This window comes from Rathayibacter rhapontici (assembly GCF_001995175.1).
Taxonomy (GTDB): Bacteria; Actinomycetota; Actinomycetes; order Actinomycetales; family Microbacteriaceae; genus Rathayibacter.
This window is the reverse complement of sequence record NZ_MUKN01000012.1, coordinates 1-55048: the sequence shown is the minus strand read 5'-3', so window position 1 is coordinate 55048 and position 55048 is coordinate 1. Positions and strand designations below refer to the sequence as shown.

Genomic DNA, 55048 nt, shown 5'->3' with positions numbered 1-55048 from the left:
GGTCCAGGACGTCGTGCGCGCCGTCGCCTTCCACGGCGCGACCCGCTGGCTGATCGCGGGAGAGGGACGCGGCTGCGCGGTCGCCTCTCTCGTCGCCTCGCGCACGCTCGCGGGGCGCTCGGGCCTCTTCGGCCTCGCCGGACTCGTGCTGCTCGGCGGCTCCGCGGGGGTGGTGGCCGGACGGCTCCCGACCCTCCGGCTCGAGGACGCGGCGGGTGCCGCCGCCGCGATCCGCGCGTTCTGGGGCGAGCGGGCGGGGACCGGGCCCGTCGTGCTCGTGGACGCCTCGCGCGCCATCGCGTCGGCCCGCACCTCCACCCGTGTGCGGGCCCTGCTGGCCGAGCGGCTGCTCGCCGACGACCCGCACTACTCGCCCGAGGTCCTCACTCCGGCCCAGCTAGTGACCCTGCGCGCGATCGCCGACCGGGTCGTGCCGCAGGACGGCGGCCGGATCGACCTCGCGGCCCGCGTCGACGCCCAGCTGGCCGACGGGCAGGGCGACGGCTGGCGGAACGCCGTGCTGCCCGCCGACCCGATCGCCTACGGCCTGGGCCTGGACTCCCTCGACGGGTTCGCGGCACTGACGCCCGGGGAGCAGGACGGCCGGCTGTCCGCGGTGGCCGACGGCTCCGCTGCCGCCGGCGCCCTGACTCCGGAGCAGCTCACCGCCTGGTTCGAGGACTGCCGCGTCGACCTCGTGCGCCAGTGGCTCGCCCACCCGGCGAGCATGGCCCGCGTCGGCTACGACGGCTACGCGTCCGGCGGCGACACCCTCCCCCTCGCCGGATTCCACTCGCTCGGAGCGGATCAGCGCGAGGACTGGGAGCCCACGGCGAGGAGCCCGCGATGAACACCACAGGCATGCGCCGCTTCGACCTCGACGAGACGGTCGACGCCGTCGTCGTCGGCACCGGCGCGGGAGGAGCGCCGCTGCTGGCCTCGCTCGCGGCGCGCGGCCTGCGGGTCGTCGCGCTCGAGGCCGGCCCGCACTTCGACGGCCGGAACCACACCTCGGACGAGACCGTCGCGACCGAGATCAACTGGATGCAGGAGCGGCTGAGCGGCGGCGACGCCCCCACCGCCTTCGGCCCGAACAACAGCGGGCGCGGAGTGGGCGGATCGACGCTGCACTGGGGCGCGTTCACCCCGCGTCCCGATCCGCGCGACCTGCGCCTGCGCACCGAGTCGGGGCTCGGCCGCGACTGGCCGATCGCGCACGCGGAGCTGACCTCGTACATCGAGACCGTGGAGGCGGCGATCGGCGTCTCCGGTCCCGCCGACTACCCGTGGGACCCGTCACGGCGCTACCTGCAGGGCCCCGTCGACCGCAACGCGTCGGCCGACATGATGCTGCGCGGGTGCGCCGAGCTCGGGATGCGGGCGGTCGACGCCCCCGCCGCGGTCCTCAGCGCGAGCCGGCACCAGCCGGACCACGGCGAGCGGCCCGCCTGCGTCAACTGCGGGCAGTGCCACCAGGCTGCCGCACCGGCGCCAAGGCGAGCATGGACACGACCTACCTGCCCGCGGCCGTCCGCGCGGGCGCCGAGATCCGCGCCGAGGCGTTCGTGCACGGGATCGAGCTGGACGCGGCGGGTCGGGTGAGCGCCGTCCTCTACACGTCCGAGGGCGTCGAGCGGCGCCAGCGCTGCTCCGCCCTGTTCCTCTGCGCGGGCGGCGTCGAGACGCCGCGGCTGCTCCTGCACACCGGAGTCGCGAACAGCAGCGGCCAGGTCGGCCGCAACTTCCTCGCGCACGGCGCGACGCAGGTCTGGGGCACCTTCGAGAGCGAGATGCGCAGCTACCGCGGCTACCCCTCCTCCGTCATCTCGGAGGACACCGTGCGGCCGGCCGACGCCGACTTCGCGGGCGGGTACCTCGTCCAGAGCCTCGGCGTGATGCCGCTGACCCTCGCGACGACGCTCGTGCGCGGCGGCGGACTGTGGGGCCGCGAGCTGATGGACGCGCTCGACGGCTACCGCTTCCTGGCAGGGGTCGGCATCAACGCCGAGTGCCTGCCGTCGGACGGCAACCGCCTCGAGCTGACCGGCGAGCTCGACGAGCACGGCGTGCCCAAGGCTGTGATCTCGTTCTCCCCGGGCTCGAACGAGGACGCGATCGACCGGCACGCGATCCGCACGCTGACCGCGATCGTCGAGGCCGCCGGAGCGACGAGCACGAGGGTGCTCGCGCGCACCGCGCACACCCTCGGCACCTGCCGCATGGGCGAGGACCGCGACGACGCGGTCGTCGACGCCGACGGGCGCAGCTTCGACGTGCCGAACCTCTGGATCTGCGACAACTCGGTCTTCCCGAGCGCACTGATCGCCAATCCGGCGCTGGCGACGATGGCGCTGTCGCTGCGGACGGCGGACCGCTTCCTGGCGGCCTGAGGGTCGTCAGGCCCCATCGTCCGGGGCGACCCGCGCGTGCATCCGCTCGATCGCCGCGCGCAGCGCCGGAAGCTCCGACTCGACCGTCGCGCGGACGACCGCGTGCGTCGTATCGAAGTAGTGGTGCGCGAGCCAGTCCCTCATCCCCGTGATGTCGCGCCAGGGCGTCCCCGACTCCGTCGCCGGCAGATCGGCCGGCAGGTCCTTGACGGCCTCACCGATCTCGACCAGCCGCATCCGCACCGCGTCGAACACGAGGCCGTCGCCGAGGTCGCCGCGGGCGAGATGCTGCTCGATCGCCGACAGCGCCTCGAGGACGTCCTGCAGGCGATGGAGAGGGATCCTGCTCACAGGGGGATCGACTCGGAGTCGACGGAGCGCTTGAGGTCCTCCTTGAGGCCGTCGGCGGGAACCAGGTCGACCGGGGCCCCGACGATCTCCTCCAGCTCACGACGCAGCGACAGCAGGGCGATCAGACCCGTTCCGCTCGGCACCGGTACGAGGAGGTCCACGTCGCTGTCCTGGCGATCGTCGCCGCGGGCCGTGGAGCCGAAGATCCGCGCACCGACGATCCCCCGCTCGCGCAGCACGCTCCGCATCCGCACGCGGTGCTCGCGCACCCGGAGTCCGACCGGCCCCGAGAGGGGGTCCGTCGGCTCCGGCTCGAGAGCCAGAGCGAGCCCGAAACCGGCGGCGGAGAGGAGTCGCCGGAGAGTGGGCAGAGTCGGCTCGCGGGCACCATTCTCGTAGGCGCTGATCATGCTCTGAGCGACGCCGGCACGCCGAGCGAGCTCACCCTGCGAGAGGGCGGCGCGTCGACGCGCGTCCTTCAGCACCTGCCCCGCCTCGATCCTCACCCCGACAGTCTATCGACGATCGTGTATGGTGGCGCCTCCACTCAGGCCTGGGTCCAGCGGCAGGTGTCGACGACGCGGACGGCGCCCAGCTCGTGCAGGTCGCCGTCGACGGCGGCGCGCAGGGCCTGGGCGTCGGCGGGCAGGCCGACCTCGGCCGCGCGCGGGAGCGGCAGGATCTCGACGACGACCTCCGAGTCGGCTCCGACGCCGAGGTCGTCGAGGTCGAGCACCCAGCCGTCGGCGTTCCAGAAGCGGTCCGCGCGCAGGACTCCGTCGACCAGGACGCGCGCCACGTCTCCCGCCCAGTCGATCTCGAGCTCGCGGCGGACGGCGTGTTCCGAGGCGGGCGGCAGCAGCAGCCGGTGCGCCGAGGCGTGCTCGGCGAAGCCGGCGTCGCGGGGAGCCGCGGCCCGGCCGTCGAGGCCGCCGTAGGAGTCGGGGGGCGAGCCGGCGGCGCGCAGCTCGTGCGCGTCGACCGGGCGGACCGAGTCGGCCCCGGGTGCCGCGATCGAGCCGGGCAGCTCCTCGAACGCGCCGTCGCGGTACTCGCGCGGAGCGGGGCGCACCGCGGCGCCGTCCGAGACGAGCCGCCCGTCCGCGTCCGTCCAGACCGGCTCCGCGCTGAGCACGAGCCGCACCCCTGAGTCGCCCTCGAGCGCCCATGCGTCCGCCCCGACCGCGGCGGGCAGCACGAGCACGTCGAGCGCTCCGTCGGCGGTGACGAGCACCGGCTCGGCACCGTCGAGGTCGACGTGGACGCCGTCGATCGCGGACCCGTCGACCGCGAGCGCCGTGCCGTCCGCGAAGCGGAGCCGGGGAGCGATCCCCTCCTCCGCGATCAGCACCAGGGTCGGCCGCTCGCCGCCCAGCACCGTGAACAGCGACGCCGTCGCCCACTCCAGCCGCGCGCCGGCGATCTCGAGCCCGACCGGCCAGTGCGCGATCGTGCCCACGGGGATCCGCACCGGCTCGTCCGGGAAGACGACCGTCCGCTCGTCGAGGACCACCTCGAAGCGCACGCCCGGGTGCTCCTCGAGGGGCTCGTACGGCTGGTGCCAGGTGACGAGGACCACTCCGCTCGTGCCGTTGCTGCGCAGCGCCCAGCGGAGCGTGGTGGAGTCGCGCACGCCCTCGGGCCGGACGTCGGGGAGGCTCGAGGGCATCTCGGCGAGCGTCGCGCCGAAGGCGGCGAGGAACGCGTGCTGGCGGCGCAGCAGCCCGAAGCTCGCGGCGGTGCGCCCCGTCGCTCCGATCGGCGCGCGGAAGTCGTAGTCGTAGACCGCCAGGTCGTTCGGGTAGCCGGTCGCCTGCGACTCCTGCAGGCCGGGCCCGGGATTCCGGCCGCCGGCGAACATGTAGTAGCCCTGCCAGGCCGAGCCGTTGCCGATCTTGTCGTGCGCGACCGCGGCGACGTCGAGCGCCTCCACACGCGGTCGGCGCTGGTACGCGAGCGCCATGCCGCCGCCGAGCTCGCAGGTCGCCGCCGGGTAGAGCTCGGACGGGGTGCGCGGAGCCTCGAGGGCGACGCCCTGACGGAGGTCCGCGCCGATGCCCGGGTCGTCCCAGACGTGCGAGAAGAGGAAGTGCTCGCGGAACGTGTCGTCCCACGGCTGGTCGTGATCGAGCCAGAAGCCGTCGGGGTAGCCGCCGAAGACCGGCAGCACCGCGTCGGTGGGCAGGTCGGCTCCGCCCCAGCCGGTCGCGGTCCAGATCGGAGCCGAGAGGCCGGCCGCGCGCGCCATCCGCTTGAGGGTGCGCAGGTGCTCGGGCTGGTCGTACAGCTCGTTCTCGAGCTGGATCGCGACGACCGGGCTGTCGGGTCCGCAGCGCGACGCGAGCTGCTCGCCGATCGCGGCGAACCAGGGCTCGACGAGCGCCAGGTACTCGGGATCGTCGGTGCGGTGCCGCACGGGCGCCTCCTGCACCCAGTCGGGGAAGCCGCCGTTGCGGACCTCGCCGTGCGCCCACGGGCCGATCCGCAGGATCACGTCGAGCCCGACCTCGGCGCAGAGGTCGACGAACGCGGCGACGTCGCGGTCGCCGTCGAAGCGGCGCTCGCCCCGCGCGGGCTCGTGGTGGATCCAGATGACGTAGAACGAGACGACGCTCACTCCGCCGGCGCGCATCAGTCGCAGCCGCTCCTCCCACCGCTCGCGCGGGACGCGGGTGAGGTGGAACTCGCCCGAGACGGGGACGAAGGGCACGCCGTCGCGGAGGACGCACCGGTCGGTCAGGCGGTAGCGCGAGTGAGGGTCCTCGACGGTGCTCATCGGCGGTTCGCGCCGCTCGCGCTCCCAGGGGGTATGCCGGACGGTGGCGGTCACGGCGCGGTCGGCGTGTGCGTCGGCGGTTCCGGGCATCGAGGAGGCTCCTTCGGATCGGGCGGCGGCGACCGATGAGGTACGCCGCGCGGACAGGCTAGCTGTAATCGCTCCCAGCCGGGAAGTCTTTGCCGTGCTTGACCGCAGAACATATCTCGGCGTCTCGTCCTGTGATCGTTTCCAGTCGCCCGTCTACACTGGGCCCATGTCCTCCCCCGGCCAGCCCCGGCGCCGCCCGACCATCGACGACGTCGCCCGGGCGGCGGGCGTCTCGCGCGGCACCGTCTCGCGGGCGCTGAACGGCGGCAGGTGGGTCAGCCCCGACGCGCAGCGCGCCGTGGACGCGGCCGTCCGGCGCACCGGGTACCGCGCGAACGCCCACGCGCGGGGCCTGCGCCTGCAGCGCGGCGGCGCGATCGCGTTCGTGCTCGGCGAGGACGTCGAGCACCTCTTCGCCGACCCCAACGTGGCCGTCCTGCTCACGCACGTCTCGAGGGCGCTGGCGGAGCAGGGCCACGCGATGGTCCTCCTCCTCGCCGCGGACACCGCCACCCGTCAGCACGCCCTCGACTTCCTCGGCACCGGTCAGGTCGACGGCGTGATGCTCGTGTCGTGGAGCCGCGACCTCACCCTCCTCGACGAGCTGCGCGCGGCGGGCCTGCCCGTCGTCTGCTGCGGCACTCCGGAGCGGCGCGGCGGCGACGCGGGCTGGGTCGCCGCCGACGACCGCGAGGGCGCGCGCCGCATGACCGAGCACCTGCTGAGCCTGGGTCGCCGCTCGGTCGCGATGATCGCAGGGCCGGACGACCGGCTGGGGGCCTCGCTCCGGGTCGACGGGTTCCGCGACGCTCTCGGCGACGTCGCCGCGCAGCCCGCCCCCGTGGAGTTCGGCGACTGGTCCGAACGCAGCGGCGCCGAGGCGATGACCCGGCTGCTCGACTCCTCCCCCGGTGTCGACGCCGTGTTCGCCGCCAACGACCGGATGGCCGCCGGCGCGATCGCCGTGCTGATCGCCGCGGGCCGCCGCGTGCCCGAGGACGTCGCGGTGGGCGGCTTCGACGACAGCCCCGCGGCGAGCGCCGCGCACCCCGCCATCACCACGATGCGCCAGCCGTTCGAGCGGATCGCCCGCGAGATGACCCGGCTGCTTCTCGCCGAGATCGACGGCGAGCAGCCCGCCCACGTGCAGCTCGCTACGGAGTTCGTCCGGCGGGAGTCCGCGTAGACCCGGCCGACCGGGCGCAGGGTCGCGATCCACGACGGAGTGGGACGAGGACGACCATGAGCGACGAGCGCAGCAGGACCATCACCTGGCACGACCCGAAGGCCACGGCCTCGGCCGCGATGCGGAGGAGCGGGCTCGACCACCTCCGCGCCATGAAGAACGGCCGCATCCCCCCTCCCCCGATCATCACGATGACGAACATGGACCTCGCCGAGGTCGAGGAGGGGAGCGTCGAGTTCCGCTGCCGGCCCGACGAGTCGCACGACAACACCCTCGGGAGGGTGCACGGCGGCTTCGTCTGCACGGTCCTCGACTCCGCCGCGGGCTGCGCCGTGCAGTCGACGCTGCCCGCCGGAGTCGACTGCACCTCGCTGGACCTGTCCGTCAGCTACCTCCGCGGCGTGCACCTGGACAGCGGTGAGCTGCTGGCGGTGGGCACCGTCGTGAAGCCCGGGCGCCGCGTCGCGTTCGCGCCGGCGACGGTCGTCGACTCCGAGGGCCGCCTGGTCGCGGCGGCCACGTCGACGCTGCTGGTGTTCCCCGTCGCCGAGGCGGGCTGAGGGACGCCGGATCAGTCGAAGTCGGTGCTCCGGCCGAGCTCCTCCCACTCGTCGGCGTCCGCCCGCAGCGCGTCGAGCGCGGCGCGGAACGCGTCCTGCGCGTCGTTCCCGAGCAGGAGGAGGGACGGGGTCGATTCCGACTCGACGACGCGGATCAGCGCGGCCGCCGCACGCTCCGGATCCCCGGCCTGCGTGCCGTGCGCCGTGTCGACCTCCTTGCGCCTGCGCCCCGCCGTCTCGGCGTAGTCGGCGATCGGCTCGGCCGACTGCGTGAGCGAGCGCCCCGCGAAGTCGGTGCGGAACCCTCCGGGCTCGACCGAGAACGCGCGGATCCCCAGCGGAGCGACCTCCTTGCGGAGCGACAGCGTCAGCGCCTCGATGGCGGCCTTCACCGCGGCGTAGTAGCCGGACCCCTCCGGCGAGATGCGCGCGCCGATCGACGAGAGGTTCACGATGGTGCCGGAGCGGCGCGAGCGCATCCCGGGCAGCACCGCCTTGATCGTGCGGACGGACCCGAAGAGCTGCGTGTCGAAGAGGCGCTGCACGGCCTCCTCCTCGCCCTCCTCGACGGCCGCGCGGTAGCCGTAGCCCGCGTTGTTGACCAGCACGTCGACCGGGCCGAACCGCTCCTCCGCGGCGCGCATCGCGGCCTCGACCTGCGTCTCGTCGGTGACGTCGAGGGCGACGGCGAGCGACGTCTCCGGGTACGGCTCGACGATGTCGCGGACGGAGTCGACGTCGCGCGCGGTCACCACGACGTCGTCGCCGTGGGCCAGGACGGCCTGCGCGAGCGCGCGTCCGAGCCCGGTGGAGCAGCCGGTGATGAGCCAGGTGGTCATGCGGTCCTTCTTCCTCGCGGTGCCCGCACGGTGCGCGGGACGTCGACAGTCCACCGGGTGAGCGCCGGGAGCGACAGGGGTGGACGACGGCACCGCGGGAACCGACCGGATCGTTATCCGCGCCTGGGCGTGTGCGGACCGGCCCGCCCCGACACTGAGCGGAGGGGGACGATCCGCGCCTCCGTCGTCCGCTCTTCCGGGGGTCCTCCGCCATGCACGTCCGTTCCCGCACGCTCCTCGGAGCCGCCGCTCTCACCGCCCTGGCCGCACTCTCCGGGTGCACTCCCGCCGACCCGGCGGCCGAGCCGACCGCGTCGGCCGGAGGCCCGACCTCGCGCCCGGGGCGACCACCACGCCCTCGAACGACCCGGCGACGCCGACCCCCACCGCGACCCCCACCGCCGCTCCCACCGCCGCCGACGCCACGAGCCTCCTCGTCGGGCCGACCTCCTTCTCTCTGGTCGACGACGCCGGCACGGAGCTCGGCACCTGGGCCTACCGCGACGGCACCGGCGCGGTGGCCGCCCTCACCGAGGCGTTCGGCAGCGCCCCCTTGGAGTCGGACGGCATCCCCTACGAGGGCTACCGCACCCGCAACTCCAGCTGGCCGGGCTTCGACTTCAAGGACACCGAGGTCTACGACGCGGGCGGGCCCGAGTCCGAGTACCCCGAGCCCGACTTCCTGCTCGCAGTGAACGCCCACGCGGTCGGCGACGTCGCGATCAGCACGCTGAGCGGAGTGGCGGTGGGCGACGCCGCCATCGAGGTGCGCGACGAGCACCCCGAGGCCGCGCAGGGCGACTCCCTCGCCGTCTTCGACTTCGACCGGACGCCGGTCGGAGTCCTGGACGGCACCGAGCTGACGAACTCCGTCGGGGTGCTCGCCGACGACGAGATCACCGTCTCGGGCCTCCGCGCGCCGTTCGTGAACTGGGGCGTCTGACCCTCGGCGCCCGGCCGGGGCGGACGGTCAGCCGACGCCCGACCCCGAGCCGACGAGCGGATGCGTCGACGCCACGACCGCGATCAGCGCGACGGCGGCGACGCAGACGCCCAGCCCGGCTCGGGAGAGCGGTCGACGCGTGGCGAGGAGCGCGACGGCGAGGATCCCGAGCAGTCCGGACCAGACCAGCAGCGCCCAGCCGAGGATCCAGGACAGGGCGAACGCCTCGTCCGACACCGTCTCGAGCGCGTCGCCGAGGCCGAAGGACAGGGCCGCCACGGCCGCGAACGCGAGCGCCGCGACGGGCAGAGCCACCGCCTCGCGCCGTCGCACAGTCTCCATGCGGTGACCGTAGCGCGCCGACGGGCGCACGCAGAAGGGACGGAGGATGACGGGCCGGGGCCGCCCGGGTGAACGGGCGCGGGTTTTACACGTCCGAAACCCCTCAGAAACCCCCCAGCATCTGCGCACGGTTGAGTAGGAGGCGACCCGGCCGCCCCGCCGACAGCACGGCGGGCCGCAGCCATCCCCCAGCCTCACGGAGCCCGACCATGCGCCCGACCACCTCCCGCACCCGCACCGCCGTCCGCGCCCTCGCACTCGGCGGCGCCCTCGCCGCCACCCTCTCGCTCGTCGCCTGCTCCGGCGCGAGCGACGCCGACGCAGGATCGGGCGGCGACGCCGAGAGCGTCACCGTGACGGTCGGCACGCTGCGCGGGCAGCCGCACTTCTACCAGCCGTTCCTCTACGAGCAGTTCGCCGAGGAGGGCGTGCAGTTCGAGGTGATCACCCTCGACACCACTCCCGCCCTCTCCGACGCTCTCGTCGCGGGGACGATCGACTTCGCGATCTCGGGCGTGACGCCCACCATCTCCTCCGTCGCCCAGGACCGCGATCTCAAGATCGTGGCCTCCGCGGCCGACGGCGGCTCGGGCTTCCTCGGCGGCGAGGGCATCTCCTCGGTCGAGGACCTCGCGGGCAAGAAGGTCGGATACATCCAGGGCAGCGCCCAGGAGGTCGCCCTGCGCTACTACCTCGAGGAGGCGGGCCTCACCGACTCCGATCTGGAGCTGACCACGATCCCGGTGCCCGAGATGGCGTCGGCGTACACGAGCGGCTCGATCGACGCCTTCTTCGGCGTCGAGATCGGCGTCTCGATCGCGGAGGCGGCCGGCGCGACCGAGATCGCCGACCCGTACGCGACTCCGATCGGCCGCGTGAACATCGGCCTCGTCACGACCGGCGCGATGATCGAGGAGCAGCCGGAGGTCGTGCAGAAGGTCGTCGACACGCACGCCGCGACCACCGAGTACATGGCCGACAACGTCGACGAGTGGCTGCCCGAGATGATCGCCGAGTTCGGCGGCGACCAGGACGTGCTCGAATCGGCGCTCGAGAACTTCTGGCTCCGCTCCGACCTGACCGAGGAGTACCAGGGCCAGCTGGAGGCGCTCGCCGGCCAGATGCAGCAGCTCGGCTTCATCGACGAGGCGCCCGCGATCGAGGACGTCGTGGACACGACGTTCGCGCCCACCTCCTGATCGGCCTGGCGATGACCACGACCCTCGAGCCCTCGACCGCCACTGAGCGGCTCGCCACCGCGAAGCGGCGACGCCGACCCGGGCGATCCGGCTGGACGACGTTCCTGCTCGGCCTGCCCGTCCCGATCCTGTTCGTCCTGCTCTGGCAGTTCGGGCGGGCGGGCGAGTGGGAGCTGCCGTTCGGCATCCGGATGGCGTTCCTCCCCTACCCGGGAGACGTCCTGGTCTCGCTGATCGACTACGCGTTCGCCGGGCTGCGGAACGACGCGTTCAGCGGGCTGCTCTGGACCGATCTCGCGCGAGCGCCGGACGCGTGTTCGGCGGCTTCGCCCTGGCGACGGTCCTGGCGGTGCCGCTGGGCGTGCTGATGGGCCGCTACTACGTCGTGAACTCGCTGTTCGATCCGTTCATCAACCTGTTCCGCCCGGTGCCCGCGACCGCGTGGGTGCCGCTCGTGGCGCTCCTCATCGGCTACGGCGACCAGGCGTCGATCTTCCTGATCACGCTGTCGGCGTTCTTCCCGATCGTGCTGGGCACCATCAGCGGCGCCCGCCAGGTGCCGCCCCGGCTGATCGAGGCGGCGCGGATGCTGGGCACCGGCACCGCGGGCGTGCTCGCGCGGGTCGTGCTGCCCGCCTCCGCCGCCGCGATCGTCAACGGCATGCGGGTGGGACTCGGGCTCGCCTGGGTCGTGCTCGTGCTGAGCGAGACCACGGGGGTGAGCACGGGGCTGGGCTCGACGATCTTCCTCGCCCGCGACGTGGTCCGGACCGACCTGATCGTGGTCGGGATGATCTGCATCGCGATCGCCGGCTTCGCCTCGGACCGTCTGCTGCTGCTGGTGTTCCGGCTGCTGTTCGGCCGCCGGCCGCTGATCTCATGACCGCGTCTTCCCCGAAGAGGAGTGCCCGATGACCGTCGCGACCCCCGCCGTCCGCACCGCGGACGTCCACGTGCTCGACCTCGTGAAGCGCTACGAGACCGCGGGCGGCGGCGTGCTGGCCATGGCCGACGTGACGCTCGACATCCCCTCCGGCGAGTTCGTGGCGGTGGTCGGAGCGAGCGGCTGCGGCAAGTCCACGCTGCTGCGGATCCTCGCCGGGTTCGAGGAGGCGACGGAGGGCGTGGTCGAGGTCGGCGGCTCCCCGGTGTCGGCGCCCGGACCCGATCGCGGCGTCGTGTTCCAGGACTACGGCCTCTTCCCGTGGTTGAGCGTGCGCGAGAACGTGGCGTACGGACCGCGGCGCAAGAAGCTGCCGAAGGCGGCCGTGACGGAGGTGACCGACCGCTTCATCGAGGCGGTGCGGCTCACCCGCTTCGCCGACCGCTACCCGGGCGAGCTCTCCGGAGGCATGCAACAGCGCGTCGCGATCGCCCGGGTTCTCGCGAACGAGCCGTCGGTGCTGCTGATGGACGAGCCGTTCGGCGCGCTGGACGCGCTGACCCGCTCCGATCTGCAGATCGAGCTCAAGCGCATCCACCGCGAGACCCGCACGACCGTGCTCTTCGTCACGCACTCGATCGAGGAGGCGGTGTACCTCGCCGACCGCGTCGTCGTGATGACGGGCGGCGCCTCGCACGGGGTGCCGGGCCACATCAGCGAGATCGTGCCGATCGACCTGCCGGAGGAGCGCGATGTGACGGCTCCGGAGTTCAACGAGTACAAGCGCCGGATCTCGGAGCTGGTGCACGCGCCGGCGTGACCCTCAGGCTCGAGACGCGTCGGCAGCATGGTCTCGAGATACCGGCACCCGCATCCGCAGCCCGGCGGGCGCGCAGAGCGACCCCTCTCGCGTTCCGAGGCGGGTCAGAGAGTCGTCGGGTCCTGACCGGCGCGGCCAGGATCCGACGGCGGAACGCGCGGGGCGACCGGCGTCGGCCGCAGCCCCGGCGGTCGGGTGATGACGCGCCGGCCGGTCGGAGTGGTCCAGTCGGTGGTGCCGTCGGGATGGAGGACGTACGTCCAGCGATCGCCGTGGCGGACGTGGTGATGCGCGGTGCAGAGCGAGGCGAGGTTGTGCGGCCCGGTCTCACCGCCGTGGCGCCATTCGACGGTGTGATCGGCTTCGGCCGACGAGGCGGGCCGAGTGCAGCCGGGGAAGCGGCAGGTCTCGTCGCGCAGCTGCACGAAGAGCCGCATCCGCTCGGGCGGAAGTCGGTGCGTGCGCCCGACCGAGAGCACCTCGCCGGTGTCGGGCTCGGTCACCACGCGCGTGAGTGTCGAGACGAGCAGCGATCGAGCGGAGTCGGCGGGGACGGGGCCGTAGCCGTCGAGTTCGACCGGCGCGTCGTCGAGGCCGAGCGCGGTGCTCGCCGTGAGGGTGAGGCGCACGTGAGCGCGGACCCCCGGCACGTAGGCCGCCTCCCTGCTCTCGAGGTCGGTCAGGGGGATCGTTCCGATGAGGTCTCCGTCGCAGACGAGGTCGGTGAGGGCGTCGGCTCGCAGCTGCGCGAGGGTCCGCTGGTCGCCGGAGGCCCCGTCGGGATCGGCGCCGTCGCGCAGCGTCCGGGCGATGCGGTCGAGCCGGCTGTACATCCCCAGCGCGGCTGTGGCGGGCAGATGAGCGCACAGCATCGCCATGCCATCGGCCTCCGGGGCGATCCACACGGCACGGTCCTCGCGCGCTCGAGCGTGACGCTCGGTCAGTGGCTCCGGGTGGAGTTCCTCGCGCAGGCGAGCGAGCGCGCGCCGCAGCTGAGTCGGGGTGATCGCCACGGCCAGGTCGGCGGCCTGCTCGTCGAAGGCGGGGCGGGACGCGACCGGCAGAGTCGCGGCGATCGCGCAGACGATCTGGCCCGCCTCCCAGCGCATCCGGGCCGCTGCGAGTGCCGCCCGGGTGAGCGGGAGGTCCTCGATCAGGAGCGCGGCGTGATCGAGTTCCCGCGCAACCGTCCGCTCGGACACCCCGAGGGCGACGGCGAGCTCGGCCCGGACGGATCTCGCAGCGAGGTCGTCGGAGGCGGGATCGGCGGGCCCGCGGGCGAAGGACTCCGGCTGCGCCATCGCCGTCCGGTACCCCGAGTACAGCTCCTCCGCGGAGGCGAGCAGGATCGGGGACGCCGCGCGCGCCAGCTCGGCCGCCCGGTCTCCGTGGCCGCGCACCTCACCGAGCAGCGCCTCCGGCGCCCGAGTCTCTCCGTCCGATGTCATCCCCGCAGTGAACCAGTGACCGGTGATCCGAGCGTCCGGTCCCCCTGGATCGGTGGAGGAAGGTCGGGTCCAGCGGATGGGGAGGAGCAGCGCTCCCCGTCACGCGTAGGCGCGCGCCGCCTCCTCCAGGCACTCGCGGAACACCCGGACCGCCGGTGACGCGAGCCCCGCCTCGCGCTGCGCCGTGAAGATCGTGCGCCGGGGCGCTCCCGGCAGCTCGAGCAGGCGGCAGTCCGGCTCCCCGCCCGCCCACACGAGGTCCGGCATCAGCGCGACCGCGTTGCCCGAGGCGGCGAGCCGGATCTGCGCCTGCAGGTCGGCCGTCTCGAAGCGCACGTCGGGCTCGAAGCCGGCGACCCGGCACAGCTGCTCGGCGAAGTGGCGGCTCGCGGTGCCGCGCGGCTCCATCACCCAGGCCTCGTCGCGGGCGTCGGCGAGGCGCTGCACAGCGGAGTCGCGGCGCACCGCCAGACGGATCGCGTCGCTCGTGAGGTCGGCCCGCACCAGACCCGGCAGCCACGATGTCGAGTGGCCCGGGTACTGCTCGGCGACCACGAGGTCGAACTCGCGCGCCCACGTCTCGTGCAGCGCCCCCTCCGGTTCGCGCTGCACCATCTCGACCCGCACCTCGGGGAACCGCTCGGACGCGAAGCGGAGCGCGCTCGGCATCAGCGCCAGGGCGGCCGACTGGAACACCGCGACGCGCACGCGTCCGGTGACCGACTCGCCCGATGCGGCGAGCGCCGCCTCCGCCCGCTCGAGCAGCGCGAGCACCTCCCCGGCCGCCTCGACGAGGATCTCGGCCTGCGGAGTGAGCTGCACGCGCCTCCCGACCTTGCGCAGGAGCTCCACGCCGGTCTCGCGCTCGAGCACGCTCAGCTGCTGCGAGACGGCGGACGGACTGTAGGCGAGGGCCTCGGCGGCGGCCGCGAGAGTGCCGCGGACGGCGACCTCGCGCAGCAGGACCAGGCGGCGGACGTCGAGCACGGGAGGCCCCTCCGATTCATCAGCTCAGCTGACCGGTACCGGTCACGAATCATCGCTTCTGCTCAACGGTACCGCGTCGAATACTGAGGGGAGACGCCGCTCCGACCTTGCGGCGCACGAGCCGAAGGACACGATCGTGACCGACCTCGCCGCACGCCCCGCCACGAGCGGAGCGACCGCCCCGACCGCCGCCCCCTCCCCCGACTCCGTCGCCCCGGCGCTCGTCGACGCGAGTGTCGCCCTCGTGCGCCGCTGGCTCCGCGAGGCCGCGGACATCCCGACCGACGCCTCCGGAGCGCAGCTGGCCGGCGTGCTGAAGGACCCCTCCGGGCTCGACTTCACCGTCGGCTTCGTCGACGGCGTGGTCCGCCCCGAGGACACCCGGGTCGCCGGCGCGGCCCTGCGGTCGATCGCGGGCGGCGTGCCCCGCTTCCTCCCCGCCCCGATGCGCGGCGCGGTCGCCCTGGGCGGAGTGATGGCCCCGATCCTGCCCGACGTGGTCGTGCCGATCGCGCGCCGGGTGCTCCGGCGGATGGTCGGCCACCTCATCATCGACGCGACCGACGCGAAGCTCGGCCCCGCGATCGCGAAGATCCGCCGCGAGGGCGTCCGGCTCAACATGAACCTGCTCGGCGAGGCCGTGCTCGGCCGCACGGAGGCGCAGCGACGCCTCGAGGGCACCCACCGCCTCCTCGCCCGCGACGACGTCGACTACGTCTCGATCAAGGTCTCCTCCACCGTCGCTCCGCACAACCCGTGGGCCTTCGATGCCGCGGTCGACGACATCGTCGAGGAGCTCGCTCCGCTGTTCGCCCGCGCCGCCGCTGCGACTCCGGCGAAGTTCGTCAACCTCGACATGGAGGAGTACAAGGACCTCGACCTCACGATCGCGGTCTTCACCCGCCTGCTCGACCGTGCCGAGTTCCACGACCTCGAGGCCGGCATCGTGCTGCAGGCGTACCTGCCCGACGCGCTGTCGGCGATGATCCGCCTGCAGGAGTGGAGCGCCGGCCGTCGCGCCCGCGGTGGGGCCGGCATCAAGGTGCGCGTGGTCAAGGGCGCGAACCTGCCGATGGAGCAGGTGGAGGCCTCGGTGCACGGCTGGCCGCTCGCGACGTGGAGCACGAAGCAGGACTCGGACACGAACTACAAGCGCGTGCTCGACTACGCGCTGCACCCGGAGCGCATCCGCAACGTGCGGGTCGGCGTGGCCGGCCACAACCTCTTCGACGTCGCCTACTCGTGGCTGCTCGCCGGGGAGCGCGGGGTCCGCGACGGCATCGAGTACGAGATGCTGCTCGGCATGGCGCAGGGCCAGGCCGAGGCGGTGCGCCGGACCGTCGGCTCGCTCCTGCTCTACACGCCGGTCGTCGCCCCGGCCGAGTTCGACGTCGCGATCGCGTACCTGATCCGCCGGCTGGAGGAGGGCGCCTCGAGCGAGAACTTCATGTCGGCCGTGTTCGAGCTCGAGGCGCAGCCCGAGCTGTTCGCGCGGGAGGAGGCGCGGTTCCGCGCCTCCGTCACCGCTCTCGACGGTGCCGTGCCGCCCGCGCACCGCGTCGCCGACCGCTTCGCCGCCGTCGGGCGCCCGGGCTTCGGCGACTTCCGCAGCACCCCCGACACCGATCCCTCCGTCGCGGCGAACCGCGACTGGGCCGGCGCGATCCTCGCGCGGGTCCCCTCCTCCCGGCTGGGCGTCGACAGCATCGAGGCCGCGACGCTCACCGCCCTCCCCGAGCTGGAGTCGGCGCTCACCGCGACCCGCGACGCCGGCCTCGTCTGGGGCCGCGTCCCCGTCGACGAGCGCGCGCGGATCCTGCACCGCGCGGGCGAGGAGCTCGAGGCGCGCCGCGCCGACCTGCTCGAGGTGATGGCGGCCGAGGCCGGCAAGACGATCGACCAGGGCGACCCGGAGGTGTCCGAGGCGATCGACTTCGCGCACTACTACGCCGAGCGCGCCCGCGAGCTCGACTCGGTCGACGGCGCGCAGTTCCACCCGGCGCAGCTGACGCTCGTCGCGCCGCCGTGGAACTTCCCGGTCGCGATCCCGGCGGGCGGCGTGCTCGCCGCCCTCGCCGCGGGCTCGGCCGTCGTGCTCAAGCCGGCCGGCCCGACGGCGCGCTGCGGCGCGGTCGTCGCCGAGGCGCTCTGGGCCGCGGGGGTCCCCCGCGAGGCGCTGCTCCTGCTGCGGGTCCCGGAGGAGGAGCTCGGCGCGGACCTCGTCGCCTCGCCCGCCGTGGACCGCGTGATCCTCACCGGCGCCTACGAGACGGCGGAGCTGTTCCGCTCCTTCCGCCACGACCTCCCGCTGCTCGCCGAGACGAGCGGCAAGAACGCGATCATCGTCACTCCCTCGGCCGACCTCGACCTCGCGGTCAAGGACGTCGTCTCGAGCGCCTTCGGGCACGCCGGCCAGAAGTGCTCGGCCGCGTCGCTCGTCGTGCTCGTCGGCTCCGTCGCCCGCTCGAAGCGGTTCCGCGCGCAGCTGCTCGACGCCGTCGCCTCGCTGACCGTGGGCTACCCGACCGACCCGGCGACGCGGATGGGACCGGTCATCGAGCCGGCCGCGGGCAAGCTGCTGCGCGGGCTCACCGAACTCGGCGCCGGAGAGAGCTGGCTGCTGCAGCCGAAGAAGCTCGACGACTCCGGCCGCCTGTGGAGCCCGGGTGTCCGCGACGGCGTGCGCCGCGGCTCCGAGTACCACCGCACCGAGTACTTCGGACCGGTGCTGGGCATCATGACCGCGCCGACCCTCGAGGACGCGATCGCGCTCGTGAACGAGGTCGACTACGGCCTGACCTCGGGGCTGCACGCGCTCGACCCGGTCGAGATCGGCACGTGGCTCGGGAGCATCGAGGCGGGCAATCTCTACCTGAACCGCGGCATCACGGGCGCGATCGTCGAGCGCCAGCCGTTCGGCGGCTGGAAGAAGTCGGCGGTCGGCCCGGGCACGAAGGCGGGCGGGCCGGACTACCTACTGGGCCTCGGCACGTGGACGGCTCGCGCGTCGACGGCGACGGCGGAGGTGCCTGCTGCGGCTGCGGGGCTCGTCGCAGCGGCTCAGGCGGAGCTGTCGGCCGGTGAGGCGGGAGCGTCGAGCGGACGGCGCGCAACGCGGCGGCAGCCCTCGCCGAGCACGCGCCCCGCGACGTGACCGGACTCGCGGCCGAGCGCAACGTGTTCCGGCGGCTCGCGTACGGCTCCCCTGTTCTGGTGCGCCTGGCCGACGGCGAGCCGGTGGGCGCGCTCGTGCAGGTCGTCGCCGCGGCGGCGGGCGCGGAGGAGCGGTGCTCGTGTCGAGCACGACGTCGCTGCCCCCGCGGATCGCCGCCGCCACGGCCGCGGTCGCCGACGTGGTCGTGGAGGACGAGGCGGCGTGGTCGCGCCGGGTGCGTGCGCACGGAGCGGGCCGGGTCCGGCTGATCGGCGCACCGGCCTCCACGGTGACGGCGGTCACCGGCGGTCGGCCCGACCTCGCGGTCCACGCCGGTGCCGTGACGGAGTCGGGACGCCTCGAGCTCCTGCCGTTCGTCCGCGAGCAGGCCGTCTCGATCACCGCGCACCGCTTCGGCACGCCGGACCACCTGACGGACGCCCTGCTCTGACGCAGCGGGTCTCGATACGCCCCTCCGCGGCTACTCGACCAGCAAGCCGGCTCTGCTGATCGAGCAGCCCTCGCAGAGGGCGTATCGAGATCCACCCTCCCGGCGACGGCGCGCCTCGCTGCGCCGCTCAGCGCCTACTCGACCAGCGAGACCGGGCTAGAACAGGCCGCGCGGCGACTCCACCGAGGCGAGCACGCCGGGGGCCGCCACGATGGTGAGCCGTCCGACCTCCTCGGGGGTCAGCTCCGGCAGTCGCTGCGCGAGGTCGAGGAAGCGCTCGATCTCGCGCTCCTCGAGCACGTCGGCCGCGAGCGTGCGGAACTTCGAGACGTACTGCTCGCGCGAGAACGGGTGGGCGCCGAGCGGATGCGCATCCGCCACCGCGATCTCGTCGACGATCGTGGTGCCGTCGGTGAGCAGGATCTCGACGCGCGCGCCGAACGCCTTCTCGGCCGGGTCCTCGGAGTGGTAGCGGCGGGTCCACTCCGCGTCCTCCTCCGTCGTCGTGCGGTGCCAGAGCGCGATGGTGTCGGCCCGGGCCGCGCGCTCGGGGGCGTAGCTGCGCAGGTGGTGCCACGCGCCGTCCTGCAGCGCCACGGTGAAGATGTAGGGCACCGAGTGGTCGAGCGTCTCGCGCGACGCCTGCGGGTCGTACTTCTGCGGGTCGTTCGCGCCCGAGCCGATGACGAAGTGCGTGTGGTGCGAGGTGTGGATCACGATGCGCTCGACGCGCTCGGGGTCGGCCGCCTCGGGGTGGGAGTGGTGCAGGCGGCGGGCGAGGTCGATGAGCGCCTGCGCCTGGTACTCGGCTGAGTGCTCCTTCGTGTACGTGTCGAGGATCGCGCGCTTGGCCTCGCCGCGATCGGGCAGCGGCACGTCGTAGGACGCGTCGGCGCCGTCGAGCAGCCAGGCGATCACGCCGTCCTCGCCCTCGTAGATCGGCGACGGGCTGGTCTCGCCGCGCATCGCCCGGTCGACGGCCTCGATCGCCATCTTGCCCGCAAAGGCCGGCGCGTACGCCTTCCAGGTCGAGATCTCGCCCTTGCGGGACTGCCGGGTCGCGGTGGTGGTGTGCAGCGCCTGGGCGATCGCCTGCTCGACCGTCGCCACGTCGAGCCCGAGCATCGTGCCCAGGCCGGCGGCGGCCGACGGGCCGAGGTGGGCCACGTGGTCGATCTTGTGCCGGTGCAGGCTGATCGCCTTGACCAGGTCGACCTGGACCTCGTAGGCCGTGACGATGCCGCGCAGCAGCTGCGCGCCTCCGATGCCCGCGTGCTGGGCGACGGCGACCAAGGGCGGGATGTTGTCGCCCGGATGCGAGTACTCGGCCGCGAGGAAGGTGTCGTGGTAGTCGAGCTCGCGCACGGCGACGCCGTTCGCCCACGCCGCCCACTCGGGTGAGACGCGACGGGAGAGGTCGGTGCCGACGACGACGGCGCCCTCTCCCCCGATCGACGCGGGGTGCGCGAGCGCCTGCGAGCGGGCGGCGACGACGGGGCGGCGCAGCAGCGAGGCGGTGGCGACGGCCGCGTTGTCGATGACCCGGTTGACGACCATCTCGGCGACCTCGTCGTCGACGGCGACCGGGTCGACGGCGATCTCGGCGAGCGCGTGGGCGAGCTGGCCTGCGCGCTCGAGGTTCTCGTCGCTGCGGTGGACGCGGACGTGGTGATCGTGCACGGGGGCTCCTTCGGCTCGTCCTCCCAGGCTAGGACCTGGTCTCGCGTGCTCGCGACGGCGATCTCCTCGCCGCCGGGCCTCAGCGGGCCGCGATCCCCGCTCCGGCGCCGGGTCCTGGAGGATGGCGGCATGCCTCGCACGCGCGTCGCCGCCTTCGACTGCGGCACCAACTCCCTCCGCCTCCTGATCGCCGACGTCGACGGCGACCGCCTGACCGACGTGGTCCGCCGCACCGAGCTCGTCCGTCTCGGCCACGGCGTCGACCGCACCGGCCGCTTCGACCCCGCAGCGCTCGAGCGCACGCTGGCCGTCACGCGCGAGTACGCCGATCTGGTCCGCGATGCCGGAGCGACGCGGCTGCGCTTCGCCGCGACCTCCGCCACCCGGGACGCGAGCGATCGTGGGGAGTTCCTCGACGCGGTGGAGCGGATCATCGGGGTGCGCCCCGAGACGATCAGCGGCGAGGAGGAGGCCGCGCTCTCGTTCCGCGGCGCCACCGGGGTGGTCGACACGGACCGGCCGGTGCTGGTCGTCGACCTCGGCGGCGGATCGACGGAGCTGGTGCTCGGCGACGCGGCGCCCGAGCAGGCGCACTCGATGGACGTCGGCAGCGTCCGCCTGACCGAGCGCCACCGCCGGGCCGCGGCGCCGACCGACGAGGAGCGGGAGGCGATGCGCGCCGATGTCCGCGCGGCGCTGGCCGCCTCCTCCGTCGACCTCTCGCGCGCCCGCAGCGTGGTCGGCGTCGCCGCGACGGTGCTGACCGTCACCGCGCACGCGCTCGGACTCCGCGCCTACGACCGCGGGGCGCTCGAAGCGGAGCTCCCCCTCGCCACCGTGCTCGCCGCCTGCGACGACCTCGCCCGCCTCTCCCCGGCCGACGCCGCGGCGCTGCCCTACCTGCGCCCGGGCCGCGAGGACGTCATCGCCGCCGGCGCGCTGATCTGGGGCGAGGTCCTGCGGGCCGCGAGCAGCGCCTCCCCCGGACTCGACTCCGTCACGTCGACCGCGCACGACCTCCTCGACGGCATGGCGCTCGGCCTCGGCGGGGGCGCCGACCGGGCGGAGTAGCGTGGACGGTCCCGCCCCGCCCACCGTGAGGAACCCCGCCATGACAGCTCCCGTCGTCGTCCACGTCGTCTTCACCCCCGCCGAGGGCGCCCGCGAGCGCATGGTCGACGCCCTGCGCGCAGGCATCGCCGAGGTGCACGGCGAGCCGGGCTGCGAGCTCTACTCGATCCACGACGCGCCCGACGGCACCGTCGTGATGATCGAGAAGTGGACCAGCGCGGCCGAGCTCGACGCCCACGGCGCGGGCGAGCCCGTCGCCCGCCTCAACGCCTCGCTCGAGGGGCTGCTGCAGGAGCCGCCGCGCATCGTGCGCCTCGCCCCGATCCCCGCCGGCACGCCGGAGCAGGGCGCGCTCTGACCGTCGCCGCCGGCGGCCCTCGCCGTTCGGTCGTCGCCGTCAGCGGCCCTCGCTGTTCGGTCCTCGCCGCCGGCGGCTCTCGCCGTCAGCGGGTCAGCTCGCTCCCCGAGTCGCGCGTCAGGCGCGCCGCCGCGACGAGCGGCACCAGCGTCAGCACCGCGATCACCAGGAACGCGAACCGGTAGGGCACGAGGCCCGGACCCAGCGCGGTCCCGACCGCGAGGGCGACGCCGCCCACCGCGACTCCGAAGCCCGCCGCGACCTGCTGCGTGGTCGCGCTCAGCGTGTTCGCGCCCGACATCCCCTCGGCGGGCACCTCGGCGAAGGTGACGGTGTTGTAGGCGGTGAAGCCGGCCGAGCGGGCGACGCCGCTGAGCACGAGCAGGGCGACGACCGCGGCGATCGGCACCTCCGGGGTGAGGAACGCCATCGCCGCCATGCACGCGACTCCGATCGCGTTCGAGACGACCAGCACTGTCCGGAACCCCAGGGTCCGCAGCAGCCACGTGGTGGCGGGCTTGATCGCGAGGTTGCCGACGAACAGGGCGAGCACGACCGAGCCGGCCTGCACCGGGCTCCAGCCGAACGCGTCCTGGAACAGCAGCGGCAGGAGGAACGGGACGGCGTTGATCGTCGCCCGGTAGAGCGATCCGCTCGCGTTCGCCACCCGGAACGTCGCGAAGCGGAAGGCGTCGAGGCGGACGAGCGGATGCGGCGCACGGCGCAGATGCCGGACGGCAACCGCGGTCACGGCTGCGCCCGCGACGGCGAGCGTCAGCGCGCGCGGGTCCGAGACGGAGGCGGCGACCAGCCCTGAGGCGCCGACGAGCGCGCCGAGGCCGACGACGACGAGCACCAGGCCGACGACGTCCAGGGGCGGCGGCGCCTCCTCCCGCCCACCGGGCACGATGCGCAGCGCCAGGACGAACGCGACCGCTCCGAGCGGCAGGTTGATCAAGAAGATCCAGTGCCAGGACGCGTAGGTGGTCAGCAGTCCGCCGACGAACGGAGCGACGATCGGCGCCACGAGGCCCGGCCAGACCAGGATCGCGATGGCCTCGATGATGCGCTCGCGCGGCGTGACCCGCAGCACTGCGAGGCGGCCGACCGGCACCATCAGCGCTCCGCCCACACCCTGGAGGACCCGCGCGGCGATCAGCACGGGCAGCGTCGGGCTGAGCGCGCAGAGCAGGGACGCGATCGTGAAGACGGCGATCGCCAGGGTGAACACGCGGCGCACGCCGAAGCGCTCGCTGAGCCAGCCCGAGGCCGGGATCAGGACCGCGACGGTGAGCAGGAACGCGGTCACGGTGATCGCGATCGCGGCGGAGTCGACCCCGAGGTCGGCCGCGATCGCGGGCGCCGCGGTCGTCACGATCGTCGCATCGAGGTTCTCCATGAAGAAGCAGCCGGCGACGAGGAGCGCGAGAGCGCGGTTTCGGCGGGGATCCAGGGGGTGCCTCCTCGAGGGGTGGACGGGCGGTGAGTGACTCAGCGGGACGAGCGGGCGGGAGCGGCGTCCGCGACTCCGGTACCGTCGAGCGCATGAGCGACGCTGCAGAGACCAGGACCGTCCAACTCCGACGCTACGAGCTGGTGGACGGGGTGATCGACGACTTCCTCGCCTGGTTCCGGGCGAGGATCGTGCCGGCGCGCGAGGCGCTGGGCTTCCGGATCGAGTTCGCCTACGCCGACCGCGAGGTGAACGAGTTCGTCTGGGCGGTCAGCACGCCCGGAGACGCGGAGTCGTTCCTCGCGATCGAGAAGACCTACCTGGCCTCGCCCGAGCGCGCGGCGGCCTTCGAGGGCGAGCCGAAGCGGGTCGCCGTGCACCACGTGCGGCTCGTCGAGCGCATCGTCTGACCCGGGCGCGCCCCGCGATCAGGCGCGGGCGCGCCGGGTCGCCGCCGCCGCGGCGCGCAGCGCCAGCGACCCGACGGCCACCGAGGCGAGGGTGCCGAGGGTCCGCGACACCAGGTGCTTCGGGGTGTCGACGCCCTCGCGGTCGCGCGGCGAGGGCAGGGCCCGGGGCTCGAGGACCCGTCCGCCCGCGCCCGCCTCGGCCATGTGCGCGAGGCGCTGCAGCGCCTCGATGTTGCGCACCCAGAGGAACGAGTGCAGCAGCGGCTTCGGGATGAGCGTGCCGGGGCCCTTCACGGCGGTCTCGTGCATGCGCACGCGGCAGCCGTCCTTGTGCGGCTCCACCTCGATCCGCACCCGCGCCTCGCCCATCGGCCAGCCGGCCGCCTGGATGATGAAGCGGTGCGGCGGGTCCCATTCGAGGACGGTGGTGCGGTCGTCGATGACGAGCGGCCAGAGCCCGAACGAGTGGTGCAGCTGCGACCCGATGTGCGGGAAGTCCTCGTCCACCTTGCGCATCCGCGAGGCGCCGACCACCCAGGACGGGAAGAGCCATCCGGAGGAGAGGGCGGCGAAGACGGACTCGGGCGGGCAGTGGAAGACGCGGGTGTTGCGGGACATCGCGGGCTCCTTCGGAAGGCGGTCGGTGCGCGGGAGCGGGGTCGCCCCTCCCCTCAGGGTGCCAGATCGGGCGCGCGGGTGACCCCGAACTCGTGGCGCAGGGCGCTGCGGGCCGCGTGCCAGCCCGCCATGCCGTGCACTCCCGGGCCGGGCGGCGTCGACGACGAGCAGAGGTACAGGCCCTTCGCGGGCGTCCGCCACGGGTCGGGCGAGGGCACCGGTCGCGAGAGCAGCTGGACGACGCTGGCCGCTCCGGCCGCGATGTCGCCGCCGAGGTAGTTGGGGTTGTACTGCTCCATGTCGCGCGCGGTCATGGACGAGACCCCGATGACGCGGTCGCGGAAGCCCGGAGCGAAGCGCTCGATCTGCGCGGTGATCGCCTCCTGCTGATGCAGGGGCGAGTAGCGCGGCACGTGCGTGTACGCCCACAGCACGTGCTTGCCCTCGGGCGCTCGGCCGGGATCCGCGAGCGAGGGCTGGGCGACGAGCACGTAGGGGTTCCCACTGTGCCGCCCCCGGGCGACGTCGCGCTCGGCTCCGGCGATCTCGGCCCGGGTGCCGCCGACGTGCAGGGTGCCGGCCCGGCGGAGCTCGGGGTGGGTCCAGGGCACTGGTCCGTCGAGCGCGAAGTCGACCTTGGCGACGCCGTTGCCGTAGCGGAACGCGCGGAGGGCCTTCGAGTAGGCGCGCGGCAGCCGGTCGCCGGCGAGCGCGAGCAGCGCCTTCGGAGTGAGGTCGAAGAGCACGGCCCGGGCGCGGGGCAGCTGCGCGAGGGAGGTGACCTCGACCCCCGTCTCGATGGTGCCGCCGTGGGCGCGCAGGTCGTCGGCGAGGGCGTCGACGATCGACTGGCTGCCGCCGATCGGCACCGGCCAGCCGCGGGCGTGCGCGTAGGTCCCGAGAGCGAGAGCGGCGGCGGCCGTCGACGGGCTCGGCATCGGGCGGATCGAGTGCGCCGCGACCCCGGTGAGCATCGCGGGGGCGACGTCCTCGCGGAATCGCAGGTTCCAGAACGGCGAGCCCTGCTCGAGCACCCGGAGCCCGAAGCGCACGAGCACGCTCGGATCGGTCGGCACGCGCAGCAGCGGGTCGTTCGTGAAGCCCGAGACGCGGTCGGCCCGCTCGGACAGCGGACCCATCAGCGCGCGCCAGGCGGCCCCGTCGCGCCCGAGCGCCTCGGCCGTGCGGTCGAGGTCGCGGTAGGCGATGCCGGCCCGGCCGCCGTCGAGCGGATGCGCGTACGAGATGTCGGGGACCCGCAGGTCGATCCGCTCGTCGAGCCGGAAGCGCCGGAAGAACTCCGAGGCGAGCGCCATCGGATGCACGGCCGAGCAGACGTCGTGGTGGAAGCCCGGCAGCGTGAGCTCGGCCGTCCGCGCGCCGCCGCCGATCCGCTCGTTGCGCTCGAGCACCGTGACCGAGAGCCCCGCCCGCGCGAGGACGACCGCCGCGGCGAGCCCGTTGGGCCCCGCCCCGACGACGACGGCATCGACGTCGGCCACGGTCACTTCCTCCGCAGGGCCGCGACGACGCCGATGACACCGGCCGCCGCGGCGACCGCTGCCCCGGCGTAGCTCGCGGCGCGGTGCCGGATCATCCAGATCTGCGGGGTCATCGTGTGGGCCTTGTCGCTGAACAGACCGCGGGCGCCGTGATCGCCGGGCACGGGCTCGTAGACGTTGTTCGGGAGCATCGGCTCCTTCTTGTCGGGCGCCTGCTGGCCGTCGAAGGCGCTGCGCGCGAGGTACCAGTCCATGAACGCGCCGGCGAAGCGGTCGCCCAGGATCGTTCCCGCCGTCGGCTCCCCCACCCAGGTGCGGCGGCGCGGCTTGTCGGCCACGTCGGCGATCGCGATGGCGCCGACCTCGGGCTCGTAGATCGGCGGGACGGGCTGCGGGTGGTGCGGCAGCTGCGACTTCACCCAGTTGAACTGGATGGTGTTCAGCGCCGGCATGTCGACCTCGGAGAGCCGGATGCGGCTCTTGGAGTGCAGGAGCTCGGCGGTGACCGCCTCGGTGAATCCGCGCGCTCCGAACTTCGAGGCGCAGTACGCCGCCTGGAGCGGGATGCCGCGGTGCGCGAGCGCCGATCCCACCTGGATCACGTGACCGCGGCCGCGGGGGGTCATCCGGGACAGCGCCGCCCGGGTGCCGTTGACGAAGCCGAAGAAGTTGACCGCCACCGCGCGCTCGAAGTCGGCCGGATCGGTCGAGAGGAACTCGCCGAACACCCCGACCATCGCATCGTTGACCCACAGCTCGATCGGACCGAGCTCGGCCTCCACCCGGTCGGCCGCGGCCTCGACGGCCTCGCGGTCGGCGACGTCGGTCGGCACCGCCAGCCCGCGTCGGCCCGCCTGCTCGATCTCGGCGACCGTGGCCGCGAGCCCGTCCGCTCCGCGCGCGAGCACGGCGACGTCCCATCCGCGCTTCGCGAGCTCGCGCACCGTGGCGCGGCCGAGTCCGGCGGTGCCTCCGGTGACGACGGCGACTCCGCGGCTCATGCGCGGGCTCGCGCTCGGCGGCGGCGGGGAGGGGGATCTGCGTCATGGTTCGAGCTCCTTCGTGAGGGCGCGGTCTGCGTGTCCTTCGTGCTCCACGGTAGGCGGGTCGCGCGGCGATGCGCGGGCTTGCGCGCGGGCCGGGGATCGTCCGGAGGATCGCGGGCTGGGGAGGGAGGCCGCCTTCCCGGTCGTCCAGAAGACCTCCAGCGCACGTCCAGAGCGCGGGTCGAGACTGGCGCCCGCCGCCCCCTCCCGACGGCAGGACGACCGGATCGACGCATGAACGCACTCCTCGGGCTGAGCCTCTCCTCCGGCCCCCTCGTCGTGGCCGTCTACGCGGTCGCGGCCCTCGCCTTCGCAGGCCTCGTTGTCGCCCACACCCGCTCGCGACCGGAGGGACGCGTCCGGCGCGCGGTTCTCGTCGCGGCCGTGCTCCTGATCGGCGTCGTGGGCGGAGCCGCGCTGGCCGCCCTGCTCGACGGTGCGGACGGTCCCCTCGGCGTCGACCTGACGCCCGTCACGCGGCTCTGGGCGGGGCTCGCGCTCGGTGGCCTCGGCGTCGCCGTCGTCGTCCTGGTGCGCGCCCTCGCGCACCGGCGCGTCCGACGCGCGCTCGCCTCCGTCGTCGTCGCCGTGCTCGTGGTGGTCACCGCAGCGATGACCGTCAACCTCGACTTCGGCCAGTACCCGACTCTGCGCAGCGCCCTCGGACTCAGCGCCTACCCCGCGGTCGGGGCGCTCCCCACCGTGCCCGGCGGCAGCCGCACGCCGTTCTCCGACTGGACGGCGCCCGCCGGGATGCCGACCGCCGGCACGGTGCGGTCGATCCCGATCCCGGCCACCGTCTCGGGCTTCCCCGCCCGCGACGCCGTGGTCTACCTCCCCCCGGCCGCCCTCACCGCGGACCCGCCCCTGCTGCCCGTGATGGTGATGCTGTCGGGTCAGCCGGGCTCCCCCTCCGACCCCCTCTCCACCGAGAAGCTGCAGCAGACGCTCGACGCCTACGCGGCGGACCACGCCGGGCTGGCGCCGATCGTCGTCTCCCCCGACCAGCTCAGCGACCCGTCCGCGAACCCGATGTGCGTCGACTCGCCGTTGGGGAACTCCGCGACGTACCTGACGGTCGACGTCCCGGCCTGGATCCGGGCGCATCTGCCCGTCCTGCCGGATCCGGCCGACTGGGCGATCGGCGGGCTGTCGCAGGGCGGCACCTGCGCGATCCAGCTCGGCGCCGCGCATCCAGAGCTCTTCGGCGGTGTCATCGACGCGTCGGGCGAGCTCGCGCCGAGCCTGGGCGACGAGGCGACGACGATCCGCGAGGGCTTCGGAGGCAGCGCGAGCGCCTACGAGGCGGCGGAGCCTGCGAGCATCCTCGCCGCGCACGCCCCCTACTCCGACACGGTCGCGGTGTTCGGAGTGGGCGCCGACGACACGGCGTTCCGCGCCGGGGTGCAGACGCTGCACGCCGACGCCGCAGCGGCCGGCATGCGGACCACCTACCTCGAGGTGCCCGGCAGCGCGCACGACGCGACCGCCTGGTCGGCCGTCTTCGACGAGGGACTGCGGGTCCTCGCGGCGCGCTGGGACCTCGTGCCGGCGTCCTGATCCCCGGCGATCAGCTCCGGGCGGCGGCCTCGGTGGCCGCGACCGCCGCGGCGACCCCGCCGCTCCACGGAGCCCCGTGCCCGGGCAGGACCCACGCCGCCCCGGTCGGCAGGAGGAGGCGCAGCGACGCGAGCGCCTGCTCCGGATCGTCGGTGAACGGGGCGGGCTGCGGGCCCGAGCTGCCGGTGAGCACGTGGCGCGTCGTCAGGCCGTCGCCCACGAAGACGGCGTCGACCGCCGGCACGTGCACGGCGACGCTGCCGGCGGAGTGGCCGGGCAGGCCGATGATGCGCGGCGACCCGGGCAGGTCGAGCACGTCGCCGTCGGCTACCTCGACCACCTCGGTCAGCGGAGGGATGCGGAGTCCGCCCTTGCGCGCGAAGTAGGCGAGGAATACCGCCATGGCGCCGAGCCGCATCGACTGCTTGCCGTTCGCGGGCTTCTTCCCGCCCTTCGCCCGCTCGGCATCGGCGGCGTGCACGAAGACGGGCACGCCGTGCTCGCGGCGCAGGCGCTCGGCGAAGCCGATGTGGTCGGAGTCGCCGTGGGTGAGGACGACGCCCTTCACGTCCTCGATCGGACGGCCGAGCTCGGCGAGCGCGGCGAGCAGATCGGACCAGTGGCCGGGCAGCCCGGCATCGATCAGAGTGACGCCCTCGGGGGTCGCGACCAGGTAAGAGGCGACGACGTCGGAGCCGAGGCGGTGGAGCGAGGGGGTGAGTTCCATGATGGCTACGCTACTTAGCCATCATGGCTACTGTCAATAGCTATGCTGGAGGCATGCCCACTCCGGACCGCACCACCCACGAGGCGATCGTCGCCGCCGCCGCCGCACTGCTCGAGGAGGAGGGGCTCGCCGGCGTCACCATGCACGCCGTCGCCCAGCGCGTGGGTGTGCGCGCCCCCTCCCTCTACAAGCGCGTCGAGAGCCGCGAGGCGCTGATCCGCTCCGTGGCCGAGGCGACGCTGCGCGACTACGCCCAGCGGCTCGGCGCCCAGGACGACCCCGCGCGCATCGCGGCCGAGCTCCGCGCCTTCGGCCGCGAACGGCCCGCCGCGTTCCAGCTCGTGATGACCCCGGCGGCCGGTACGCCGGTGGCGGCGCAGGAGTACCGGGTCGCGGCGAGCGCCTCCCTCCTCCGGGCGGCCGAGGACCTCGCCGGGGCCGAGCACGCGCTCGAGGCCGCACGGACCCTCACCGCGTGGGCGACGGGCTTCATCAGCATGGAGATCAACGGGGCCTTCACCCTCGGCGGCGACGTGGACGACGCCTGGGAGTTCGGCCTCGAGAACCTCCTCGCCGCCCTCGGGCGCGGCAGAACCTGAGCCGAACCCGTCAGCCCGACGTCACGGACGCCGCGTCGACCAGAGCGCCCACGCCACCAGCAGCGGCTGGAAGAGCAGACGCACCGCGCGCTTGCGGTCGGTGTCGAGCCCGAACGCACTGGTCTTCGTGAGGTACTGCGACACGTTGCCCGGGAAGATCGCGGTGAAGAACGCGGCGGCGGCGTTGCCGACGAGGGGCGCCGTGCGGCGCGAGACGACCAGCGCCGCTCCCAGGCCGATCTCGACGACGCCCGACGCCAGCACGACCGTGTCCTTCTCCAGCGGCACCCACTCCGGCACCTGGGCCTGGAACTCCTCGCGCGCGCGGGTGAGGTGGCTCACCCCGGCGAAGACGAGGGCGGAGCCGAGCAGCAGCTTGGCCCCGGTGCGGGCGACGGACAGGGCGGAGACGCGGGACATCCCCCCATCGTGCCGCGCCGGGGCGGCGGGAGGCGCCTCCGGCTGCAGGATCACGTCCGGCTCGCAGGAACCGCCGCCCTCGTCCCCAGCACCAGGACGCCGTCGACGCGTCGCGGGATGTCCGACTCGCCGTCGCGCAGCTCCACCGGCAGCTCGCTGGTCGGGGCGTTCTGCCAGGCGACCGGCCGGAGGAAGCGGCGCACCGAGGTCGCTCCGACGGACGTGTGCGTGGAGTCGGTCGAGGGCCAGGGACCCCCGTGGTTCTGCGCCCAGGCCACGGCGACCCCGGTCGGGAAGCCGTTGTAGAGGATCCGGCCGGCACTCGCCGAGAGCGCGGCGCGCGCGAGCGGGACGCCGTCGTCGCCGTCCGCGACGAACAGCGACGCCGTCAGCGTTCCGGGCAGGGTGCGCGCGATCGCCGCGGCGTGCGCGTCGTCGCGGTAGCGCGAGACGACGGCCACCGGACCGAAGCACTCCTCGCGCAGCAGGGGCGGGAGGTCGCCGCCCGGGACCTCGAGCAGGGCGGGGCCGGTCGACCCCTCCGGCGCGGGGGTCCGCAGGAGCAGCTCCGCGCCGCGCTCGGACGCTCGCTCGCGAACGCCCTCCGCGTACGACGCCGCCATCCCCGGTGTCAGCGCGGAGTGCGGCTCGACGGCGGCGAGCGAGTCCCGGAGCCGGTCGACGAGCGCATCGCCCGCCGGACCGGCCGGGACCAGCACGACCCCGGGCTTCGTGCAGAACTGGCCCCCGCCGAGGGCGACGGAGGCGGCGAGCCCCTCCCCGATCGATTCCGCCCGGGCCTGCGCCGCCGCGGGCGTCACGAGCATCGGATTCACGCTGCCGAGCTCTCCGTAGAACGGGATCGGAGCCGGTCGCGCCGCGGCGAGATCGGCGAGCGCGCGACCACCGGCGAGAGAGCCCGTGAAGCTCGCGGCGCGGATCTCCGGCGCCCGGACGAGGTCGAGACCCGCCTCGAATCCGTGGACGAGTCCGACGGCGTCCCCCGCCGTCGCCGTGAGGACCGAGTGCACGAGCTCGCTCGTGCGGCGGTGAGCGGGATGCGCCTTCACGACAACGGCGCAGCCCGCTGCGAGCGCCGCGGCGGTGTCCCCGCCGGCGACCGAGAAGGCGAGCGGGAAGTTGCTGGCCGCGTACACCGCCACCGGGCCGAGAGGGACGAGCATCCTCCGCAGGTCGGGTCGGGGACCCATAGGGGTGTCGCCCTCGTGGTCGATGATCGCCTCGAGGTGCGCTCCGTCCCGCACGACGTCCGCGAAGAAGCGGAGCTGGTAGACGGTACGGGTCAGCTCGCCGTTCAGACGGCCCTCCCCCAGGGCGGTCTCCTCATTGGCGGTCCGCACGATGTCGGGGCGCCGCTCCTCGAGGCCGTCGGCGATCCGCTCCAGCAGCCGCGCCCGGTCCGCTCGCGGCATCCGCGCGAGCCGCTCGCTCGCCGCGACGGCCGTGGCGACCGCCCGGGCGACCGCTGCGCTGTCGTCGTCGCCGGGCCGCAGTCGCGTGCGGTCGTCGATCGTGGTCGGTGCAGTGCTCATGGTTCTCCTCACATCCACGCCGTCGAGCCGTCGGGCCTGACGGGTACTCGGCGGTCCCAGCGGACCCAGTCGTCCGTGCGCAGGGCGTCCTCGTCGATCTCGATCCCCCAGCCGGGCCGCTCCGGCCGAAGCTCGAGGTGGCCGTCGACCGGCTCGTACGGGTCCCGGCACCACGACACGGGATCGGGCTTGAACTCCAGGATCGAGAAGTTCACGGTCGCCGCCGCGAAGTGGAGGTTCGCGGCGGTGGCGAGCGGGCCGAGCGGGTTGTGCGGCGCGACGGGCACGTAGTGCGCCTCGGCGAGGTGGGCGATCCGGATCATCTGGGTCAGCCCTCCCACCACGCAGATGTCCGGCTGCACGATGTCGGCGCCCTGAGCGGTGAGCAGACCCAGGAACTCGTGCGGCGTGTAGAGCGACTCGCCCGTGGCGAGCGGCACGGCGATCTCGGAGCGCAGCCGGCTCCAGGCCGGCAGGTGCTCGGGACGGATCGGCTCCTCGAGGAAGAGCGGCTCGTTCGGCGCCAGCGCGGCTCCCAGCTCCACCGCCTGCCGCGGCTCCCACAGGCAGGCGTGGGCGTCGAAGGCGAACTCCCAGTGGTCCGGATGGCTCTCCCTGACCTCGCCGAAGTAGCGGCCCAGTTCAGCTGCGACCAGCCCGAACCGCGTCGAGTGCAGGTCGACGCGGTAGGGACTGAGCTTGAAGGCGGTGAAGCCGTTCTCGGCATGGAGGCGCTGCGTGCGGTCGAGGAGCTCGGCGGGGTCCGGAGCGGAGTACAGCCCCGCGTAGACGCGGACCCGGTCGCGCACCGCTCCTCCCAGCAGCTTGTAGACGGGGAGACCGGCAGCCTTTCCCGCGATGTCCCACAGCGCGTGGTCGATGGCGGCGATGGCGGCGAGTCCCATCGCTCCCGGCGGGAAGCGGGAGGACTGGAGGAGGAACTGGTTCACGGCCGAGGTCCGGGTGGCGTCCCAGCCGCGCAGCTGGTGCGCGAAGTACTCGATCATCGGCGGGAACGCGAGGTCGGGGCCGTGGTTGTAGACCTCCGACCACCCGTCCAGCCCGTCGTCGGTGGTGATCCTGACGAGGACGCGCGGCCGGTCCCCCACCCGCTGCAGATACGTGCGGATGCGGTCGATGCGGGTCATCGCGGGGTCCTTCCGTCGGTGGTGGGGGCGGGGTTCGGGACGAGCGGCCGGATGCGCACCCAGAACCCGTAGATCGCCGCGCTCATGAGGCAGCTGGCCGCCGCGAACACGAGTGGCCCGACGTAGGAGCCGCCCGTCGCGGCCAGGGCGAATCCGATCGCGATCGGGCTGATCAGGTTGCCGAGCTGGGATCCGAAGTTCTGGAAGCCGGCGACGGAGCCGACGGTGTCGGGCGATGCGGCCACCTCGGCGGGCAGGCTGAGGATCGCCGCACCCGCGAACGAGTGCGCGGCGCTGGACGCGGTGAGCACCACCATCACGAGCACGTTGCTCTCGAGGAACGGGCTGAATCCGATGCAGGCGCTCAGCACGAGCCCCGCGAGGATCGGCACCTTGCGGGCGACGTTCGTCGACAGTCCGGCGGCGAGCATCCGGTCGGACACGACGCCGCCGGCGATGCCTGCGGCGATGGCGATCAGCGCCGGCAGCGCCCCCACCAGGCCGAACTCCTCCTTCGTCAGACCGCGGTCGTTCAGGAGGTAGCTGGGGTACCAGGTGAGGAAGAACGCACCGGCCAGCGAGCGGAAGACGTAGCCGAGGGTCAGCGCCCAGACCTGGTTGTCGCGCAGCAGCGCCCGCCACGGCCGGCCCGCCCCGTCGCCGGTCGACGACTCCCCCCGATCGGAGACGATGTGCGCGAGCTCCGCCGCGTTCACGCGCGGGTGCTTCTCGGGAGCCCGGTACACGGTCAGCCAGCCGACGATCCAGAGCAGTCCCGCGACTCCGATGACCACGAAGGCGAGCCGCCAGCCGCCGAACAGCGCGAGGGCGGTGACCAGGGGCACCGAGAGCGCCGTGCCGATCTGCTGGCCCATGTCGAACAGGCTCGACGCGAAAGCCCGCTCGCGCCGCGGGAACCACTTGGACACGATCGTGATGTTCGCCGGCTGCACGGGCGCCTCGCCGATGCCCAGCCCGAGGCGGAACACGATCACCGACCCGACGCCGGTCGCGAGGGCGGTCAGGGTGGTCCAGACCGACCACCAGCCGACCGCGAGCGGATAGATCACCCGGGGTCCGAAGCGGTCGAGCAGCCACCCCGACGGCAGCTGGAACAGCGCGTACGTCCAGAAGAACGACGAGAGGAGCAGGCCCTGGACTGCCGGGCCGATGGCGAACTCCTCGGCCATGAACGGGAGGGCGACGCTGAGAGCGGCCCGGTCGAGGTAGGCGATGGTGAGTCCGAGCGCCGAGAATCCGACGATGGTCCAGCGGTAGCGGGTCCTGCGCTCGGAGGCGGCGGTGGCCGGCTCCGTCGAGCGGACGGCGAGGTCGTGAGGAAGCAACGCTGCTCCTTCCGGGTCGAGGATCGGGTCAGGTCGTGGCGAGGGCGCGCGCGCCGGGGGCGAGGAGCGAGCGCTCGAGCGCCCACTCGGCGAGGATCCCGCTCACGGCCTCCCGGCCGGCCGGAGTCAGGGGCGAGCTGGGGGCGCGCACCTCGGCCGAGGCGAGGCCGAGCTGCTCGAGCGCCTCCTTGATGACGCTGACGTTGTCGGCGTTGGTGTTCGCGGCGCGCAGCTCCTCGAAGGCGGCGATGCTGTCGACCATCGTGCGAGCGGCCTCCAGGTCGCCGCGTCGCAGGGCGTCGCGCAGGTCGAGCGACAGGTGGGGGTTCACGGTGACGAGCCCCGAGGTGAAGCCGGTCGCCCCGTGCGCAGCGTAGGACAGGGCGTACGGCTCGGCGAGACCGGCGATCCAAATGAAGCGCTCGGCCCCCGCCTCCCGCCGCACCTTCGCGAAGTGCACCGGATCGGGCACGGCGTACTTCACTCCGATGACGGTGCAGGCGCGCTCGCCCAGCTCGCGGATCATCGCCCCGTCGACCGCCGTGCTCTTCACGTAGAGGACGATCCCGAGATCGGGCACCGCCGCCGCGATCTCGGCGTGGTAGTCGATCCAGCCGGCGCGCGAGACGTAGGGATGGACGGGCTGGTGGATCATCGCCATCGTCGCCCCGTGCTCCGCGGCGAGCCGCGCGTCGGCGACGGCGGTCGCGACATCGAGGCCCACTCCCGCGAGGACCGCCGCGCGGCCGCGGGCGAGCTCGCCGGTGACGACCAGCAGCTCGCGCCGCTCCTCGGGCCGGAGGGCGTAGAACTCGCTGGTGTTCCCGTTGGGAGTGAGGACGCCCACTCCCGCGTCGAGCAGCCGCTCGAGGAGTGCCGCGTAGACGTCGAGCGCCAGCACCCCGTCGCGGAACGGCGTGACGGGGATCGCGACGACGTCCGAGAGGCTCGCCCGTGCGGCGAGCAGCCCGGCGTCGAGCGCGCTCACGACTGGACCTCCAGCTGGGCGAGGGCACGCGTCGCGAAGCTGTCGACGTGCGACTCGACGAGCCGGCGCGCCTCGTCGGCGTCGCCCCGCTCCGCCGCCTCGAGCATCGCGAGGTGCTCGCCCGCCTCGTGCCGCCACGAGATGGAGTTGCGCCACGCGGTGACGGTGATCAGCGCGGTCTGGTCGCGCAGACCGTCGAGGGTCGCGATGAGCAGCGGATTGCCGCAGGCGCTGTAGAGGAGCCGGTGGAAGTCGCGGTTCTCGAGGCTGCGCTCCCCCGCGCCGTCCGCCTCCTGGGCTCGGGTGAGCGCCGCGCGGGCGGGAGCGGTGTCGAAGCCCGCCTCGACCGCACGCTCGACCGCCGCGGGCTCGAGGAGCAGGCGCATGTCGAACACCTGGCGCGCGAGCGCGGCGTCGACGACCCGGACGGAGGCGCCGCGGTACTCGTTCATCGTCACGAGCCCGGCCCCGGCGAGGGTCTTCAGCGCCTCTCTGACCGGTGTCTTGGACATGGCGAAGGTCGAGGCCAGATCGGCTTCGACCAGGGCCTGCCCTGCGGACAGCTCCCCGGCGAGGATCGCGCGGCGCAGCTCCTGCGCGACGAAGGCCGTGCGGGAGAGCGGTGCCTGGGGCGACTGCTTCGGTGCGGTGTTCATGGATTTCCCTTCGACGTCTTCCGTCAGAGTAGCGCATTGTGTCTAATATATGATGTTCCAGCGGCGCCGATGTCGCTCGATGAAAGGAATTCGCAATGATGCGTCTGTCTCCCCAGCCCCGACCCCGCGTTCTCGCTGGCCTCGCGCTGCTCCCGATCCTCGCCCTCACCGCCTGCGCGGGAGGCGCCTCCACCGGCGCGACCGGCTCCCCCGACGACCCGATCGTCCTCGAGCTCTGGGACACCGACACCCGCCCCGAGCGGACGGCGAACCTCGAAAAGCTCATCACGATGTTCGAGGCCGAGAACCCGGGCATCACCGTCGACTACCTCGGCCTGCCGACCGACTCCTACATGCAGAAGATCGGCACCGCCCTCGCGACCGACTCGACGCCGGATCTGCTCACGCCCAAGGCGTCCGACCTGTCCGCCCTGGTCGCACAGGGCGCCCTCGCGCCGCTCGACGACCGCTTCGAGGAGGGCGGATGGGCGGACCGGATCGACGAGACCATGGTCGCGTCGACGAAGGCCGCGTCACCCGACGGCGCGCTGTACCTCGCTCCCGCGACGAGCCTCGCCGACACCGTCTACTTCCGGAAGGACTGGTTCGAGGAGGCGGGGCTGGACGCCCCCGAGACCTGGGACGACTTCTTCGAGGCGGCGCAGACCCTGACCGACGCCGAGTCCGGCCGGTTCGGCTACACGCTGCGCGGAGGAACCGGGTTCTTCTCGCAGTTCGTCGAGATGGTCTACCCGCAGGCGGGGGTGTCGACCTTCTTCGACGAGGACGGCGTGTCCACGCTCGACGACCCGGCCGTGGTCGACGCGGCGCAGAAGTACGTCGACCTCTACCGCGCGACGACCGCCGAGAGCGACCTCACCGCCGACTTCAAGACGATGGTGGCCCAGTTCGGCGCGGGGAGCACGGCGATGCTCAGCCACAGCATCGGCTCCTACCCGACCCTCGTCGCCGCCGTCGGAGCCGACGCGATCGGCGCCGCGGTCCCGTTCCCCGCGGAGGACGGCACGCAGGTCCTGACCGGGCGCATGACGACCGGCTTCGCGATGTTCGAGGCGAGCGAGCACCAGGAGGCGGCCTGGAAGTTCCTCGAGTTCACGATGAGCGAGGAGGGCAACGGGTTCTGGGCGCAGGCCTCCGGCTACATCCCCGGGAACACGGCCGTCGCCGAGCAGGACTGGGTCGCCGAGAACCCGGCCATCGCCGCCGCCGCCGCGGCGAGCGCCTCCCCCGACGCCGTGGTCCTCGACCAGCCGTTCTACCTCCCGGAGTTCACCTCCATCACCGCCTCCGACATGCAGCCGGACTGGCAGCTGGTGCTCCAGGGCAAGCTCCCCGTCGAGGACTTCCTCGGCACCTGGGCCGACGCGCTCACCGAGGCCCAGCAGCGCTATGACGCGGCCACCGACTAGTCGCCCCCTCCGGGCGGGCGCGCCGGTCGCGCCCGCCCCCGATCGCAAGGATCCGACGATGACGACCTCCTCCCCGCCCGTCTCCCGGCGGTCCGCCGCTCGACCCGCTGCCGCTCGACGGCGGCGCTCGACGGCCTGGTACCCCTACGCGCTCATCTCCCCCGCCGTCGCCCTGGTCGTGGTGTTCCTCCTCTACCCGGTGCTCAGCGTCTTCTACTACAGCCTGCAGAACTACAACGTGACGCTGCCGATCTACAACGGCTTCGCGGGCTTCGACAACTTCGTCGCCATCTCGCAGGACCCGCTCTTCTGGCGCAGCATCTGGTTCACCGTGCGCTGGGTGGTCGTCGAGGTGGGCCTCCAGTTCGTCTTCGGCCTCGCCCTCGCCCTGCTCATCAACCAGAGCTTCCGCGGACGCGCGATCGTGCGGGCGCTGGTCTTCTCGCCCTGGGCGGTCGCCGGCATCCTCACCACCACGATCTGGCTGCTGATCTACAACCCCTCCACGGGTGTCGGCCGCTACCTCGCCGACCTCGGCATCGGGAGCTACGGCACGTCCCTCCTCGCGAACGAGGACACCACCTTCTGGGCCGTCGTGCTCGCGGAGCTGTGGAAGGGCGCGCCCTTCTTCGCGATCCTGATCCTGGCCGATCTGCAGTCGGTCAACCTCGACCTCTACGAGTCGGCCGAGGTCGACGGCGCCGGCCGCATCCGCAAGTTCGTCTCGATCACCTGGCCGCACATCCGCCAGGCGGTGATCCTGGCCACCCTGCTGCGCGCCATCTGGGAGTTCAACAACGTCGACCTCCTCTACACCCTGACCGGAGGCGGGCCCGCGAGCTCCACGACCACGCTCCCGCTCTACGTCGCCCAGACCGCGATCCACGACCGCGACTTCGGCTACGGATCCGCGCTCACGGTGGTCGCCTTCGTCATCCTGGCGGTCTTCACCGTCGCCTACCTCAGAGTCAGCAAGTTCGGACGGGACCAGTCATGACCACGGCACTCGAACGCCCCCTCGCCCCCGCGATCCCCGTCGAGGAGCGGGCGCACCAGCGGAGGGCGAACCGCCGTCGGATCGGCGAGCGGCTCCTGCTCGGCGGTCCGCTCGCCGTCGCCCTCGTCTTCACGCTCGTGCCGTTCTACTGGATGCTGCTCTTCGCCTTCCGCCCGGCCGGATCGACCTCGCTGCTCCCGTGGCCGCTGACCGTCGACAACTTCGTGACGGTGTGGAACGGCTCCGGCTTCGGGATCTACTTCGTCAACAGCCTCTCGGTCGGAGTGGCCAGCCTCGTCGTCTCCACCCTCATCGGGCTCCTGGGCGGCTACGGTCTGGCGCGGTTCCAGTTCCGCGGCAAGTCGGCCTTCCTGCTGGTGATGCTCTGCACCCAGTTCATCCCCGGGGCGATGATGCTCATCCCCCTGTTCGAGATCTTCAACGGCCTGGGGCTGACGGACTCGCTCTGGAGCCTGATCATCTCGGACACGGTGTTCCACCTGCCGCTCTCGCTGGTCCTGATGTCCGGCTTCATCCGGAACGTGCCGATCGACCTGGAGGAGGCGGCCTGGGTCGACGGCTGCGGGCGCGTCCGGGCGTTCTGCCTGATCGTCCTGCCGCTGCTGCGCCCGGGCATCGTCGCGGTCGGGTCGTTCGCCTTCATCAGCGCGTGGAACAACTTCCTCTTCGCGATCATGTTCCTCTCGAGCCAGGACCAGTTCACGATCCCGGTGGGTCTGAGCTACCTCTTGGGCGAGTTCGGGACCGACTTCGGCGCTCTCGCCGCCGGTGGGGTGATCGCTGTGGTCCCCGTGGTCGTCCTGTTCGCCTACGTGCAGAAGTTCCTCGTGCAGGGATTGAGCGCGGGAGCGGTCAAGGGCTGAGGATCGGGGCCTCCGGTACGAGCGCACCGCGTGCACCGGAGGCTCCGTGCAGTCGGCCCGTGCAGTCGCCACTCCAGTCCTTCGTCGGCGCCGCGAGGCGGCACCCTATGCTCGGCAGATGACCGACCCCCGCCCTCGTCCCCGGCGCCGTCGATGGCCGGTCCTCCTCGCCGTCCTGGCGGCGGTCCTCGTGTACGCGACGGTCGTGCTGACGTACGCGGGCGGCATCCGGGACTCGAGCGAGGGATGCGAGACGGTCGTCGCGGGCGACGACCCCGTCACCGTGAAGCTCCAGCCGGCGGAGGTGAACGCGGCCCGCCAGCGGCTCGAGTTCCAGATGACGCTGGTGCCCTCGAAGGGCCTGACCTCCTCCGACGGGTACACGGCCGACGAGACGATCAGCCTGGTGACGTTCCCGGTCGACGGGCCGAGCGTCCTGACGTTCCCGGCGGGCGAAGTGCTCGACAGCTCGGTGCAGTCGGACTTCGCCGAGGGGACCGTGGAGGAGTGGCCCTTCGACAGCTACCGGGCCGACCTGACGACGTTCGCCTTCCTCGGGGAGGACGATCACGACGACCACGAGCACACCGCGGTGCCCACCCGGGTCTGCATCGACGACTCCGTGCCGGGATGGCACTTGAACACCGTGACGGCCGCCCACCCCGGCGACACCGTCCCCACGGCCGACGGCGATGAAGCGCTCACCTCGGTCATCATCACCGCGACCCGCTCGGCGAGCACGGTCGCCTTCGGGATCGTGCTGCTCGGGTTGATGGCGGTCACCCCGGTGCTGGTCCTGTTCGTCGCCATCAGCGCCTACACCGGCCGCCGGAGGGTGGAGGCCACCCTCACGAGCTGGATCGGCGCGATGCTCTTCGCCGTCATCCCGCTGCGGAACTTCCTCCCCGGCTCGCCGCCGGTCGGCTCGTGGATCGACTACCTCGTCGTGCTGTGGGTGATCGCGGGGCTCGTCACCGGACTCGCCATCTACATCGCGGCGTGGAACCGCTGGGGCCATCGTGCGATCCCCCGGCAGCCGGCCCCTGACCGCTCGGAGGAGCTCCGGCCGACCACGATCCCGGCGCCGGACGCCGCGCCGCCCGTGTCGGAGGCCCGCTCTACTGTGAGGGAGTGACAGATCGCATCCTCGTCCTCACCACCGGCGGCACGATCGACAAGGAGTACTCGCTCGCGGGCAAGCTCGTGATCGGTGCTCCGACGATCCCGCGCCTGCTCGAGCCCGTGCTCTCGACGCTCGAGTTCCGCATCGAGGAGGTGCTCGCGAAGGACAGCCTCGACCTCGACGACGACGACCGCGCCCTCATCCGGCAGCGGGTCCTCGAGGCGGAGGAGGACCGCATCGTCCTCACGCACGGCACCGACACCATGACCGCCACGGCCGAGGCGATCGGCACCGTCCGCGACCGCGTGGTGGTGCTGACCGGCGCGATGCAGCCCGCGCGGATGCGGGACAGCGACGCGTCCTTCAACCTCGGCGCCGCGGTGGCCGCGGTGCAGCTGCTGCCGCCGGGCGTCTACATCGCGATGAGCGGCCGGGTCCTGCCCGCCGGAGCGGTCGTGAAGGACCGGGCGGCCGGCGTCTTCCTGCCGGCCTGAGCCGCCTCAGTCCGCGGTCGCCCTCGTGCACTCGGCGCAGAGGCCGAACACGTCGACGACGTGGTGCGCGTCGGTGAAGCCGTGCTGCCCGGCGACGGAGCGCGCCCAGGTCTCGACCTCGTCGGCCGCGATCTCCACCGTCAGCCCGCAGCGCCGGCAGATCAGGTGGTGGTGGTGCGTCCCCGGAGTGCACGCCCGGTAGAGGCTCTCGCCGTCGGGCGACTGCAGCGAGTCGGCCTCGCCCTCGACCGCGAGGTCGGCGAGCGCGCGGTACACCGTCGCCAGGCCGATCGGCGAGCCCGACGCGTGCAGCGCGCTGTGCAGCCCCTGCGCGCTGACGAAGTCGTCGCGCCCGGTCAGCGCCTCGCGCACCGCTTCCCTCTGCCACGTGTTCCGCTTGACCACCGGACCACCTTCCCGTCTCACGACCCGGGCCACGCTATACCCCCGCCCCGGCGAGCGCCGGTGATCGCCGATGCCGGACTCCCCGCCGCCCGGCGATCCGGCAGACGACGTAGATCGTGAACGAGATCGTCGTCACGTACGGACTGATCGGCACCGAGCCGCCCAGCGCCAGCAGGATCCCCCCGACCAGCGACCCGACCGCGAAGAGCGTGCTCAGCAGCGGCACGATCACCGGCGAGGCCGAGATCCGCAGGGCGGCGGCAGCCGGCGTCACCAGGATCGCGAGCACCAGGAGCGAGCCGACGACCTGCACCGACACGGCCACGGCCAGGCCGAGCAGCAGCATGAAGACGATCGACAGCCCGCGCGTCGGGACTCCGCGGGCCGCCGCGACGTCGGCGTCCACGCTCGCGAAGGTCAGGGGGCGCCAGATCAGGGCGAGCCCGATCACGACGACGACCGAGATCGCGATGAGCCAGCCGAGCTGCGGGTCGTCGACTGCGACGATCTGCCCGGTGAGCAGGCCGAACTTGTTCGCGCTGCGGCCCGGATAGAGCGCGAGGCAGAGGATCCCGATGCCCAGGCCGAACGGCATGAGCACGGCGATGATCGAGTTGCGGTCGCGGGCGCGGGAGCCGAGCAGGCCGATCAGCAGCGCCGCCACGAGCGAGCCGACGATCGATCCCTGCACCACGCCGATCCCGAGCAGCAGGCCCGCGGAGGCGCCCGCGAAGGACAGCTCGCTGATGCCGTGCACCGCGAACGCCATGTCGCGCGACATCACGAAGACGCCGATGAGCCCGCCGACCACGCCGAGGACGGCGCCGGCGATGACCGAGTTCCGCAGCAGCGCCAGCAGCGCTCCGTAGTCCGAGAAGTCGAAGATCTGCGACCAGACGTCGTCCATCAGGCGCGCTCCTCCGGGGTGTCGTGGCGGTGCTCGCGCCGGCGCTCGGGCTCGTGGCGGTGCTCCGCTGCGTGCCGGTGCTCCGACTCGTGCTCGTGCGCGTGCGAGTGGTCGGGGGCGCCGACCACGATGATCCGACCGCGGGCGCGGATCACGTCGACGGGCGCGTCGTACAGGTCGCTCAGGACCTCCGAGCGCAGCACCTCGTCGGGCGTGCCGATGCGGAACCGGCCCCCGGCGAGGTACAGCACGCGATCGACCATCCGCAGCACCGGATTCACGTCGTGCGTCACGAAGAGGACGCCCAGGTCCCGCTCGCGCCGGTGCCGGTCGATCAGCTCGCTGACCGCGCGCTGGTGCGCCAGGTCGAGGGCGATCAGCGGCTCGTCGCAGAGCAGGAGGGCCGGGTCGCCCGCGAGGGCCTGGCCGACGCGGACGCGCTGCTGCTCGCCTCCGGAGAGGCTGCCGAGCGGGGCGTCGGCGTACTCGGTCGCCCCGACGGCGGCGAGCAGGGCGTCGACCTGCTCGCGGCGGGCCCGCGAGGGCAGCGGCAGCCCGAAGCGGTGGCCGTCGATGCCCAGGCCGATCAGGTCGCGGGCGCGCAGCGGAGTGCCGTCGTCGGCGAGCTTCTGCTGGGGGATGTAGCCGATCCGGCGGTTGCCGCGGTGCACGGGAGCGCCGAGCACCTGCAGCTCGCCGGTGCTCAGCGGCTGCTGGCCCAGGACCGCCTTCAGCAGGCTGGTCTTGCCGGATCCGTTCGCGCCGAGCACGGCGACGAACTCGCCCGCCTGCACGTCGAGGTCCACTCCGCCCCACAGCTCCCGGGAGCCGAAGCGGAGGCCGGCGCCGCGCATCCGCAGCACGGCCGGAGACGCCGGAAGGCCCGCCTCCGGGGAGACGGGCCGATCGATCGGGGACGGGGGCGTCACGACGAGAGCGCCCCCTCGACGGCGTCGAGGTTCGCGGTCATCCAGCCGACGTACCCGCCCTCGCCGTCCGGCAGCGTCTCGGTGACGGCGACCTCGGGGATCCCGGCCGCCTTCGCGGCCTCGAGCACCGCCTCCGTCTGCGCATCGGAGGTCTGCGCGTTGTAGACCAGGGCGTCGACGGCGCCGTCCGAGAACAGGGCGAGCGTCTCCTGCAGCAGCGTGGCGGGCACGTCGGTGCCCTCCTCGATCGCCTCGCTGAACTCCTCCGGAGTCGCGTCGACGAGGCCGAGAGCCTCGGTCATGTACAGGGGCACGGGCTCGGTGATGGCGATCGAGCGGCCCTGGAGGGTGCCCTTGAGCTCCTGCTCGCGCTCGATCAGCGCGTCGAGGTCGGCGGTGAGGGCGTCGGCGTTGGCGGAGTAGGTCGACGCGTTGTCGGGGTCGATGCTCGAGAGCTCGTCGGCGATCCCGGTCGCGACGTCGCGGGCGACGGCGAGGTCGTACCAGACGTGCTCGTTGTAGGCGGCGTGCTCGTGGCCGTCCTCGTCCGAGTGGCCCTCCTCCTCGGCGCCCTCCTCCTCGGAGTGCTCCTCGCCCTCGTGCTCGTCCTCGAGGCCGGCGACGACGGTCGCGGTGACGACGGGCGCCTCGGAGCCGGACGCGTCGATCATCGTGTCGATGAACGGGTCGTAGCCGCCGCCGTTCTCGATCACGAGCTGCGCGTCCGACACGGCGAGCTGGTCGCGCGCGGTGGCCTCGTACTCGTGCGGGTCCTTCTCCGGGCTGTCGATGATGCTCGTCACCTCGACCAGGTCGCCGCCGATGCTCTGCGCGAGGTCGCCGTAGACGTTCGTCGACGCGACGATAGAGACGAGACCGGAGTCGTCGCTCGCGCCGGACGCGGCGCCCGGACCGGAGCAGGCCGAGAGGGCGAGGGCCGCGGCGCCGAGGAGGGCGGCGGCGGAGAGGGAGCGCGTGCGTGCGGTTCGGGTCGTCACGGAGGAAGCCAATCTGAGTCCGGAGTCGGACGGTCGGGGTGCTTCACGGTACCGACTATTGATAACGATTGTCAAAGTCGACAGGAGGCGCGACGCGGCCTGACGCGCACCCGCGACGCGCGGAGTCACACGCCGTCACTCCTCGACGCACACGGTGCGGGCGGCACCGCCGGCTGCGAGAGTCGCCGCACCGTTCGAGAGAGGACCACCGTGAGCACCGCATCCGCCCCCACGCCCGCCGGCACCACCACCCCGCCCACCGGCCACGAGCCCGCCGCCCGCGCCACCGCGCTGGGCGACCCGCTCACCGACCGCTGGTCCGGCACCCCGCGCCCCGACTCCCCCGCCCAGTGGATCGCCCGCGCCGACGAGGTCGCCTCGATCCTCGCGGTCGACGCGCTCGAGCGCGACCGCGCCGGCGCGGCACCCTTCACCGAGGTCGCCCTGCTCAAGAACGCCGGACTCGTCACCCTGCTCGGCCCGCGCGAGCACGGCGGCGGCGGGCAGGAGTGGACCACCGCCCTGCGCGTGATCCGCACCGTCGCGCGCGCCGACGGCTCGATCGGCCAGCTGCTGGGCTACCACTACCTCTGGGCGTGGGCGGCGCGGCTCGTCGGCACCCCCGGGCAGATCGCAGCCGTCGAGCAGCTCGCCACCGAAGGGGACCTGCTCTACGGCGGTGCCGTGAACCCGCGCGACTCCGACCTCTCGATCCGCGAGGAGGGCGACGAGCTCGTCTTCTCGGGCCGCAAGTCGTTCTCGACGGGAGGTGTCGTCAGCGACCTGACCGTGCTCGAGGGGATCCTCGAGGGCACGGACACCCACGTCTTCGCGATCGTGCCGACCGCGCAGGACGGCATCGTCTTCGGCCGCGACTGGGACAGCCTCGGGCAGCGGCTCACGGAGTCGGGCTCGGTCGAGATCCGCGACGTGCGCGTGCCGTGGGCCGCGGCCGCCGGCTTCGTCGACCGCGAGTTCCAGCCGCTCGTCTACAACTCGCTGAACGTGCCGACGATCCAGCAGGTCTTCGCCGAGTTCTACCTCGGCATCGCGCAGGGCGCCCTCGAGCACGCCGCGCGCTACACCCGCGAGCGCACCCGCGCCTGGCCCTTCGGCGGCGACGACAAGGAGCGCGCGACCGACGAGTGGTACCTCCTCGAGGGCTACGGCGATCTGCAGGCCAAGCTCTGGGCGGCCGAGGCGCTGATCGATGCGACCGGAGCCGAGCTCTCGGCCGTGCTGCACGCTCCGCGCGAGGAGCTGACGCCCCGCCGTCGCGGCGAGATCGCGGTGCGCATCGCGGCGGCCAAGGCCCGCATCGTCGAGGACGGACTCGAGACGGCGACCCGCGTCTTCGAGCTGACCGGCGCGCGCGCGAGCGCGAGCACGGTCGGGCTCGACCTCTACTGGCGGAACCTCCGCACCCACTCGCTGCACGACCCGATCGCGTACAAGCGGCGCGAGGTGGGCGTCTTCGCCCTGCTGGGCGACGTGCCCGAGCCCTCCTGGTACACCTGATCGCCGTCGGCCCCGGGTCCGACGGCCCGGGGCAGGCTCAGATCAGGCCGTGACGGAGGAACGCCGTCCGCACTCCGTCCTCGTGCACCGACGTCGTCACGTCGTCGGCGATCGCGAGGACGTCGTCGGTGGCGTTGCCCATCGCGATCCCGAGCCCGGCGGCGGTGATCATCTCGACGTCGTTCGAGCTGTCCCCGATCGCCACCGTGTCCTCGACCGCCCGCCCCAGCCGCTCGGCGAGCGCGAGGAGCGCCGCGCCCTTGTCGACGCCGGGCAGGCTCACCTCGCCGCCCGCGTGCCCGAGGTATGGGATGGTGCCGGTGACCACGTGGAAGCGCTCGCCCAGGCCGTCGCGCACCACGGCGAAGGTGTCGTCGTGGTCGCCGAAGAACGTCGCCTTCGCGATCCCCTCGGTCGGCGCGGGGCCGCGCGGCGTCTCGACGACCGGCTCCACCGCCTCGCCCCGGCGGGCGTGCAGCTCGGCGACGCGCGCCGCGAGTCCGCCGCTCGTGAACACGGCGTCGTGCGCCTGCAGCGTGAACTCGATCCGGTGCGCCTCGAAGAAGTCGACGACCTCGCGGACCGCGTCCGCCGGCATCGTGCTCCGCGAGACGAGCTCGCCGCCGAGCTCGACGAACCCGCCCGCGGCCGAGACGACCCCGTCGAAGCCGAGGTCGAGGACCTTCTGCGGGATCTCGGGGCGCGAGCGGCCGGTCGCGAGCAGCACCAGATGGCCGTTGCGGCGCGCACCCGCGACGGCCTCCGCGGCCGAGGGGGCGACGACGCCGCCGTCCATCAGCGTTCCGTCGATGTCGAGCAGGATCAGTCGGGAGCGGGTCACCCGCGGAGCCTACCGAGCCCGGGAGAACACCCCGCTGGACACCGCGGATCTCGATACGGCCGCTGCGCGGCCTGCTCGATCAGCAGGGCTGGTCGCCCTGCACAGCCGAGCGCCGCCCCCGGGTCAGCCCAGCATCCGCGGCGCCCGGTACTCCCACTCGCGGTCGCCGTCGCCGATCGCCCGCAGCACGCGCGCCGGCACTCCTCCCACGACGACGAGCGGAGGCACGCTCGCCGTCACGACCGCCCCCGAGGCCACGACCGAGCCCGCGCCGATCACGACGCCCGGCAGCAGGATCGCGCCCGCCCCGATCCACACGTCGTCCTCGATCACGACCGGCGCCGAGAACTGGGTGCCGTCGCGGCGCAGCTCCGGGTGCACGGGGTGACCGGTCGTGCTGATGGTGACGTTCGGGGCGATCATCACCCGGTCGCCGATCACGACCTCGACGTCGTCGACGAGCGTCAGACCGAAGTTCACGTAGACGTTCTCGCCCAGGCGCACGCGGTTGCCGTAGGCGACGTGCAGCGGCGGCTCGACCCAGACCCCCTCGCCGACCGCCTCGAACAGCTCGTGCAGCAGCCGGCGGCGCTCGTCCGCCTCGCGGGGACCGGTGGCGTTGTAGGCGTGCGCGAGCTCCTTGCCGCGGATCCGCTCCTCCTCGAGCGCCTCGAGACCGTCGCCCGCATCGGTGTACAGCTCGTGGGCGTCCATCCGCCGGCGGACCTCGTGCTCGCGCGCGTCCATCGCGCCCCCTCTCGTCGAGTCTCCAGCGTGGGGGACGCGCCCTGCACCGGCCGACCGCGACACGGCCGCGGCGCCTCCGCTCCGCCCGCGGCGCCCCTCCGCCGCGACACCGTGTCCCGGGAGAACAGGACGGCGCGGGACGTGCGGTGGTACAACGTTGTAGGTTGGGCGCACCCCCGAGCGGAGGAGGACCGATGGCGATCACGTTGCACGATGTCGCGCGCGCGTCCGGAGTGTCGATCAAGACGGTCTCGAACGTCATCAACGACTATCCGCACATCCGTCCGGCCACCCGCGAGAAGGTCGAGGCCGCGATCGCGGAGCTCGGCTACAGCCCGAACCTCTCGGCGCGGAGCCTGCGCAGGGGCCGCACGGGAGTGATCGGCCTGGCGCTCCCCGAGCTCAGCCTCGCCTACTTCGCCGAGCTCGCCGACAGCGTGATGCGCGCGGCCGACCGCCGCGGTCTCACGGTGCTGATCGAGCAGACCGGGGCCGATCCGGCCCGCGAGCGCAGCGTCCTCAGCTCTCCGCGTCGGCAGCTGACGGACGGCCTGCTCTTCAGCCCGCTCGGCATCGACATGTCCGACGAGCCCGCCCTCGCCGTCGACTACCCGCTCGTCCTCCTCGGCGAGCGCATCTTCACCGAGCGCGTCGACCACGTCACGATGCAGAACGTCGAGGCGGCGCGCGCCGCCACGGAGCACCTGCTCGAGAGCGGGCGCCGGCGCATCGTCGCGCTCGGCGCGCACGCCGGCGAGGAGGTGGGTTCGGCCGTGCTCCGCACCCGGGGCTACGAGCAGGCGCTGGAGGCGGCGGGCGTGCCCTACGACGAACGGCTGATCGGCTACTCCGGCCCCTGGCACCGGGCCAACGGCGCGGTCGCGATGCGCGGCATCATCGAGTCGGGCGTCGACTTCGACGCCGTCTTCGCCTTCAACGACACGCTCGCGCTCGGGGCGATCCGCACGCTCCAGGATGCGGGGCGCCACGTGCCCGGCGACGTCGTGGTGATCGGCTTCGACGACATCGACGAGTCGCGCTACTCGGTCCCGAGCCTGTCCTCGATCGACCCGGGGCGGGAGGAGATCGCCCAGACCGCCGTCGACGTGCTGAAGGCGCGCATCGACGGCACCGAGACGGGTCCGCACCGACTGCGCACCGCGGCGTTCTCGGTGGTGGCGCGGGAGTCGAGCGCTCCCGCCTGAGCGCTCAGCCGCAGTCGCAGATCTCGCGGCGGATCCACTCCCCCGCCTCGCGCACCGGCAGACGACCTCGCCGCAGCAGCCGGCTCCACTCCACGGCCCGCTCGGTGAGCCGGTCGTCGGCACTGCCCGCGGCGTCGCCGCCGACCGTGCGCAGGAGCAGGTGCGCGAGCGGACCGCCGAGGTGGAGCGTCGCTCCGGCCACGCCCGCGAAGTGGCGCGCCTGCCCGCGGGTGTCGTCGTCGTACGGCTCGGCGAAGCCGCGGCCGCGGATGCGATTGCGGCCGCCGCTCAGCAGATCGACGGGCCCGAGGAGCCCGCCCCGGATGCCGGCGATGTCGCGCGCCACCGCGCGGATCAGGGCCCTGGGCGGCGGATCGGAGGCGGCGAGCGCCTCCACCCGGTCGGCGAGGAGGCTGCACGCGTCGATCGTTCCCACTCGTCCAGTCCAGCACGACCGGCTGGGCGGACACCGCCCGAGCCGCTCGGCGAGCCGCTCTTGACAGCGCCGCGGCGACTCCGCATCATCATCTCTACAACGTTGTCTCCATCGTTGTAGAAACGACGGGGACACGCTGCAGAACCTCCCCGCTCCCGCGTGGAACCCTCCTCAGGCCGACGACGGCCGCATCCGAAAGGAAACGCAATGACGCGTCATTCGAAGAGACTGCTGGCCGCGGGGGTGGCCGTCGCGGCCTCCGCCGCTGCTCTCACGGGCTGCTCCGCCGGGAGCGACGCCGCCAACTGCGAGAACACCATCGTGAACGAGGACGCGAAGGTCGTCACGATGTGGGCCTGGTACCCCGAGTTCGAGGGCGTGGTCGACCTGTTCAACAACAGCCACGACGACGTCCAGATCTGCTGGAGCAACGCCGGCGCCGGCAACGACGAGTACACCAAGCTCACCACCGCCGTGCAGGCCGGCTCGGGCGCCCCCGACGTCGTCATGCTCGAGAGCGAGGTCGTGCAGAGCTACATCCCGCAGGACGCCCTGGTCGACCTGAACGAGTACGGCGCGTCCGACGTGCAGCAGAACTACTCCGAGGGCGCCTGGGCCGACGTCTCCAGCGGTGACGCCACCTACGCGATCCCGGTCGACGGCGGACCCGTCGGCATGCTGTACCGCCAGGACATCCTCGACGAGTACGGCATCCCCGTCCCCACCACGTGGGAGGAGTACGCGGCCGCCGCGCAGGCGCTCAAGGACGCCGGCTCCAGCACCCTGATGACCGACTACGCGGGCAACGGCCGCGCGTACCAGCAGGCGCTCTTCGCGCAGGCCGGCTCCGTGCCCTACACCGTCGACGGCACCGACGTCACGGTCGACCTCGACGACGAGGCCAGCGCCAAGGTCATGAACTACTGGAACGACCTCGTCACCAAGGGCCTCGTCGGCACCGAGGACAGCTCGACCACCGACTACAACACGCACCTCGTCGACGGCACCTACGCGTCCGTCATCGCCGCCGCCTGGCTGCCCGGCTACCTGCAGGGCTTCGAGGGCGCCGACCCCGACGCCGTATGGCGCGCCGCTCCGGTCCCCCAGTGGGAGGGCGAGGAGCCGACCCAGATCAACATCGGCGGATCCGCGTTCGCGGTGACCGAGCAGGCCGAGGACAAGGAGGCGGCGGCCCTCGTCGCCAAGGAGATCTTCGGCACCGAGGAGGCCTGGAAGATCGGCATCGAGAAGGGCGCGCTGTTCCCGCTCTGGAAGCCGATCCTCGAGTCCGACTACTTCGCGGACCTCGAGTACGACTTCTTCGGGGGTCAGCGGATCAACAAGGACGTCTTCCTCACCGCCGCGACCGAGTACCAGGGCTTCCAGGTCTCGCCGTTCCAGAACTTCGCCTACGACAAGCTCACCGAGGCCGTGAACGCGGTCAACAGCGGCGAGTCCAGCGTCGAGGACGCCCTCGCGACCTACCAGACCGCGGTCAGCGACTACGCCGCCGGTCAGGGCTACACGGTCGGTTGACGACCGGCGGCCGCCGTCCGCGAGGGCGGCGGCCGCCCCGTCCCGTCTCGAAGGAGCACCATGTCGAACCTCGTCGTCCCCGCGCCCGCCGCCACCGCCGAACGCCGCACGAAGAAGCCCCGCACCGGAGTCGTCGCCTCGCGCCGCGCCCGCTGGGGCTGGGTCTTCGTCGCCCCCTTCGGCGTCTTCCTCGTGGTCTTCCTGATCACGCCCCTGATCTACTCGTTCATCCTGAGCCTGCAGAACAAGACCGTCGCCACCGGCACCGAGTGGGTCTGGTTCGCGAACTACGCCAAGGCGTTCTCGGACCCCCTCTTCCTCGAGGGCGTCTGGCTCGTGGTCCGGTTCGCGTTCATCCTGATCCCGATCCAGATGCTGGTCTCGCTGATCGCGGCGCTGATGCTGGACGCGCTCACCTCGCGGTTCTCGCGCTTCGCCCGGCTGATGATCTTCGTGCCGTACGCGGTGCCCGCCGTCATCGGCGCGCTGATGTGGGGCTTCCTCTACAGCCCCTCGTTCGGCCCGGCCTCGGAGGTGTTCGGCTGGTTCGGCCTCGACGCTCCGAACCTGCTCGGCAAGGAGTCGATCTTCGGCAGCCTCGTCAACGTCGTCACCTGGCAGTGGGCGGGCTACTACATGATCATCATCTACGCGGCCCTGCAGGGCATCGACCCCGCCGTGTACGAGGCGCCCGCCTCGACGGCGCGAGCGCGCTCCAGACGGCTCTGCGGATCAAGATCCCGATGATCTCCTCCTCGATGGTGCTGATCCTCGTCTTCGCCCTCATCGGCACGCTCCAGTTCTTCACCGAGCCGCAGATCCTGCGCTCGCTGGCGTCCGGCTCGATCGACGCGTCCTACACGCCGAACATCTACGCCTACACGCTCGCCTTCTCCTACAACCAGTTCAACTACGCCTCCGCGATCTCGTTCGCGCTGGGCCTGGTGGTGTTCGTCGGGTCGTACCTGTTCCTGGCGGCCACGAAGAAGCGGAACGGACTCTCATGAGCACCCTCGAACTCGCCCCCAAGCGCGACCGCGTGCAGCGACGCGAGGACGCCGTCCGCGCCCGCAGCCGCCGCGGCGGACGCCAGCTGCTCCCCCACGTGATCCTGCTCGCCTTCGTCGTCTACTTCGCCCTGCCGTTCTGGTGGCTCGTGGTGGCGTCGACGAAGGACCAGGTCGGCCTCTTCTCCGGAACCGTCAGCCCGCTCTGGTTCGGCGACTCCTTCGAGTTCTTCACCAACATCGGCTCGCTGTTCACCTACTCCAACGGGCTCTACTGGAAGTGGCTCGGCAACTCGTTCCTCTACGCCTTCGTCGGCGGTCTCGGAGCGACGGTCCTGTCGGTGCTCGCGGGCTACGGCTTCGCGGCGTACGCGTTCAAGGGCCGCAACGCCTTCTTCTCGCTGGTCCTGGGCTCCGTGATGGTGCCGGCGACGGCCCTGGTCATCCCGCTGTTCGTCATGTTCAGCGCTGCGCAGCTCACCAACACCATGTGGGCGGTCATCCTGCCCTCGATGCTCAACCCGTTCGCGGTCTACCTCATGCGCGTCTACACGCAGGACGCGGTGCCGGAGGAGATGCTCGACGCCGCGCGGATGGACGGGGCGGGCGAGATCACGGTCTTCTTCCGCGTCGCCCTGCCGCTGCTGCGCCCCGCGCTCGTGACGGTGCTGCTGCTGTCGGTCGTGGGAACCTGGAACAACTACTTCCTCCCTCTCGTGATGCTCTCGAACTCGCAGCTCTTCCCCGTCACCGTGGGCCTGGGCACCTGGCAGACCCAGGCGTCGGTCAACACCGGCGGGCAGTCGCTGTGGAACCTCGTGATCGTCGGGGCCCTCATCTCGGTGATCCCGCTGATCGTCTCCTTCCTCACCCTGCAGAAGTACTGGCAGGGCGGGCTGTCCATCGGCTCGGTCAAGTGACCGGCCGCACCCGCGCACCACTCCCCTCCGGAACAGGAGGGGCCCGTCACCGCCTCAGAAAGGCCCTGTCATGACCGACGCTCCCCGCGCCGTCCCGTCCACCTCCTCGGCCCGGATCACCCTCGATCCCACCGCGGTCGTCGCCCCCGTGAATCCGCGGATCTTCGGCTCGTTCGTCGAGCACCTCGGCCGCTGCGTCTACGACGGCATCTACGAGCCCGGCCACCCCACCGCCAACGAGGACGCTTCCGCCTCGACGTGGTGGACCTGGTGAAGGAGCTGGGCAGCACGACCATCCGCTACCCCGGCGGCAACTTCGTCTCGGGCTACCGCTGGGAGGACGGGGTGGGCCCGCGCTCCGAGCGCCCCCGCCGCCGCGACCTGGCCTGGCACTCGCTCGAGACCAACGAGGTCGGACTCGACGAGTTCGCCCGCTGGGCCGAGCTCACCGGCAGCGAGATCATGTACGCGGTCAACCTCGGCACCCGCGGCGTCCTCGAGGCGCTCGACGTGCTCGAGTACGCGAACGGGCCGGCCGGCACCGCCCTCGCCGACCAGCGGATCGCCAACGGCGGCACCGAGCCCTACGACATCCGCATGTGGTGCCTCGGCAACGAGATGGACGGCCCCTGGCAGGTCGGCCACATGAACGCCGAGGACTACGGCAAGCTCGCCTCCCGCACCGCCAAGGCGCTCAAGATCGCCGACCCGTCGCTCGAGCTGGTGGTCTGCGGCTCGTCCGGATCCGGCATGCCGACCTTCGGCGAGTGGGAGCGCGTCGTCCTCGAGCACACCTACGACGACGTCGAGTACGTCTCGTGCCACGCGTACTACCAAGAGTACGGCGGAGACCTGGGCTCGTTCCTGGCCTCCTCCCTCGACATGGAGTACTTCATCGCGACGGTCGTCGCGACCGCCGACCACGTGAAGTACAAGCTCAAGAAGTCGAAGGACATCATGCTGTCCTTCGACGAGTGGAACATCTGGTACCTCGAGGAGTGGCAGGCCAAGGAGAAGGCCGACGCCGAGGGCGACCAGAGCACCCGCGAGTGGGCCTACGCCCCCCGCCTGCTCGAGGACGTCTACTCGGTCGCCGACGCGGTGGTCCTGGGCAACCTGATGATCACGCTGCTGAAGCACTCCGACCGCGTGACCTCGGCCTCGCTCGCGCAGCTGGTCAACGTGATCGCGCCGATCATGACCGAGCCGGGCGGAGCGGCGTGGCGCCAGACCACGTTCTTCCCGTTCTCGACGACCGCGCGTCTCGCGTCGGGCACCGTGCTCAAGCCGCGGATCGAGGCGGGCACGTACTCCACCGCCCGCCACGGCGAGGCTCCGCTCGTCGACTCCGTCGCGACGCACGACGGCGACCGCTCGTCGGTCTTCCTCGTGAACCGCTCGCAGACGGAGTCGATCACGGTCACCGTCGACGTGTCCGGCCTGGGCGTCTCGAGCATCGCGGAGGCGGTGGCCCTCTTCGACGAGGACCCCTACGCGAAGAACACGAAGGACGACCAGGAGCGCGTGGGCCTGCGCGACGCGATCGACGCCTCCCTCGAGGGCGGCACCCTCACGGTGACGCTGCCCCCGGTGTCGTGGACGGCGGTCGCGCTGACGGCGTAGCCCCCGCCCTCGGTGGCGGGTTTAGATACGCCGCCCGCGGCGGCTACTCGACCAGCAGGCTGCGCGAGCTCCCCCACCTCGCTGGTCGAGTAGCCCGCACAGCGGGCGTATCGAGACCCACCCACTCCAGAACACGCAGGTCTCGAGACGACGGCTCCGGTGACTACTCGACCAGCAGGCTGCGGGACGCCGATACTGCTGGTCGAGTAGCCGGCGCAGCGGACGTATCGAGACCCACTCACTCCAGAGCAGGCGGGTCTCGAGACGCCGCCCGCGGCGGCTGCTCGACCAGCAGGCTGCGCGAGCTCCGACCACCACCCGTCAACGACGGCGGGAACCGCCGAGCGAACCGGCGATCCGCGTGCCAGCGGATCGCCGCAGCGGTCCGCACCCCGCTCCACGGGACGCGACCCCCTGCGACAGCCGACCGCGGAGCGGACGACGACGAAGGAGCAGTCAGCTCAAACGAGCACAGCGAACCGGCGATCCGCGTGCCAGCGGATCGCCGTAGCGGAACGCACCCCGCTCCACGGGACGCGACCCCCTGCGGAAGCCGACCGCGGAGCGGACGACGACGAAGGAGGAGTCCGCTCAGTCCAGCAGCAGCGCCGGCTCCTCCAGCACGCTCGCCACGTCGGCGACGAAGCGGCTGACGACGTCGCCGTCGACGACGCGGTGGTCGAAGGAACCCCCGACCGTGGTGACGTAGCGGGGACGGACCTCGCCGTCGACGACCCACGGCTTCTGCTTGATCGTGCCGAGCGCGATGATCGCGACCTCGCCCGGGTTCAGGATCGGGGTGCCCGTGTCCATCCCGAAGACGCCGATGTTGGTGATCGTGATGGTGCCGTTCTGCATGTCGGCGGGCGCCGTCTTGCCGTCGCGGGCGTCGAGGGTGAGCTTCTCGAGGGCCTGGGCCAGCTCGAGCAGGCTCATCGACTGGGCGTCCTTGACGTTCGGGACGATCAGTCCGCGGGGGGTGGCCGCGGCGATGCCGAGGTTGACGTAGTGGCGCACGATGATCTCGGAGTCGGTCCACGCCGAGTTGACGGTGGGGTTCCTCCGGACCGCCCAGATGATGGCCTTCGCCATGATCAGCAGCGGCGACACCTTGGTGCCGGCGAAGTCGGGCGAGTTCTTCAGCCGCTTGACGAACTCCATCGTGCGCGTCGCGTCGACGTCGACGAAGACGCTGACGTGCGGCGCGGTGAAGGCGCTCTGCGACATCGCGGCGGCGATGGCCTTGCGGACGCCGCGCACCGGGATCCGCTCCTCGCGGGAGTCGGCCCACGCGGGGGTCTGGATGTTGCGGAAGACGCTGGCCTGGGACGCGTGGCGGATGACGTCGTCGCGGGTGACCTCGCCGGCGAGGCCGGTGGCCTGCACCTCGAGGAGGTCGACGTCGAGGTCCTTCGCGAGCTTGCGGATCGGCGGCTTCGCGATGACGGGCAGCGCGGCCGCGGCGGGGACCGACGTCGGGCGCGGAGGAGCGGC

The 55048-nt window shown here is 72.8% G+C and carries 53 protein-coding genes and 2 pseudogenes (1 of these 55 cut by a window edge); 28 read left to right on the top strand and 27 right to left on the bottom strand.

What is annotated here, in order from left to right; genetic code table 11:
- The 3 genes in view from B0T42_RS05770 to B0T42_RS21075 are tightly spaced (each overlapping or abutting the next) and all read left to right on the top strand, a layout consistent with a single transcriptional unit that may run on beyond the window.
- A protein-coding gene (locus B0T42_RS05770) for a gluconate 2-dehydrogenase subunit 3 family protein (protein ID WP_077222306.1) crosses the window boundary here: on the top strand, positions 1-850 show its 3' portion. It extends 140 nt beyond the left edge of the window; 850 of the gene's 990 nt are visible here — the last part of the coding sequence; its start codon lies beyond the left edge, outside the window; it ends in the stop codon at positions 848-850.
- Positions 847-1602 carry a GMC family oxidoreductase gene (locus B0T42_RS21080; RefSeq protein ID WP_236720144.1) on the top strand — a complete coding sequence of 252 codons (756 nt, stop codon included), beginning with the start codon at positions 847-849 and terminating at the stop codon, positions 1600-1602. Before B0T42_RS05770 ends, B0T42_RS21080 begins: the two co-directional genes overlap by 4 nt.
- Positions 1503-2390 (top strand): GMC oxidoreductase, encoded by an 888-nt coding sequence (locus tag B0T42_RS21075; protein ID WP_236720143.1) that lies wholly within the window; start codon positions 1503-1505, stop codon positions 2388-2390. Before B0T42_RS21080 ends, B0T42_RS21075 begins: the two co-directional genes overlap by 100 nt.
- A 6-nt stretch (positions 2391-2396) precedes the next feature.
- Here the strand turns inward: B0T42_RS21075 and B0T42_RS05760 are convergent, their stop codons facing one another.
- Genes B0T42_RS05760 through B0T42_RS05750 form a run of 3 tightly spaced genes read right to left on the bottom strand, consistent with a single transcriptional unit; the run spans position 2397 to position 5607 of the window.
- Positions 2397-2741, bottom strand: a complete 345-nt coding sequence (locus B0T42_RS05760) for a HepT-like ribonuclease domain-containing protein (RefSeq protein WP_077222305.1) — start codon at positions 2739-2741, stop codon at positions 2397-2399.
- Complete coding sequence (locus B0T42_RS05755) at positions 2738-3247, bottom strand: XRE family transcriptional regulator (RefSeq protein ID WP_201788491.1); 510 nt, start codon at positions 3245-3247, stop codon at positions 2738-2740. Before B0T42_RS05755 ends, B0T42_RS05760 begins: the two co-directional genes overlap by 4 nt.
- A 41-nt stretch (positions 3248-3288) precedes the next feature.
- A complete protein-coding gene (locus B0T42_RS05750; protein ID WP_236720142.1) occupies positions 3289-5607 on the bottom strand; it encodes a beta-galactosidase in 2319 nt (772 codons plus the stop codon).
- A 166-nt stretch (positions 5608-5773) separates the two neighbouring features.
- Between B0T42_RS05750 and B0T42_RS05745 the strand changes: the two genes are divergently transcribed.
- Together B0T42_RS05745 and B0T42_RS05740 are read left to right on the top strand one after the other, a co-directional pair.
- Positions 5774-6793 carry a LacI family DNA-binding transcriptional regulator gene (locus B0T42_RS05745; protein WP_077222304.1) on the top strand — a complete coding sequence of 340 codons (1020 nt, stop codon included), beginning with the start codon at positions 5774-5776 and terminating at the stop codon, positions 6791-6793.
- A 56-nt stretch (positions 6794-6849) separates the two neighbouring features.
- The gene (locus B0T42_RS05740; protein WP_077222303.1) at positions 6850-7353 is read left to right on the top strand and encodes a PaaI family thioesterase; all 504 of its coding nucleotides are present in this window, start codon (positions 6850-6852) and stop codon (positions 7351-7353) included.
- 11 nt (positions 7354-7364) lie between these two features.
- On the opposite strand, the gene B0T42_RS05735 is transcribed toward B0T42_RS05740, so the two are convergent.
- Positions 7365-8192: an oxidoreductase gene (locus B0T42_RS05735; RefSeq protein ID WP_077222302.1), complete on the bottom strand. Its 828-nt coding sequence runs from the start codon at positions 8190-8192 to the stop codon at positions 7365-7367.
- Positions 8193-8469: 277 nt separating this feature from the next.
- Between B0T42_RS05735 and B0T42_RS05730 the strand changes: the two genes are divergently transcribed.
- A complete protein-coding gene (locus B0T42_RS05730) occupies positions 8470-9135 on the top strand; it encodes a hypothetical protein (RefSeq protein WP_077222301.1) in 666 nt (221 codons plus the stop codon).
- A gap of 27 nt (positions 9136-9162) precedes the next feature.
- On the opposite strand, the gene B0T42_RS05725 is transcribed toward B0T42_RS05730, so the two are convergent.
- Positions 9163-9477, bottom strand: coding sequence for a hypothetical protein (locus tag B0T42_RS05725; protein ID WP_139344429.1), 315 nt, complete (start codon positions 9475-9477; stop codon positions 9163-9165).
- A 209-nt stretch (positions 9478-9686) separates the two neighbouring features.
- On the opposite strand from B0T42_RS05725, the gene B0T42_RS05720 reads away from it, so the two are divergent.
- Genes B0T42_RS05720 through B0T42_RS05705 form a run of 4 tightly spaced genes read left to right on the top strand, consistent with a single transcriptional unit; the run spans position 9687 to position 12379 of the window.
- Positions 9687-10676, top strand: coding sequence for an ABC transporter substrate-binding protein (locus B0T42_RS05720; RefSeq protein ID WP_077222299.1), 990 nt, complete (start codon positions 9687-9689; stop codon positions 10674-10676).
- Between the two features lie 11 nt (positions 10677-10687).
- The gene (locus B0T42_RS05715; protein ID WP_077222298.1) at positions 10688-11044 is read left to right on the top strand and encodes a hypothetical protein; all 357 of its coding nucleotides are present in this window, start codon (positions 10688-10690) and stop codon (positions 11042-11044) included.
- Complete coding sequence (locus B0T42_RS05710; RefSeq protein WP_077222297.1) at positions 10990-11559, top strand: ABC transporter permease; 570 nt, start codon at positions 10990-10992, stop codon at positions 11557-11559. The genes B0T42_RS05715 and B0T42_RS05710 overlap by 55 nt, the downstream gene beginning before the upstream one ends.
- 28 nt (positions 11560-11587) lie before the next feature.
- The gene (locus B0T42_RS05705) at positions 11588-12379 is read left to right on the top strand and encodes an ABC transporter ATP-binding protein (RefSeq protein WP_077222296.1); all 792 of its coding nucleotides are present in this window, start codon (positions 11588-11590) and stop codon (positions 12377-12379) included.
- Between the two features lie 104 nt (positions 12380-12483).
- Here the strand turns inward: B0T42_RS05705 and B0T42_RS05700 are convergent, their stop codons facing one another.
- A complete protein-coding gene (locus B0T42_RS05700; RefSeq protein WP_077222295.1) occupies positions 12484-13827 on the bottom strand; it encodes an HNH endonuclease signature motif containing protein in 1344 nt (447 codons plus the stop codon).
- A gap of 99 nt (positions 13828-13926) precedes the next feature.
- The gene (locus B0T42_RS05695; protein WP_077222294.1) at positions 13927-14814 is read right to left on the bottom strand and encodes a LysR substrate-binding domain-containing protein; all 888 of its coding nucleotides are present in this window, start codon (positions 14812-14814) and stop codon (positions 13927-13929) included.
- 136 nt (positions 14815-14950) lie between these two features.
- On the opposite strand from B0T42_RS05695, the pseudogene B0T42_RS05690 reads away from it, so the two are divergent.
- Positions 14951-18419: pseudogene (locus B0T42_RS05690) on the top strand (bifunctional proline dehydrogenase/L-glutamate gamma-semialdehyde dehydrogenase).
- Between the two features lie 156 nt (positions 18420-18575).
- Here B0T42_RS05690 and B0T42_RS20615 read toward each other — a convergent pair.
- The gene (locus tag B0T42_RS20615; RefSeq protein ID WP_077222293.1) at positions 18576-20099 is read right to left on the bottom strand and encodes an MmgE/PrpD family protein; all 1524 of its coding nucleotides are present in this window, start codon (positions 20097-20099) and stop codon (positions 18576-18578) included.
- 129 nt (positions 20100-20228) lie between these two features.
- On the opposite strand from B0T42_RS20615, the gene B0T42_RS20610 reads away from it, so the two are divergent.
- Together B0T42_RS20610 and B0T42_RS05675 are read left to right on the top strand one after the other, a co-directional pair.
- A complete protein-coding gene (locus B0T42_RS20610; RefSeq protein WP_077222329.1) occupies positions 20229-21170 on the top strand; it encodes a Ppx/GppA phosphatase family protein in 942 nt (313 codons plus the stop codon).
- A gap of 40 nt (positions 21171-21210) precedes the next feature.
- Complete coding sequence (locus tag B0T42_RS05675) at positions 21211-21528, top strand: putative quinol monooxygenase (protein WP_055786085.1); 318 nt, start codon at positions 21211-21213, stop codon at positions 21526-21528.
- Positions 21529-21613: 85 nt separating this feature from the next.
- On the opposite strand, the gene B0T42_RS05670 is transcribed toward B0T42_RS05675, so the two are convergent.
- Entirely contained in the window at positions 21614-22981 is a 1368-nt protein-coding gene (locus B0T42_RS05670) for a DHA2 family efflux MFS transporter permease subunit (protein WP_269087502.1), read from the bottom strand.
- Positions 22982-23073: 92 nt separating this feature from the next.
- Between B0T42_RS05670 and B0T42_RS05665 the strand changes: the two genes are divergently transcribed.
- Positions 23074-23391 (top strand): hypothetical protein, encoded by a 318-nt coding sequence (locus tag B0T42_RS05665; RefSeq protein ID WP_077222291.1) that lies wholly within the window; start codon positions 23074-23076, stop codon positions 23389-23391.
- Between the two features lie 18 nt (positions 23392-23409).
- Here the strand turns inward: B0T42_RS05665 and B0T42_RS05660 are convergent, their stop codons facing one another.
- From B0T42_RS05660 to B0T42_RS05650, 3 genes are read right to left on the bottom strand one after another with little or no spacing between them, the layout of a single operon-like run.
- Positions 23410-24009, bottom strand: coding sequence for an SRPBCC family protein (locus tag B0T42_RS05660; protein ID WP_077222290.1), 600 nt, complete (start codon positions 24007-24009; stop codon positions 23410-23412).
- 53 nt (positions 24010-24062) lie between these two features.
- Positions 24063-25511, bottom strand: a complete 1449-nt coding sequence (locus tag B0T42_RS05655) for a phytoene desaturase family protein (protein ID WP_077222289.1) — start codon at positions 25509-25511, stop codon at positions 24063-24065.
- 2 nt (positions 25512-25513) lie between these two features.
- Positions 25514-26512 carry an SDR family oxidoreductase gene (locus B0T42_RS05650; protein WP_077222288.1) on the bottom strand — a complete coding sequence of 333 codons (999 nt, stop codon included), beginning with the start codon at positions 26510-26512 and terminating at the stop codon, positions 25514-25516.
- Between the two features lie 279 nt (positions 26513-26791).
- On the opposite strand from B0T42_RS05650, the gene B0T42_RS05645 reads away from it, so the two are divergent.
- Positions 26792-28117 (top strand): alpha/beta hydrolase, encoded by a 1326-nt coding sequence (locus B0T42_RS05645; protein ID WP_077222287.1) that lies wholly within the window; start codon positions 26792-26794, stop codon positions 28115-28117.
- Positions 28118-28127: 10 nt separating this feature from the next.
- On the opposite strand, the gene B0T42_RS05640 is transcribed toward B0T42_RS05645, so the two are convergent.
- A complete protein-coding gene (locus tag B0T42_RS05640) occupies positions 28128-28844 on the bottom strand; it encodes an MBL fold metallo-hydrolase (protein ID WP_077222286.1) in 717 nt (238 codons plus the stop codon).
- Between the two features lie 53 nt (positions 28845-28897).
- On the opposite strand from B0T42_RS05640, the gene B0T42_RS05635 reads away from it, so the two are divergent.
- Positions 28898-29443, top strand: a complete 546-nt coding sequence (locus B0T42_RS05635; protein ID WP_077222285.1) for a TetR/AcrR family transcriptional regulator — start codon at positions 28898-28900, stop codon at positions 29441-29443.
- A gap of 21 nt (positions 29444-29464) precedes the next feature.
- On the opposite strand, the gene B0T42_RS05630 is transcribed toward B0T42_RS05635, so the two are convergent.
- The 6 genes from B0T42_RS05630 to B0T42_RS05605 are packed head-to-tail and all read right to left on the bottom strand — an operon-like array spanning position 29465 to position 35554.
- The gene (locus tag B0T42_RS05630; protein ID WP_094742686.1) at positions 29465-29863 is read right to left on the bottom strand and encodes a DoxX family protein; all 399 of its coding nucleotides are present in this window, start codon (positions 29861-29863) and stop codon (positions 29465-29467) included.
- 50 nt (positions 29864-29913) lie between these two features.
- Positions 29914-31416, bottom strand: coding sequence for an aldehyde dehydrogenase family protein (locus B0T42_RS05625; protein ID WP_077222284.1), 1503 nt, complete (start codon positions 31414-31416; stop codon positions 29914-29916).
- Between the two features lie 8 nt (positions 31417-31424).
- Positions 31425-32564, bottom strand: coding sequence for a mandelate racemase/muconate lactonizing enzyme family protein (locus tag B0T42_RS05620; RefSeq protein ID WP_077222283.1), 1140 nt, complete (start codon positions 32562-32564; stop codon positions 31425-31427).
- Complete coding sequence (locus B0T42_RS05615) at positions 32561-33910, bottom strand: MFS transporter (protein WP_158078049.1); 1350 nt, start codon at positions 33908-33910, stop codon at positions 32561-32563. The genes B0T42_RS05620 and B0T42_RS05615 overlap by 4 nt, the downstream gene beginning before the upstream one ends.
- Before the next feature lie 28 nt (positions 33911-33938).
- A complete protein-coding gene (locus tag B0T42_RS05610) occupies positions 33939-34898 on the bottom strand; it encodes a dihydrodipicolinate synthase family protein (protein ID WP_201788490.1) in 960 nt (319 codons plus the stop codon).
- Complete coding sequence (locus tag B0T42_RS05605) at positions 34895-35554, bottom strand: GntR family transcriptional regulator (RefSeq protein ID WP_055786039.1); 660 nt, start codon at positions 35552-35554, stop codon at positions 34895-34897. The genes B0T42_RS05610 and B0T42_RS05605 overlap by 4 nt, the downstream gene beginning before the upstream one ends.
- Positions 35555-35649: 95 nt before the next feature.
- On the opposite strand from B0T42_RS05605, the gene B0T42_RS05600 reads away from it, so the two are divergent.
- The 5 genes from B0T42_RS05600 (at position 35650) to B0T42_RS05580 (ending at position 40482) form a co-directional block, all read left to right on the top strand.
- The gene (locus tag B0T42_RS05600) at positions 35650-36984 is read left to right on the top strand and encodes an ABC transporter substrate-binding protein (RefSeq protein WP_077222281.1); all 1335 of its coding nucleotides are present in this window, start codon (positions 35650-35652) and stop codon (positions 36982-36984) included.
- Between the two features lie 58 nt (positions 36985-37042).
- The gene (locus tag B0T42_RS05595) at positions 37043-37981 is read left to right on the top strand and encodes a carbohydrate ABC transporter permease (protein ID WP_077222280.1); all 939 of its coding nucleotides are present in this window, start codon (positions 37043-37045) and stop codon (positions 37979-37981) included.
- Positions 37978-38865, top strand: a complete 888-nt coding sequence (locus tag B0T42_RS05590; RefSeq protein WP_077222279.1) for a carbohydrate ABC transporter permease — start codon at positions 37978-37980, stop codon at positions 38863-38865. Before B0T42_RS05595 ends, B0T42_RS05590 begins: the two co-directional genes overlap by 4 nt.
- A gap of 118 nt (positions 38866-38983) precedes the next feature.
- Entirely contained in the window at positions 38984-40000 is a 1017-nt protein-coding gene (locus B0T42_RS05585; RefSeq protein ID WP_077222278.1) for a DUF4436 family protein, read from the top strand.
- Positions 39997-40482, top strand: a complete 486-nt coding sequence (locus tag B0T42_RS05580; RefSeq protein ID WP_077222277.1) for an asparaginase domain-containing protein — start codon at positions 39997-39999, stop codon at positions 40480-40482. The genes B0T42_RS05585 and B0T42_RS05580 overlap by 4 nt, the downstream gene beginning before the upstream one ends.
- A 6-nt stretch (positions 40483-40488) precedes the next feature.
- Here B0T42_RS05580 and B0T42_RS05575 read toward each other — a convergent pair whose 3' ends face one another.
- The 4 genes from B0T42_RS05575 to B0T42_RS05560 all read right to left on the bottom strand — a co-directional run bounded on the left by B0T42_RS05575 (position 40489) and on the right by B0T42_RS05560 (position 43721).
- Positions 40489-40887 (bottom strand): Fur family transcriptional regulator, encoded by a 399-nt coding sequence (locus B0T42_RS05575; protein WP_055786018.1) that lies wholly within the window; start codon positions 40885-40887, stop codon positions 40489-40491.
- A gap of 34 nt (positions 40888-40921) precedes the next feature.
- Entirely contained in the window at positions 40922-41794 is an 873-nt protein-coding gene (locus tag B0T42_RS05570; protein WP_077222276.1) for a metal ABC transporter permease, read from the bottom strand.
- Positions 41794-42648, bottom strand: coding sequence for a metal ABC transporter ATP-binding protein (locus B0T42_RS05565; protein ID WP_077222326.1), 855 nt, complete (start codon positions 42646-42648; stop codon positions 41794-41796). Before B0T42_RS05565 ends, B0T42_RS05570 begins: the two co-directional genes overlap by 1 nt.
- A 71-nt stretch (positions 42649-42719) precedes the next feature.
- On the bottom strand, positions 42720-43721 hold the full coding sequence (locus B0T42_RS05560; protein WP_077222275.1) for a metal ABC transporter substrate-binding protein: 1002 nt from the start codon (positions 43719-43721) through the stop codon (positions 42720-42722).
- Between the two features lie 210 nt (positions 43722-43931).
- Here B0T42_RS05560 and B0T42_RS05555 point away from each other — a divergent pair, with 210 nt between their 5' ends.
- Positions 43932-45239, top strand: coding sequence for an acyl-CoA dehydrogenase family protein (locus B0T42_RS05555; RefSeq protein WP_201788489.1), 1308 nt, complete (start codon positions 43932-43934; stop codon positions 45237-45239).
- Positions 45240-45276: 37 nt separating this feature from the next.
- Here B0T42_RS05555 and B0T42_RS05550 read toward each other — a convergent pair whose 3' ends face one another.
- Both B0T42_RS05550 and B0T42_RS05545 read right to left on the bottom strand, forming a co-directional pair.
- Positions 45277-46080: a Cof-type HAD-IIB family hydrolase gene (locus B0T42_RS05550; RefSeq protein ID WP_077222274.1), complete on the bottom strand. Its 804-nt coding sequence runs from the start codon at positions 46078-46080 to the stop codon at positions 45277-45279.
- Positions 46081-46203: 123 nt separating this feature from the next.
- On the bottom strand, positions 46204-46827 hold the full coding sequence (locus B0T42_RS05545; RefSeq protein ID WP_077222273.1) for a sugar O-acetyltransferase: 624 nt from the start codon (positions 46825-46827) through the stop codon (positions 46204-46206).
- A gap of 194 nt (positions 46828-47021) precedes the next feature.
- On the opposite strand from B0T42_RS05545, the gene B0T42_RS05540 reads away from it, so the two are divergent.
- The gene (locus B0T42_RS05540) at positions 47022-48032 is read left to right on the top strand and encodes a LacI family DNA-binding transcriptional regulator (RefSeq protein WP_077222272.1); all 1011 of its coding nucleotides are present in this window, start codon (positions 47022-47024) and stop codon (positions 48030-48032) included.
- Positions 48033-48036: 4 nt separating this feature from the next.
- Here B0T42_RS05540 and B0T42_RS05535 read toward each other — a convergent pair whose 3' ends face one another.
- The gene (locus B0T42_RS05535; RefSeq protein WP_077222271.1) at positions 48037-48468 is read right to left on the bottom strand and encodes a hypothetical protein; all 432 of its coding nucleotides are present in this window, start codon (positions 48466-48468) and stop codon (positions 48037-48039) included.
- A 207-nt stretch (positions 48469-48675) separates the two neighbouring features.
- Here B0T42_RS05535 and B0T42_RS05530 point away from each other — a divergent pair, with 207 nt between their 5' ends.
- The 5 genes and pseudogenes from B0T42_RS05530 (at position 48676) to arfA (ending at position 53554) form a co-directional block, all read left to right on the top strand.
- Positions 48676-50004, top strand: coding sequence for an ABC transporter substrate-binding protein (locus B0T42_RS05530; RefSeq protein WP_077222270.1), 1329 nt, complete (start codon positions 48676-48678; stop codon positions 50002-50004).
- Positions 50005-50064: 60 nt separating this feature from the next.
- On the top strand, positions 50065-50751 hold the full coding sequence (locus B0T42_RS05525) for a carbohydrate ABC transporter permease (RefSeq protein ID WP_236720141.1): 687 nt from the start codon (positions 50065-50067) through the stop codon (positions 50749-50751).
- Complete coding sequence (locus tag B0T42_RS21070) at positions 50748-51011, top strand: hypothetical protein (protein ID WP_236720140.1); 264 nt, start codon at positions 50748-50750, stop codon at positions 51009-51011. Before B0T42_RS05525 ends, B0T42_RS21070 begins: the two co-directional genes overlap by 4 nt.
- The gene (locus B0T42_RS05520) at positions 51008-51931 is read left to right on the top strand and encodes a carbohydrate ABC transporter permease (protein ID WP_077222269.1); all 924 of its coding nucleotides are present in this window, start codon (positions 51008-51010) and stop codon (positions 51929-51931) included. The genes B0T42_RS21070 and B0T42_RS05520 overlap by 4 nt, the downstream gene beginning before the upstream one ends.
- Before the next feature lie 70 nt (positions 51932-52001).
- Positions 52002-53554 (top strand): annotated as a pseudogene (gene arfA, locus B0T42_RS05515) (arabinosylfuranosidase ArfA).
- A 591-nt stretch (positions 53555-54145) separates the two neighbouring features.
- Here arfA and B0T42_RS05510 read toward each other — a convergent pair.
- On the bottom strand, positions 54146-55048 hold a 903-nt coding region (locus B0T42_RS05510; protein WP_139344427.1), incomplete at its 5' end, for a dihydrolipoamide acetyltransferase family protein.

What these genes read in the sequence shown, in the direction of transcription:
- B0T42_RS21080 (WP_236720144.1), top strand. Translation starts at nt 847, where the DNA reads ATGAACACCACAGGCATGCGCCGCTTCGACCTCGACGAGACGGTCGAC.
- B0T42_RS21075 (WP_236720143.1), top strand. Translation starts at nt 1,503, where the DNA reads ATGGACACGACCTACCTGCCCGCGGCCGTCCGCGCGGGCGCCGAGATC.
- B0T42_RS05750 (WP_236720142.1), bottom strand. Translation starts at nt 5,607, where the DNA reads ATGCCCGGAACCGCCGACGCACACGCCGACCGCGCCGTGACCGCCACC.
- B0T42_RS05745 (WP_077222304.1), top strand. Translation starts at nt 5,774, where the DNA reads ATGTCCTCCCCCGGCCAGCCCCGGCGCCGCCCGACCATCGACGACGTC.
- B0T42_RS05740 (WP_077222303.1), top strand. Translation starts at nt 6,850, where the DNA reads ATGAGCGACGAGCGCAGCAGGACCATCACCTGGCACGACCCGAAGGCC.
- B0T42_RS05735 (WP_077222302.1), bottom strand. Translation starts at nt 8,192, where the DNA reads ATGACCACCTGGCTCATCACCGGCTGCTCCACCGGGCTCGGACGCGCG.
- B0T42_RS05725 (WP_139344429.1), bottom strand. Translation starts at nt 9,477, where the DNA reads ATGGAGACTGTGCGACGGCGCGAGGCGGTGGCTCTGCCCGTCGCGGCG.
- B0T42_RS05720 (WP_077222299.1), top strand. Translation starts at nt 9,687, where the DNA reads ATGCGCCCGACCACCTCCCGCACCCGCACCGCCGTCCGCGCCCTCGCA.
- B0T42_RS05715 (WP_077222298.1), top strand. Translation starts at nt 10,688, where the DNA reads ATGACCACGACCCTCGAGCCCTCGACCGCCACTGAGCGGCTCGCCACC.
- B0T42_RS05705 (WP_077222296.1), top strand. Translation starts at nt 11,588, where the DNA reads ATGACCGTCGCGACCCCCGCCGTCCGCACCGCGGACGTCCACGTGCTC.
- B0T42_RS05700 (WP_077222295.1), bottom strand. Translation starts at nt 13,827, where the DNA reads ATGACATCGGACGGAGAGACTCGGGCGCCGGAGGCGCTGCTCGGTGAG.
- B0T42_RS20610 (WP_077222329.1), top strand. Translation starts at nt 20,229, where the DNA reads ATGCCTCGCACGCGCGTCGCCGCCTTCGACTGCGGCACCAACTCCCTC.
- B0T42_RS05675 (WP_055786085.1), top strand. Translation starts at nt 21,211, where the DNA reads ATGACAGCTCCCGTCGTCGTCCACGTCGTCTTCACCCCCGCCGAGGGC.
- B0T42_RS05665 (WP_077222291.1), top strand. Translation starts at nt 23,074, where the DNA reads ATGAGCGACGCTGCAGAGACCAGGACCGTCCAACTCCGACGCTACGAG.
- B0T42_RS05660 (WP_077222290.1), bottom strand. Translation starts at nt 24,009, where the DNA reads ATGTCCCGCAACACCCGCGTCTTCCACTGCCCGCCCGAGTCCGTCTTC.
- B0T42_RS05650 (WP_077222288.1), bottom strand. Translation starts at nt 26,512, where the DNA reads ATGAGCCGCGGAGTCGCCGTCGTCACCGGAGGCACCGCCGGACTCGGC.
- B0T42_RS05645 (WP_077222287.1), top strand. Translation starts at nt 26,792, where the DNA reads ATGAACGCACTCCTCGGGCTGAGCCTCTCCTCCGGCCCCCTCGTCGTG.
- B0T42_RS05640 (WP_077222286.1), bottom strand. Translation starts at nt 28,844, where the DNA reads ATGGAACTCACCCCCTCGCTCCACCGCCTCGGCTCCGACGTCGTCGCC.
- B0T42_RS05635 (WP_077222285.1), top strand. Translation starts at nt 28,898, where the DNA reads ATGCCCACTCCGGACCGCACCACCCACGAGGCGATCGTCGCCGCCGCC.
- B0T42_RS05630 (WP_094742686.1), bottom strand. Translation starts at nt 29,863, where the DNA reads ATGTCCCGCGTCTCCGCCCTGTCCGTCGCCCGCACCGGGGCCAAGCTG.
- B0T42_RS05625 (WP_077222284.1), bottom strand. Translation starts at nt 31,416, where the DNA reads ATGAGCACTGCACCGACCACGATCGACGACCGCACGCGACTGCGGCCC.
- B0T42_RS05620 (WP_077222283.1), bottom strand. Translation starts at nt 32,564, where the DNA reads ATGACCCGCATCGACCGCATCCGCACGTATCTGCAGCGGGTGGGGGAC.
- B0T42_RS05605 (WP_055786039.1), bottom strand. Translation starts at nt 35,554, where the DNA reads ATGAACACCGCACCGAAGCAGTCGCCCCAGGCACCGCTCTCCCGCACG.
- B0T42_RS05600 (WP_077222281.1), top strand. Translation starts at nt 35,650, where the DNA reads ATGATGCGTCTGTCTCCCCAGCCCCGACCCCGCGTTCTCGCTGGCCTC.
- B0T42_RS05595 (WP_077222280.1), top strand. Translation starts at nt 37,043, where the DNA reads ATGACGACCTCCTCCCCGCCCGTCTCCCGGCGGTCCGCCGCTCGACCC.
- B0T42_RS05590 (WP_077222279.1), top strand. Translation starts at nt 37,978, where the DNA reads ATGACCACGGCACTCGAACGCCCCCTCGCCCCCGCGATCCCCGTCGAG.
- B0T42_RS05585 (WP_077222278.1), top strand. Translation starts at nt 38,984, where the DNA reads ATGACCGACCCCCGCCCTCGTCCCCGGCGCCGTCGATGGCCGGTCCTC.
- B0T42_RS05570 (WP_077222276.1), bottom strand. Translation starts at nt 41,794, where the DNA reads ATGGACGACGTCTGGTCGCAGATCTTCGACTTCTCGGACTACGGAGCG.
- B0T42_RS05565 (WP_077222326.1), bottom strand. Translation starts at nt 42,648, where the DNA reads ATGCGCGGCGCCGGCCTCCGCTTCGGCTCCCGGGAGCTGTGGGGCGGA.
- B0T42_RS05545 (WP_077222273.1), bottom strand. Translation starts at nt 46,827, where the DNA reads ATGGACGCGCGCGAGCACGAGGTCCGCCGGCGGATGGACGCCCACGAG.
- B0T42_RS05540 (WP_077222272.1), top strand. Translation starts at nt 47,022, where the DNA reads ATGGCGATCACGTTGCACGATGTCGCGCGCGCGTCCGGAGTGTCGATC.
- B0T42_RS05530 (WP_077222270.1), top strand. Translation starts at nt 48,676, where the DNA reads ATGACGCGTCATTCGAAGAGACTGCTGGCCGCGGGGGTGGCCGTCGCG.
- B0T42_RS05525 (WP_236720141.1), top strand. Translation starts at nt 50,065, where the DNA reads ATGTCGAACCTCGTCGTCCCCGCGCCCGCCGCCACCGCCGAACGCCGC.
- B0T42_RS21070 (WP_236720140.1), top strand. Translation starts at nt 50,748, where the DNA reads ATGATCTCCTCCTCGATGGTGCTGATCCTCGTCTTCGCCCTCATCGGC.
- B0T42_RS05520 (WP_077222269.1), top strand. Translation starts at nt 51,008, where the DNA reads ATGAGCACCCTCGAACTCGCCCCCAAGCGCGACCGCGTGCAGCGACGC.